Consider the following 56,387-nt stretch of genomic DNA (forward strand, 5'->3'; position numbering starts at 1 on the left):
CGAGGCCGCGCATCCGGTGCCCGTCGTCGGCCAGTTCCCCCACCAGCTCCTCGACCGTCCACTCCGGACTGATCACGAGCTTCGCGGCGGCCACCCGCAGCGCGAGCGGCAACCCTCCGCAGAGTTCGGCGAGCTTCTGCGAGGCCACCGGATCCTGCCGGGACAAAGGCCTGCCCAGCACGTCGTCCACGAGCGCACGCGCCGCGGAGTCGTCCAACGGGCCGAGCTTGCGCACGCGGGCGCTGTTGGTGACGACGAGTCGTTCCATCTGGGACCGCGACGTCACCAGCACCACCGAGCCCGACCCCGGCGGCAGCAGCGGCTGGACCTGGTCGAACGCCGTCGCGTCGTCCAGCACCACCAGCACGCGGCGGCGGTTGAGCAGTGAGCGGTACAGCCCGACGCGGTCCTGGACGCCGACCGGCACGCCGTCCGCCGGCACGCCCAACGCCACCAGGAACCGGGTCAGCACCTCACCCGGCTCGGTGTCCCCCAGCGAAGCGAACAGCACGCCGTGCGGGAACATCTCGGAGTTCTCGTGCCCCCACGTGATCGCGAGGGCGCTCTTGCCGACACCGGGCGCACCGGTCAGCACGGCGACCGACGTCGCCAGCAGGTTCCGCGCCCCCACCACGGTGTCCAGCCACGACATGTCGTCGTCCCGGCCGAACAACCGCGACGCGGAAGCGGGCAGCAACGCCGGTGCCACGATCCCCGCGCGCGGCGCGACGGGACGCGACTCGACCGGGCCGACCACGCTCAACGACGGGTCGTCGCGCAGCACCTGCTCGTGCAGCGCGCGCAGCTGCGGGCCGGGGTCGATGCCCAGCTCGTCCACGGCACGGCGCTGGAACCGCTGGTAGGCCTCCAGTGCGTCGGCGCGCTGCCCGGACCGGTACAGCGCCCGCATGCTGTGGGCGACCAGGCGTTCCCGGAACGGGTACTCGGTGCACAGCCCGCGCAACTCGCCCACCAGCTCCAGGTGGCGGCCGAGTTCGAGCTCGGCGTCGATGCGCTCTTCCAACGCGGACAGCCGCAGCTCTTCCAGGTCGGACGTCATCGGGTCGCCCGGCACGTCCGCGAGCACCGGCCCGCGCCACAACCCCAGCGCCTCGCGCAGCAGGCCCGCCCTGATGGCGGCGGGCTTGCCGCGGGCCGACGCCACGAGCTGCCGGGCGCGGTGCAGGTCGAGACGCCACGGATCGACGGCCAGCTGGTAGCCCGTCGGCGTGGTGCGGATGGTCGCGGAGCCCGCGGGATCGGACTCCTCCAGCACCTTGCGCAGCCGCGAGACGTACCCGTGCACGATCGTCCGCGCCGTGGCCGGAGGCGTGTCCGTCCACAGCGCGTCGACGATCTGGTCGATCGAGACGGGTCGGTTCGCCTCGACGACCAGCATGGCCAGCAACCCGCGCATGCCACGACGGCCCAGCTGGACGAGCCGTCCGTCCGCGAGCACCTGGAGTGGACCGAGCACGCCGAACTCGAGTCCGGTTTTGCTCCGCATGTCCCTCCTCAGGTGCGCTGACCTCGTCACTTCAACAGGTGCGCAACCCCGAGTCTCAGATACAAGTACGACCCAGATTCGCGGGACGCTACTGTTCACACGTGCCGCGAGACAGGAATTCCGTGGTTGACCGCGGCGCCGGGTGCCTTCTCGGCGGCGCTCTCGGTGATGCGCTCGGTGCGCCCGTGCAGTACCTCGGCCTGGCCGACATCCAGCGCGAACACGGCCCCGAGGGCGTCATGGGGCCGCCGAAGCCCGCGCTGTTCACCGACGACACCCAGCTGACGTTGTTCACCGCCGACGGCTACCTGCGCGCATGGGTGCGCGGCAAGCGCACCGGTGAGTGGGAACCGTCCCAGATGGTCTGGCACAGCTATCGGCGCTGGCTGATCACCCAGCAGCAACCGGCCCCCGAACGCGGGGCGACCGGGCTGCTCGCCGACGAACGGCTGTACGAGAGCCGCTCGCCGGGCCTCACGTGCCTGCGCGCGCTGGCCGCCGAGACACCGTCCACTCCGGAGAACCCGCACAACGAGTCGTCCGGCTGCAACGGCGTCACCCGCACCGCACCCGCGGGCTTCGCACCGTCCGCCGCGATCGCCTACGACCTCGGCTGCCGCTTCGCCGCTCTCACGCACGGCGGCACAGGCGGCTGGGTGTCCGGCGGCGCCCTGGCGTTGCTGGTCCACCTGCTGGCCGTGAAGGCCAGGCCGCTGCGCGAGGCGATCGACCAGGTGATCGGCCGCGTCCTGCGCGACGACACGTACACAGCAACAGTCCTCACGCGCGCCGTAGTACTGGCCGACGAACACGACGGCACCTCACCCGTGCGCGTAGACCGCCTGGGCAGCGGCTGGACCGGCCCAGAAGCACTGGCAATCGCCGTCTACACAGTGCTGACCCACCCAAAGCCGTCCCAGTTCGTAGACGCCATGCGAGCCGCCGCGAACCACTCAGGCGGCAGCGACGCCACAGCAGCCCTGACAGGCAACGTCCTAGGCGCACTACACGGCACAGAAGCACTACCCCGAGACTGGCTGATGGGCCTCGAAATGGTCGACGTCCTAGACGCAATGGGCCGCGACCTGGGCATGTCAGCAGTAAACCTGGACTTCAACGAAGACCGCTACGCCTAACCCACGCCACCAGCCCACGACCCAAGCTCGCCACCCGACCCACTTCGGCTGCAAGGTCACCTCTCGGGCACCCGCCGTCAGCCAAGCGCGCGATGTTGCGAGTTCGCGTCGGTCGTCCGGCCGCCGCTTCAGGTCAACCGCCGAAGGCGATTCGGCCCGAAGCGGCGGCCGGACGGCCGACTTCCCGGCGAACTCGCCGCCGCTGCGGAGCAGCGGCCAATAAACACAGCGGCCAATAAACACAGAAAGAGCCCACCGCAGCGCGCTCCCGAATTCGCACCGCAGCAGGCTCTTCCGCACGAGTAGTTGGTCGACAGCAGGCCGGGTCTTGCCCCGAGCGCGAGCTCCGATCCAGCTCTTGATCAACGAAATCATGCCCCGGAGTCAAGGCTCCGTTGGGCGAGCATGTTAACAGATGTGTACAGGAAGTCCAGGACTCGAGTAGACCCGACGATCTTCGTCGACGATGAAGACCTCGCAGTCCTCCTGCCCAGCTGCCCACTCGATCCCGTCCCTGCCCAGCGCAAACGCTGCTGTGGCAGTGGTATCCGCGATCGCGAGGTCCTCACAGAACACCGTGACCGAAACAATCCCGGAGACCGGCCGACCGGTACGCCCGTCCAGGATGTGCTGCCCGCGTTCGTACAACGCTGACGTGGCAACGGCTCCGTCCCTCACGCCGAGCACGACGCTGAGCTGGTCGGCGAGGTCGGGATGCCGAACGCCGACGCGCCAAGGCTTTCCGGGTTCGGGCTCGCCGGCCGTCACGACGTCGCCGCCGGCGTTGACGCAGAACGACGTGGCTCCGCCCTCGCGCAGCACGTCCGCCGCCCGTTGCACGGCCCAGCCCTTCACGACCGCGCACGGGTCGAGTCCGCGTCCCGGCACCCGTGCCGTGAACGCGCCGCCCGTCGACTGCTCGTACCAGTCGCACAGCGAGAGGACCTCGACGAGATCCGGGGTGAGCTCTTCCCTGGTGAGCTCACCCCGGTCGAGCCGGGACACCTCGCTGTCGGGCTTGAACGGCGAGAACCGGGCGTCTGCCTCGCGCAGCCAGGCGAACGCCCTCTCGGCCAGCTCGGCGTCGCCGTCACGCAGGTCCACCGAGATCGGCAGCCCCATGATGTGCTCGACGCGCCGCACGGCCACCGCTACTGCGCCCCGTCGATCGCGGCCTGCAGCGACTGCTTGTAGCCCTCGGAGGTCGCGGTCGCGCCGGACACCGTGTCGATGTCCGCGCTCTGCGCCTTCAGGGCAGACTCCCGCAGCAGCGGCAGCGCCATCCTGGTCGGGTTGCTGTTGGGCGCCCGCAACGCCTTCACGTCGACGATCTTGGTGCCCTGCAACGTCACCTGCACCTGCACGGTGCCCTCGGACGTGTTCACCGCGGGCCCGGGCACGGTGCGGTTCTGGGCCTGTTGCTGCGTGGTCTGCTGCTGCTGGGTCGTCTTGGGCGCGGCCCCGGTCGCCTTCGGCGCGGAGCCGGTGGTCTGCGGTGCCGTCGTCCGCGGTGCCGTCGTCTGCTGCTGGGTCTGGGCCGGTGGTGCGGCGGCGGCCTCGTTGATCTCGCCCTCGTGCGCGGCACCCGGCGAGTAGATCCAGACCGGAACCAGGCCGGCCACGCTCAGCGCCAGAACGGGAATTGCCCTTTTCACGTCGTCGGACCCTCTCAGTTGGCCAGCGCGAAGCGCTCGGCGTGGATCTGGTTGCTGGGCACTCCCAGTTCGTCGAGGCTGGTGATCACCGTGTCGGTCATGCCGCCGGGGCCGCAGATGAACACGTCGCGGTCCTGCACGTCCGGCACGAGCGCGACGATGTTCTCCGGGCCGAGCAGCGGACCGTTCGCGGTGATGGTCTTCGAGGAACCGGTGACCAGGCGCAGCACCGCACCCTTCGTGCGTGCGAGGCCTTCGAGCTCACGCAGCAGCACGGCTTCGCGCGGGTCGCTGACCCGGTAGAGCACCACGACGTGGCCCTTGATCTCCTCCAGCAGCGCTCGGACCGGCGTGACGCCGACGCCGCCCGCGACGAGCAGCGCGTTGGGCTTGATCTGGTGCATGGTCGTGAAGGCGCCGTACGGGCCCTCGGCGAACACGCGGGTGCCGACCTCGACGTTGCGGATGTCCGCGCTGCCGGTGCCCAGGGCCTTCGCGGTGAGGCGCAGGTACTTGCCGTTCGGCGCCGCGGACAGCGAGAACGGGTTGGCCTGCCACCAGCGGTCCTTGGTCAGGAAGCGCCAGAGGAAGAACTGGCCTGCCTTGGCACCGAGCTGGTCGAGGTCCTTGCCCTCGATGTAGACCGAGACGACGTTGTGCGCCTCGGGCACCACTGCGGCGACGCGGAACTGGTGCTTCCAGTTGCGGTAGAGCGGGAGCGCCACGCGTCCGATGAGGACGGAGCCGAGCGCGAACGCCCAGAGGCCCCACCAGTAGCCGGTCGCGAGCGCGGACTTGCGGAACGTGCTGCCGACGGCGACCTGGTGCGAGAACGCCAGGAAGATCGCGATGTAGGTGTACAGGTGGATGAAGTGCCAGGTCTCGTAGGCCATCCGGCGCCGCGCGAAGCGGGCCGAGACGATGCCGACGACCATGATGATCGCCCACGCCACCAGCGCGCGGAGGATGCCCTCCAGCTCGGTCGCCTGCCGGATGACCTCGGCGATCGGACCGTCGGGGCCCGCGTTGCCGAACGCGATGAAGACCAGGTGACCGACCAGCGTGAAGAAGATCGTGAAGCCGACCCAGCGGTGCCACGAGGTGAGCTTGTCCATGCCCAGGCGCCGGTCGAGCCACGGCAGCCGCGCCACCAGGAGCAGCTGGAACGCCATGGCGAGCGCGCCGTACAGACCCGCGAGCCGCCCGAAGTTGATCAGCTTGTTCGAGCCGACGCCCGCCGCGTTGAACAGGTACGTCACGAAGGCCGCGTTGGCGAGGAGGAACACGTACAGGCCGGCTTTGGCCAGCACCTTGTGCGGCGTCGCGCGGCCGGCCGAAGCCGGTCGCACGGGAGGCTGCAGGGTGGTCGTCACGGCGGGCTCCTCGGTCAGGCGGTCTCTGTCGGTCGGTCTCGATCCTCAGCGTTCGAGCTGTGGCTCTGCTTTGCCCGCGCTGTCGAGTTCCTGTCGATCGAGCGGGAGAGCCATCAGGTGACGCACCATGAGCACGTGGACAAGGGGAATTCGGTTCGATTGCTCGTCGTGGACGACGAGCCGCACATCGCTGACCTGGTCGCGACGGTCGCCCGCTACGAGGGCTGGCAGGCCGCGACCGCGCTCAGCGGCGAAGAGGCCCTCAGAGAGGCCGCCGAGTTCCAACCCGACATCGTCGTGCTCGACCTCATGCTGCCTGACCTGGACGGATTCACCGTTCTGGATCGGATGCGAGCGGCCGGCGCGATGGTGCCGGTGGTCTTCCTGACGGCCCGTGACGGCACCGCGGACCGGGTGGCGGGGCTCACCCGAGGCGGCGACGACTACCTCGTGAAACCTTTTTCGGTCGAGGAGCTGATGGCACGGCTCCGGGCCGTGCTGCGCCGCTCGACGGGTCCGTCGTGGAAGCGATCGGTGCTGAAGGTGTCCGATCTGGTGATGGACGAGGACACCCGCGAGGTCCGTCGCGGCGGCAAGCTCGTGACGCTGACGCCCACCGAGTACGAGCTGCTGCGGTACCTGATGCGGCGCTCACCGGCCGTGCTGACCAAGGCGCAGATCCTCGACCACGTCTGGGAGTACGACTTCGGCGGCCGTTCGAACGTGGTCGAGCTCGTCATCTCCCACCTGCGCCGCAAGCTCGACGACGGCCGCGAGCCGTTGATCCACACGGTGCGCGGTGTGGGGTACGTGCTCCGCCGAGCAGCTGAGTGAGCCCGCCGATGCAGTTCCGGCTGAAGCCCGTCCGCGACTGGCGGCTCGGCACCCGCCTCGCCCTGGGCCTGGGCGCGCTCGCGCTGACGGTGTTCGTGATCGTCGGCTGGGTCATGGTCACGTCGATGAAGGACTTCCTCGACCGCCGGCTCGACGACCAGATGGTGCTCAGCCAGACGGGCGCGGTCAAGGAGATCGAGTACTACGGCAAGGTCACCAAGCTCCCGCCCGACTGGTTCGCCGTCCTCTACAAGATCGAGAACGGGGAGCCGAAGGCCCAGCCGGGTGAGCAGCAGCCGCAGGACCGCGAGGAGTTCGACGCCCTCGCCAGGAAGGCGCTGACCACCGACGAGTTCCAGACCGAGTACCTGCGCGACGAGGGCAAGTTCCGCCTGCGGGCGTGCCAGGTCGTCAAGGACGAGTGGATCCTGGTCAGCGCCGCCCCGATGCAGGACCGGGACGGCACGATCTCGCAGCTGGTCACGGTCGGCGTGATCGCGTTCCTGGCCGCACTGGTCGCGTTGGTGGTGGGCGGCCAGGCACTGATCCGCAAGGGCATGCAGCCGCTGTCGGACATGGCCGACACCGCGCACGACATCTCGTCGCACGACCTGACCGACTCGGGCGACCTCGCCGTGCGCGTGGACGGGCGGGGCGGCGGCGTCGAGGTCGAGGAGCTGCGCGAGGCGTTCAACAAGATGCTCGCGCACATCGACACTTCTCTGGTCGCACGCACGGCCGCAGAGCAACGCCTGCGCCGGTTCATCGCCGACGCCTCGCACGAACTGAGGACGCCTCTCACCTCGTTGCGCGGATACGCGGACCTCTTCAAGTACGCGGCGGCCAACGAGCCGGGCGAACGTGAGAAGCACCTGGAGAAGCTGCGGTCGGAGGCGGCACGCATGAGCGTGCTGCTCGACGACCTGTTGTTGCTGGCACGCCTGGACTCCGCGGCGACCGAACCGCCGTTGCGCCCGGAGGAGCTGGATCTCTCGGTGATCGCGGAAGCGGCGGCGGACGCGTTCCGCGCGGGCAGGCCGTCGCACGTGCTGGACGTCGACGCCGACACGGTGACGATGACCGCGGACCCGACGCGGTTGCGGCAGGTGCTCGACAACCTGCTGACCAACGCGGCCGTGCACACGCCCGCGGGCACGTCGGTGGCGTTGAAGGTGACGGCCGAGAACGGCTGGGCGGTGATCAGGGTGAGCGACAGCGGGCCCGGCATCCCGGCGGCGGACCAGGCGCGGATCTTCGACAGGTTCTACCGCGTGGACGACTCGCGGACCCGTCAGCGCGGCGGCAGCGGCCTGGGGCTCGCCGTGGTCCAGTCACTGGTGGAGGCGCACGGCGGCACGATCGAGCTGGCGAGCCGGCCGGGGTCGACGGTCTTCACGATCCGCCTCCCCCGGCACGCCTAGCTGTTGGGGCGTCTGCAAGTACCACCAACTCCGAGTTGGCGGTACTTGCAGGCGCCTCGACTCACTCCGCCTGGGACGACGGGGCCCACAGGTCGATGCCCGACTCGACGGCGTGCTTGTCGATCTCGGCGAGCTCGTCGTCGGTCAGCGGCGGCGCCTGCAGGGCCGCGAGGTTCTGCTCCAGCTGCCCCACCGAGGACGCGCCGATCAACGCCGACGTGACGCGCGGGTCGCGGATCGTCCAGGTCAGCGCGAGCTGCGCGAGCGACTGGCCACGCGACTTCGCGATCTCGTTGAGGGACCTGATGCGGTTGAGGTTCTCGTCGGTGAGCAGGTCCGTCGACAGCGACTTGCCCTGCGAGGCGCGCGAGCCCTCGGGAACACCGTTGAGGTAGCGGTCGGTCAGCATGCCCTGCGCGAGCGGCGAGAACGCGATGCAGCCCGCGCCGACCTCCTCCAGCGTGTCCAGCAGCTCCGGCTCGATCCAGCGGTTGAGCATCGAGTACGACGGCTGGTGGATGAGCAGCGGCACGCCGGCGGACCGGAGCAGTTCGGCGGCCTCGCGGGTCTTGGCGGGCGAGTACGACGAGATGCCGGCGTAGAGCGCCTTGCCCTGCTGGACCGCGGAGACGAGCGCGCCCATGGTCTCTTCCAGCGGCGTCTCCGGGTCGAACCGGTGGGAGTAGAAGATGTCGACGTAGTCGAGGCCCATCCGGGTCAGCGACTGGTCGAGCGAGCTGAGCAGGTACTTGCGGCTGCCCCACTCCCCGTACGGGCCGTCCCACATGTCGTAGCCGGCCTTCGTGGAAATGACGAGCTCGTCGCGGTACGGCCTGAGATCATCCTTCAGGATCTGCCCGAAGGTGATCTCCGCCGAGCCGTAGGGCGGACCGTAGTTGTTGGCGAGGTCGAAGTGCGTGACACCGAGGTCGAACGCCCTCCGCGCGATTCCGCGGCCCAGCTCGTAGGGCCGGTCACCGCCGAAGTTGTGCCAAAGCCCGAGCGAGATGGCGGGCAGCTTGAGGCCGCTGCGTCCCGTCCGCCGGTAGGTCATCTGGTCGTAGCGCGCGCTATCCGCGAGGTAGGACATGGGTCCCAGAATGTCACGTCCCAGTAGGACAGAGCAGGACATGATCCGCGCCGCGGAGGCCGGCGAGGTGCTTGACCTCTCACGCCGTGGGAACAACGTGGTGCGCGCCGAAGCGATCCGCGACCTCCTGCGTTCGGGCGACGCCGACCCGCGCGGGATCCTGGTCGTCGGCGCGCGCGTGACCGGCGAGCTCAACCTCGACTTCATCCGCACGTCGACGGCGTTGCAGCTGGACAGGTGCGTCTTCGAGGAAGCGCTCTCGCTGAACGACACCGAACTGCCGGCGCTGTCGCTCGACGGGTCCACGTTCCCGGCGCTGTACGCGGAGAACCTGCGCACCCGCTACCTCACCATGGAGGACACGCGCTGCGTCGGAGCAGCCGACCTGCGGAACGCGCACGTCGACGGCTCTCTGTTGTTGTCCGGCGCCACCGCGACGAAACTGCTCGCCTCTGGCTTGCACGTCAGCCGAAGTATGCGTGCCAAAGGCTTGTACGCCCGTCAGGTCGTGCTCGACGGCTGTGACATCGGTGGCGAGATGGACCTCCGCGAGGCCGTGGTCATCAGCCGATCGGGCATCGCACTCATCGCGTACAACACCAAGGTCGGTGCGGACATCGATCTCACCGGAGCGTTCGTCAAGTCGAACGACATGGGCGCCGTACAGCTGTTCGATGCCAAAGCCTCCAGCCTGCGGATGAACGGAGCTGTGCTGCGCGGGCCGAGAGGGCTGTGCCTCGACGGCGCGGAGTTCTCCCAGGACGTGCTGCTCGACGACGGTTTCGACGCTCGTTCCAGCCTCGACGCCATCACCATGGTCGACACCCGCATCGGCTCCGCGCTCGTCCTCAGCGGCTCGGTGCGCAGTGGCCACGGCCAAGCCGTGGTGCTGCACCGGACCAAGGTGGGCGGGAGCATCACGATCACCGCTGCCGAGATCGAAACGACCAGCAGATTCGGGGCTCTCGACCTCACCGACGCCGCGGTGAGCGGCCAACTCGTCGTCGAGTCCACGAAGTTGGTCAACCGCGGCAGCGGCTACGAGCTCGACCTCGCCGGCACGAAGGTGAGCGACGAGCTCCACCTCGACGAGTCGGAGCTGATCAATGCCGAGGTCTTCACCGTGACGCTGGACAGGTTGACCTATCCGAATCAGCCACGTGACACCGACGTGTGGCTCAAGATGCTGCGCGATCACACGAGAGAGTACGAAGCTCAGCCGTACCAGCAACTTGCCGCCGTCTATCGTGCCGCGGGCCACGAGCACAAGGCACGCAAGGTGCTGATCTCCCAGCAGGAAGACCTCCGCCGGCACGGCGACCCCGGCAACAGGCTGTGGCACTGGTTCCTCGGCGTCACGCTCGGCTACGGCTACCGGCCCTCCAGGGCGGTGATCGGCCTGCTCGTCACGTTCCTGCTCGCGCTGTGTCTGGTGTGGACGGCCAACGCCCACAACGGCCTGACACCGGCCAAGGACCGCCCCGCGGACTCCTGTTCACCTGTGAACAGGATCAGTCTTGCGGCGGATCTGGCGATCCCCCTGGTGAAGCTGGGTGGCACACCGAGATGCGAACTGGCGAACGGACCAGCCGGGCAGTGGGCGACCGGAGCAGGCTGGGTGGTGCAGATCCTGGGTTGGTCGTTCGCCACTCTCAGCGTCGCGGGCTTCACCGGACTCGTTCGTAAAAGCTGACGAAGAAAAGACATCCGCAATCCGCCCAATTGCTGAGTGGTCGTGTGTGGCGAGCGCGTCAGCGACCCCGGAGCGGTGCGCAGCCGGTTTCCTGAACTGCACCGAACCAAACGACTACGCAGCGCACGGACAGCGGTGCGGATAGTGCCGGAAACCCCGCCACAGGGCCGAAGAAGCAAGAAGGCTCCCCGACCAGCCGTCATGGCTGGTCGAGGAGCCGAAATGGAGCCGGCGAGGGGAATCGAACCCCTAACCTTTCGCTTACAAGGCGAGTGCTCTGCCAATTGAGCTACGCCGGCCGGTCCGTGTTCGCGAACATCGTAAGCGCCCGTTGCGGGTGCCACCTGCGGCGAACGGTCTGCTCTCAGTGTGATCGGATTGCTCCGACAGGAGTCAGACCAACCAACCGAGTGGATCAATGCGCCCCAGTGACCGCCTTGACCAGGTCAGGAGGGTAACCAACAGACAGTGATCATGTCCTCCTTTTCGGGTCGCCCGATCGGAGGTGGCAGACGACACAGCAACAGTCGGAGACCCTGTCACGATCACACCACGGAGGTGCCCGAGATTTCCACGAACAGCCTGCACGGCCCCGCCCTGCCCGATGACACCACGGTTCACCTGGTACTCGATCTCGCCCTCAAGATCGGTGAGGTCCAAATGGCCAGTGGGGCCGGCGCGGCCGATGTGACAGCCACGATTCTCTCGGTCACCGAGAGCTATGGCCTCCCGCACACCGAAGTAGACGTGATCTACACCTCCATCAGCGTGTCGTGTCATCGCGGCACGGAGGCGATGCCGATCACATCGATTCGCGTCGTCCGGCAGCGCGGTCTCGACTACACGCGGCTCGCCGACGTCGAACACCTCGTGCGCAACCTCGGACCGATCGAGGAAGCGCACGCACGGCTCGAGGACATCACGAACGCCAAGCACCCGTACCCGCGCTGGGTCGCCACCGCCGCGTGGGGCGGAATGGCGGCCGCGGTCGCGTTCCTCGTGGGCGGCGGGCTGGTGCTCGCGCTCACCGCCGCGGTCATCACGGCGGTGGTCGACCGGGTCGGCCGGATCCTCAACCGCCGCAACCTGCCGTTCTTCTTCCAGCAGCTCGTCGGCGGCGCGCTCGGCACGGGTGCCGCGCTGGCGATCTACTCGACCGGGTTGCTGCCGGTGCGGCCGAGTCTGCTCGTGGCCGTCGGGATCGTCGTGTTGCTGTCCGGGCTCGCACTGGTGAGCACCGTGCAGGACGCGATCTCCGGCTACAACGTCACCGCCGCGGGCCGCACGGTCGAGACCGTGCTGCTCAGCGCGGGCCTGATCGCCGGGGTCGCGCTGGCGATCCGCTCGGCCGTCCACTTCGGACTGGACATCCGGCTCAGCGACCCGTTGCCCGCCCTGATCTCCGCGGTGCCGATGCAGTTCGCGGCCGGCGCGGCGACGAGTGCGTTCTTCGCGCTCGCCTGTTACGCCCGGCCCCGCGCGCTGGTCGCCGCCGCCATCTCCGGCGCCATCGGCACCGCCGCGTACGGCCTCATGACGAGCCTCGGGCTGGACGCACTGCTCAGCTCCGCCGTGGCCGCCGCGATCACCGGGTTCGGCGGCGCCACGATGACCCGCCGGTTGCGCATCCCGACGCTCGTCGTCGTCCAGGCCGGCGTGGTCCCGCTGCTGCCCGGCTGGACGACGTACCGGGGCCTGTTCCAGCTCACCGCGGAGGGCGATCCGGCCGGTTTGAGCACCCTCGTCTTCGCGAGTGGCATTGCTCTCGCTCTGGCCGGAGGTGTCGTGTTCGGCGAGTACCTGGCCCAGCCGGTGCGCACCGGACTGGGCCGTCTGGAGCGCAAGTTCGCTGGTCCGCGCATGTCCGGACCGCTCAAACCCACCAAGCGTCGTTTGGAGTGAAACTCGCTGTGACGGGGGTTACACGACACGCCGAGAGCACGCGTCCGCACTAGCCTCTTTTTCGTGAGCATGGACATTGGCGAGAACGGGGCGGAATTCGTAGTCGTGGCCAACCGGTTGCCGGTTGACCTGGAGCGCTTGCCCGACGGCACCGAGCGGTGGAAACACAGCCCGGGCGGGCTCGTGAGCGCGCTCGAACCGTTCCTCCGCTCACACAGCGGCGCCTGGGTCGGCTGGCCCGGCGTCGCCGACACCGAGGTGCCGCCGTTCGAGGACGACGGCCTGCTGCTGCACCCCGTCGAACTCTCGGCCAAGGAGGTCGAGGACTACTACGAGGGCTTCTCCAACGGCACGCTCTGGCCGCTCTACCACGACGTCGTGGCGCAGCCCGCCTTCCACCGGCACTGGTGGAACACCTACGTGAAGGTCAACCAGCGGTTCGCCGACGCGACCGCGAAGGTCGCCGCGCAGGGCGCGACGGTGTGGGTGCAGGACTACCAGCTGCAGCTCGTCCCGGCGATGCTGCGCGAGCAACGGCCCGACCTCAAGATCGGCTTCTTCCTGCACATCCCGTTCCCGCCGGTCGAGCTGTTCATGCAGCTCCCGTGGCGCACGGAGATCATCCGCGGCCTGCTCGGCGCCGACCTGGTGGGCTTCCACCGGCCCGGCGGCGCGCAGAACTTCCTCTGGCTGGCCCGCCGGCTCGTCGGCCTGGAGCCCAGCCGCGGCACCGTCGGCGTCCGGACCCGGCCCGGTGTCGTGCAGGTCGGCGACCGCACCGTGCGCGTCGGCGCGTTCCCCATCTCGATCGACAGCGCGGGCCTCGACGCGGTGGCCCGCCGCAAGGACACGCAGGCCCGCGCGAGGCAGATTCGAGAGGATCTCGGCAACCCGAAGCGCATCCTGCTGGGCGTGGACCGTCTCGACTACACGAAGGGCATCGACGTCAGGATCCGCGCTCTGTACGAGCTGATCGCGGACGGACGCGTGGACCCCGAGGACGTCGCGATGATCCAGCTCGCCACACCCAGCCGTGAGCGGGTCGACCACTACAAGACGATGCGCCAGGACATCGAGCAGTCCGTCGGCCGGATCAACGGCGAGTTCGGTCGCGTCGGCAAGCCCGTCGTGCACTACCTGCACCAGTCGGTGAACCGCGAGGAGCTCGTCGCGTTCATGAGCGCGGCGGACGTCATGGTCGTCACGCCCGTTCGGGACGGAATGAACCTCGTGTGCAAGGAGTACGTGGCCTGCCGATATGATCTTGGTGGAGCTCTGGTGCTCAGCGAGTTCGCCGGCGCCGCCGCAGAACTGACCAGTGCGTTCCTGGTGAACCCCCATGATCTGGACGGTGTCAAGAACGCACTGCAGGCCGCCCTCGACATCGATCCCGCAGAAGGCCGCCGTAGGATGCGCGCGCTGCGCCGTCAGGTCCTCACCCACGACGTTGACCGTTGGGCAAGGTCGTTCCTGGAGGCGTTGGGCACGCAGACCTCGGTCTGAATCCTTTCAGATCCCACTGACCCATCGAGTGCTCCAGGAGGGGCGTTGACCGCCGAGGCCCTCCCCGCCGAACTGCGCCGTGCCATCGTGCAGCTGGCCAGGACCCCGCGACTGCTGGTCGCAAGCGACTACGACGGAACACTCGCGCCGATCGTGAGCGACCCGGAGCAGGCCCGCCCGCTTCCGGAGTCGGTGAACGCGCTGCGTTCACTCGCGTCGCTGCACGAGACGACATCGGCCGTGATCTCGGGTCGCGCGCTGCGCGACCTGGCCACCCTTTCCCGCCTGCCGGGCGAGGTCCACCTGGTGGGCTCGCACGGCTCCGAGTTCGACGTCGGCTTCGTCCATGCGCTGGATGCGGACGCCAAGGCGTTGCTCCGACGCATCGAGGCCGACCTCGAAGAGATCGTCGACGGTCAGGAGGGCGTGCACCTCGAGGTGAAGCCCGCCTCGATCGCCGTGCACGTCCGCCGCGCGGCGAGCGAGGCCATCGGTGCCGCGGTGCTCGACGCCGTCCGCTCCGGCCCGTGCACCTGGGAAGGTGTGCAGGTCACCGAGGGCAAGGCCGTCATCGAGCTCGCCGTCGTCGAGACGAACAAGGGCCACGCCCTCGACATCCTGCGGCACCAGGTCGGCGCCACCGCGGCGATCTTCCTGGGCGACGACGTGACGGACGAGAAGGCGTTCGAGCGCCTGCACGGCCCGGACCTCGGCATCCGCGTGGGTGCCGGCGAGTCGCTGGCCCAGCACTACGTGGCCGACCCGTCCGACGTGGCGACGGTGCTGGCGTTCCTCCTGGAGGAGCGCCGCGCGTGGCTGCACGGCGACCAGGCCGTGCCGATCGAGCGCCTGACCATGCTCGCGAACGAGCGGTCCGTGGCTCTCGTGACGCCGGACGCCAAGGTCAACTGGCTGTGCCACCCCGAGCCGGACTCCGCGGCGATCTTCGCGGACCTGCTCGGCGGCCCCGCCGCCGGCCACTTCTCGATCAAGCCGGAGCACGGGTCGCTGCCGCTGGGCCAGCGCTACCTGCCGGGCACGATGATCGTCGAGACCCGCTGGTCGCGCCTCCTGGTGTCGGACTACCTGGAGCACGACCTGGCCTCGCACCGCACGGACCTCGTCCGGCGGATCAGCGGCTCCACCAACGCGGTGATCACGTTCGCGCCACGGCCCGAGTTCGGGCAGGTGCCGGTGCGGCTGCTGCGCGAGCGCGACGGCCTGCGCATCGTCGGCACGTCGGACCCGATGGTGCTGCGGTCCCCCGGTGTCGACTGGGAGATCACCTCGGACGGCGTGCAGGAGACCGCACGCGCCGTGGTCCGGCCCCGCGAAGGCGCGCCGGTGCTGCTGGAACTCCGTTGCGGCACCGACGACCTCTCCGAGCACGCTCAGCCCGAGTCCGTGCGCCGTGACCGGGCCGCGGGCTACTGGTCGGACTGGGCGGCGGGTCTTCGCTTGCCGACCGTCCAGACGGACCTGGTGCTGCGTTCGGCGCTGACGCTGCGCGGCCTGGTGCACAAGGACTCCGGCTCGATCATGGCGGCGGCCACCACGTCGCTGCCCGAGGAACTCGGCGGCGTCCGCAACTGGGACTACCGCTACTGCTGGCTGCGCGACGGCGCGATGACCGCCGCCGCACTGGTGTCGGTGGGCTCGTACGCGGAGGCCGACGGCTTCCTGGCGTGGCTGCACGGCGTCCTGGAGACCATTCCGGGCCCGGAGCGGCTGCACCCGCTGTACACGCTGCACGGCACCCAGCTGGGCGCCGAGGCCGTCATCGAGTCGCTGCCCGGCTACGCCGGCTCCCGTCCGGTCCGCGTGGGCAACCTCGCGAACCAGCAGGTGCAGCTCGACGTGTTCGGCCCGGTCGTCGACCTGGTCGTCTCCCTGGCCACCGCGCGGGGTTCGTTGTCGGACGCCGACTGGACGATGGTCCAGGCGATGGCCGAGGCCGTCTCCCGGCGCTGGCACGAGCCCGACCACGGCATCTGGGAGGAGCGGCACGCGCCGCGCCACCACGTGTACTCGAAGGTCATGTGCTGGCTGACCATCGACCGCGCGATCAAGCTCGGCGAGCAGTTCGGCCGCGAGCTGGACCCGTCCTGGGTGCCGCTGCGCGACACGATCGCCACCGACGTGCTGAAGAACGGCTGGAACGACGAGGTCCAGTCGTTCACCACGGCCTACGACGGCGACGACCTCGACGCCGCCTCGTTGTTCGTGGGTCTGTCGGGCCTGATCGACCCGGCCGACGAGCGCTTCCAGTCGACGGTGACGGCCATCGAGGCGGAGCTGCGGTCCGGCTCGACCGTGTACCGCTACCACCGCGACGACGGCCTGCCGGGCGACGAGGGCGGCTTCCACCTCTGCGCCGCCTGGATGATCGAGGCCTACCTGCTCACCGGTCGCCGCACCGAGGCCGAGGAGCTCTTCGGCCAGATCGTCGCGGCCGCGGGCCCCACCGGCCTGCTGCCCGAGGAGTACGACCCGGTCGCCGAGCGTTCGCTGGGCAACCACCCGCAGGCGTACTCGCACCTGGGCCTGATCCGCTGCGCCCAGCTGCTCTCGCAGTGATCTAGAGGTTCTGCTGCCGCCGCGGTCCTGTCCCAGGACCGCGGCGGTGTCATTTCGGCAGTCCCTGAGGGCGGGTGTTCAGGGGCGCGGCGGAACTTTCTCGATGATTTTCGCGGTGCCCGGCGAGCCGCCGAGCAACGCGATCACGTCGCCGCGGATGAGATGCGCCCACGCCGGCGGCACGAACGGCCTCAGCCGTGCCGTGGCGCGTTCACCCGGACCCAGCACGGGCTTGGACTCGATCCACAGCGCGGCCGCACGCTGGTGCTTGCCCGTGACGTCCCACATCGGGCGTTCTCCCCTGGCCTGCAACGGTTCCGCGTCGACGGCCAGCGTCAGCTCGACCCGCAGCACGCCTTGGATCGACTCCACGCACCGCCACTGGAACCAGGCGTCGTCCTGGTCCGTCTCGGCCGCCGCCTCGGCCAGCAGGGCCCAGTAGCGCGGTGTCTGCCAGGTGTGGCCGTCGAACTCCCCCAGCAGTTGGAGAGCCAGCTCCCACTCTTCGAGTTCCAGGTAGTCGAGCAGGTCGGTGCTCCGCACCTCCGGGGGCACCATGGCCGCCGCGAACCGCAGTAACTCACCGATCTCGCTGTCGTGTCTCCCCAACACCCGCGTATTCGATCACAGTCGCCACACCGGCTACCGGCTGTCCCTCGTGCATGGTGATCACGTCACCCGGAACGAGGTGCTGCCACCCCTCCGGCGACAACGCCAGCAGCCGGACCATCGCGCGGCCGCCGGGTTCCAGTTCGGGCTTCGACTCGATCCACAGCGCGGCCACCCGGTGACCGTCGCCCACGTGCCACAGCGGCCTGAGCACGCCCTGCGCCGGGATCGGGTTTCTGGTGCTGGGCACGAGTCGCAGGTCGGCGCGGATCAGGCCCTGACGCGTTTCGGCCTCCCGCCAGTGGAACCACCTGGACGGCAGGTACAGCTCCTGCGCCGCGGCGGCCAGCAGCTTCCAGTACTCGGAGGTCTGCCAGGCGATGCCGCCGAAGTCGCCGAGCAGGTCGAGCGCGAACTCCCACTCGTCCTGGTCGAGATACTCCCGCACGTCCGCGGCCGAGGCCCCGGAGTCACTGCGCACGTCGGCCGGCACGAGTGCGACGGCCCGGCACAGCAACTCAGTCATCGCTTGTCTTGTCTTCTGCTTTGCTGCTGTGCTTGCGGTTGAGCCCCAGCACCTCCAGCGCCGACACCAGGTCGTGCGCCACCAGCGCCCGCACACCGTCCGGCAGGGGCCCGTGGTCCGGCGGCACCAGCGCCTTCTTGAACCCGAGCCGTGCGGCCTCGCTGAGCCGCTTGCCGACGCCGTTCACGCGCCGGATCTCACCGGCCAGCCCCACCTCGCCGAGCACGACCAGGTCGGCCGGCAGTGCGATCTCGCGTTCCGCCGACGCCACCGCCAGCACCACGGCGAGGTCCGCGGCCGGTTCGACCAGCCGCATGCCGCCCACGGTCGCGGTGAAGACGTCCTTCTGGAACAGGTTGACCTTGCCGCGCTTCTCCAGCACGGCGAGCGCCATGGAGATCCGCGCCGAGTCGAGCCCGCTCACCGCACGCCGGGGCGCGGGCAGGTTCGTCTTGGCCACCAACGCCTGCACCTCGCCGAGCATCGGCCGTTTGCCCTCGACGATCACCGTGACGCAGGTGCCCTCGACGGCCTTGTCACGCCGCGTGAGGAAGAGCCCCGACGGGTCCGGCACGCACACGATGCCGTCGTCACGCAGCTCGAAGCACCCCACCTCGTCTGCCGCGCCATAGCGGTTCTTGATGCCGCGCAGCAGCCGCAGACTGGAGTGGCGATCACCCTCGAACTGCAGCACCACGTCGACCAGGTGCTCCAGAACACGGGGTCCAGCAACGGATCCGTCCTTCGTGACGTGTCCAACCAGGACAATCGGCAGCCCGCGCTCCTTGGCCATCGCGATCAGTCCTGAAGCGACGGCGCGCACCTGGGTCACGCCTCCGGGCCCACCCTGGGCACTCATCGTCGACATGGTCTGGATGGAGTCGACGATCAGCATCGACGGCTTCACCTGGTCGACCTGCCCGAGCAACGCGCTGAGCTCGCTCTCGGCGGCCAGGTACATCTCGCCGTGGAGGTTGCCGGTGCGTTCGGCGCGCAGCCGCACCTGCCCCGCCGACTCCTCACCCGTGACGTAGAGACAACGCCCGTGGCTCTCGGCCCACCGGTGCGCTGTCTCCAGCAACAACGTCGACTTGCCCACGCCGGGCTCACCGGCGAGCAGCACGACGGCACCCGGCACCAGGCCACCGCCCAGTACCCGGTCGAACTCGCTGACGCCCGTCGAGAGCGCCCGTGCCGACTCGATGTCGACCTCGCCGATCGGCCGGGCCGCCGACGTCGGCGCGCCCGCCACCACCCGCGTCACGGACGCGGTGCCTCGTTCCTCGATGCTGCCCCAGGCCTGGCACTCGGGGCAGCGGCCGAACCACTTCGCCACCTCGTGCCCGCACTCTGCACAACGGAAGATCGGCCGCGCTGTCTTCGCCACAGATCGAACGTTAGAGGACGGGTACGACAGTTCTTGTTGGCCGCTGCTTCACAGACGGCGGCGAGTTCGCCGGGAAGTCGGTCATCCGGGCCCCGCTTCGCGCCGAATCGCCTGCGGCGGTTGACACGAAGAGGGCCCCGGACGACCGACGCGAACTCGCGGGACCCCAGGTCAGGCGATGTGTTGGAGAAACTTCTGAGATTTTTCGGCGCGTTTGTCGATCCGGTGTCGTGGCCGTTCGACGCATCAGTGGAAGGACACGACACACCTGGAGGACACCGTGAGCACCGCAACCGCTTCCGCGACGCAGACCCGCAAGTTCGCCTTCGGCCGCTACGCCACCGTCGTCACCCGCGTGCTGACCGGCCTGCTGTTCGCCACGACCGGCCTGAACGGCTTCGTCATGTTCATGCCCGCCCCGGACCCCAGCACGATGGCACCCGAAGGTGTGGCTTTCAGCGCCGCGCTCTACGCGACCGGGTACATGCTGCAGCTCGCGTCCGGCGTCCAGCTGCTCTCCGGACTCCTGCTGATCATCGGCCGGTTCGTGCCGCTGGCACTGGCGATGCTGGCCCCGATGGTCGTGAACATCTTCCTGTTCCACGTCTTCCTGGAGCCCAGCGGCATGGTGATGGCGCTGCTCGTGGTCGCCGCCGAGATCGGCCTCGCATGGGCCTACCGCGACAAGTTCCTGCCGATGCTCAAGGCCTCCTGAACAACAAAAACGCCGCTCCCCAACCCAGGGAGCGGCGTTTCGCGTTGTCGCACTCTCACGTTGTCGCGAGTTCGCGCTGGTCATCCGTTCGCCTCTTCGTCTCGATTCGGCGAAGCCCAATCGGGGCGAAGCGGCGGGCGGATGACCAGCTTCCCGGCGAACTCGCCGCCGTCTGCGGAGCAGCGGCAGAAAATTCAGTGACCGCCGGACTCGTGGTTCTCGCTCGTGCGCTTGTGGTCGGACGGCGCCACGGGCACCTCAAGCGTCAAAGAACCTGCCTTCTCGAAGAGGAAGGTGATCTTGACGGTCTGAGCGGCCACGACCTCGCGGTTCAGCTTCTTGAGGGTGCAGCGGATCTGCAGCACCTCAAGGTCCGGGTCGACGGCCGTCGGCGCGGCGGAGGAGTTGGACGGCCGGCCGGTCGACGACGCGGCGGACGACGGCGCACCCGAAGAGGGAGCGCCCGAGGACGGCGTCAACGAAACGGAAGACGACGGGACACCGGACGACGGCGTCACCGAGCCGGACGACGACGGGACGCCCGAGGTCGGCACGACCGACGACGAAGCGGCGGAGGACGAAGGCGCGGAGGTCTTCGTCGGCGCCTTCGAGGCGTCGTACTCGGCCCGCAGCGCGTACTGCGCCGGGATGTCCTTCGAGCCGACGATCTCGGCCTCGGCCTCGGAGGCCTCCGACTTGATCGACAGCAGCTTGTCCGGGGTGGACCCCGAGTTCGCGATGACGAAGGTCAGCGGCGCGTCCTCGCCGTCCTTGTACCGGTTGCCGTCCGCCGGGAAGGCGAGCATGGCGTTGCGCACCGCGATCGGGCCGGCATTGCCACTCGCACCGTCGACGGCGGCGACCTGGGTGTCGGTCTGGGTGACCTGACCGGCGCTGCAGCCGACCGCCACCAGGCCGAGGCCAGCGGCCAGCGCTGCCGTCACGATAAACCGGCGAGACACTCCTGAGTTCACGGCTCCAGCGTCCTTCCTAGGGAACAACCACCAGGCAAGGAGCCTAACCGGGACCCGAATCGAGGACGCGACGGGCTGCCAGTCGATCTTCGATGGGACGTACCTTGCACGCGAACAGGTGGTTTGTCAACCCCCCGCATGGCCCTGACCAGCACTAACGGATCTTCGAGCAGCAATCGAAGGGTTGCTGGACGTGTTAGGATGGAGGCATCGAAAGGGGCAGAGGACACATGGTTTTCAAGGTCGGAGAGACCGTCGTCTACCCGCACCACGGTGCCGCTCTCATCGAAGCAATCGAGACCCGCGTGATCAAGGGCGAGGAAAAGAAGTACCTCGTTCTCAAGGTAGCGCAGGGCGACCTCACCGTTCGGGTTCCCGCTGACAACGCCGAAATCGTAGGCGTGCGTGACGTTGTCGGCCAGGAAGGGCTCGACAAGGTTTTCGAGGTCTTGCGTGCTCCCCACACCGAGGAGCCGACCAACTGGTCTCGGCGGTACAAGGCCAACCTTGAGAAACTCGCCTCTGGCGACGTGAACAAGGTTGCGGAAGTGGTGCGCGACCTCTGGCGGCGCGAGAAGGATCGCGGGCTTTCCGCCGGCGAGAAGCGGATGCTGGCGAAGGCGCGGCAGATACTGGTCAGCGAGCTGGCGCTGGCCGAGGGCACCGACGAGGACAAGGCCGAGGTTCTCCTCGACGAAGTTCTCGCCACTGCCTCGTAGTTCTTCAACAAGAGCATCGGATGTAAGTCGCGAACATGAGTGTTGTCGCGCTCGTGCCCGCGGCAGGGCGAGGTGAGCGTCTGGGCTACGGGATGCCCAAGGCGCTCGTGCCGGTCAACGGTGTACCGCTGTTGACGCGTGCCGTTCAGGGTCTGTTCGAGTCGGGCCAGGTTCAGCACGTGGTCATCGCCGCTCCACCGTCCGATGTGGATCAAGTGCACACCGCAACCGCCTCGCTGGCCCCGGCCGGCGGGGCGGTGCACGTGCTTTCAGGGGGCGCGCAACGCACCGACTCGGTGCGGCTCGCCCTCGACCACGCGCTCCGCGTGATTCCGGACACCTCGATCGTGCTGGTCCACGACGCCGCTCGTGCCTTCACCCCTCCCGAGGTCATCGCCGGTGTCGTCGCCGCCGTGCGCGGCGGGTACGACGCCGTCATCCCGGTGCTCCCGGTCGCCGACACGATCAAGCAGGTGGACGAGGTCGGAGTGGTCGTCTCCACACCTGATCGAGCCGCGCTGCGGGTCGTGCAGACCCCGCAGGGTTTCCGCGCCGAGACTCTCAGAGCCGCCTATTGCTCCGGTGTTGCCGCGACTGACGACGCTGGTCTCGTAGAGAAGAACGGTGTCCCGGTCCACACGGTTCCCGGGCACCCCCACGCCATGAAGATCACCACCCCGTTCGACCTCGCGGTCGCGGAAGCACTGTTCAGCGGAGGCCAGGAGTGAGGATCGGCCAGGGCGTCGACGTCCACCCGATCGAAGCAGGTCGTGAGTGCTGGATCGCCGGTCTGCTGTGGGAAGGCGTCGACGGGTGTGCAGGTCACTCCGACGGCGACGTGGCCTCCCACGCGCTGTGCGACGCGCTGCTCTCCGCTGCAGGCCTGGGTGACCTGGGCGCCGTCTTCGGTACATCGGATCCGCGCTGGTCGGGCGCGCACGGCGTCGTCCTGCTCACGGAGGTGCGCCGCCTCGTCGAAGAGGCCGGCTTCCGTGTGGGAAACGCCACAGTGCAGGTGATCGGCAACCAGCCGCGCATCGGCAAGCGCCGCGAAGAGGCCCAGCAAGCGCTTTCCGACGCGGTCGGCGGCCCGGTCTCGGTGGCCGGCACGACCACGGACGGCCTGGGTCTCACCGGGCGAAACGAGGGCATCGCAGCGATCGCGACAGCCCTGCTGTTCCCCGTAGCCTGACGACCATGGCCACGCTTTCAGAAACGCAGCGCGAACTCCTCGACAGCCCGAACTACGCGACTGTCGCCACGCTGACCAAGGACGGCAGCCCGCAGACCTCCGTCGTCTGGATCAAGCGCGACGGTGACGACGTGCTGTTCTCCACCGTCGTCGGCCGCGCGAAGGAACGCCACCTGCGCAACGACCCGCGGGTGAGCATCACCGTCATCAACAAGGACAACCCGTACCAGTACAGCGAGTTCCGCGGTGAGGCGTCGCTGACGACCGAGGGTGGCGCCGAGCTCATCAACGAGCTCTCGCACAAGTACCTCGGCAAGGACTACCCCGGCGACGTCGGCACGGACAACGTCCGAGTCATCGTCCGCGTGAAGGTCGCCAAGACCACCGGCAACGCCTAACCAGGCTGCCGCTGCGCCGGCACCTTGAGCACGGCCGTGCCGCCGTCGAGGTCCACCCGGCTTCGCGGCGGCGCGTGGTCGCCCTCGTCGTCGCGCAGCTGCCGTTCCTCCTTGCGGTACTCCAGTTCGTCGCGCTTGCCCGCCTCGAACGTGGCGCCGAGTTCGCCGATGCCCGCGGTGGCCATCGGCGTGCCCTTCTTCTTGTTCCGCACGAACCGCTCGACCACGGCGAGCAGGAACAGCGCCGCCACCAGAGCGGGTAACGACATCGCGAACAGGAACCCCAGGCTCATACCTGTCCAACTCGCCGCACAGCGGTGTGGTTCCCGCCACTAACATGCGCCTCGTGCCCAAGTACGACGTGTGCCTCTCCTTCGCCGGCGAAGACCGCCCCTACGTCGACGAGGTGGCCCGCCACCTCACCGAACTGGGCGTGACCCGCTTCTACGACACCGACGAGCAAGCCGATCTCTGGGGCAAGAACCTCATCGAGCACCTGGACCAGATCTACCGCCACGACTCGCGCTTCTGCGTGATGTTCGTTTCGGAGCACTACGCCAGGAAGATGTGGACCAAGCACGAGCGGCAGTCCGCGTTCGACCGCGCGCTGATCTCGGACGTCGAGTACGTGCTGCCCGTCCGGTTCGACGACACCGACCTCCCGGCGCTGCGCATCGGCACCGGTTACCTCGACCTGCGCCGTCTCACCCCGCGCGAACTGGCCGGGATGATCGCGGAGAAGGTCGGGGCCGCGGTCGCCGCACCGCCTGCGGGCTGGGAGTACCAGCTGTTCTCCGACACCGTGGGGCTGCACATGCGCAACCTCAAGGACAAGCGGATCAGCCACGAGATGGGCTTCGCCGCGGCCGGGCGGACGATCACCACGGACACCGACGCGCTGGACTACTTCACGGCGCGTTCGCGGACGTTCGACGGGATCATCAACGGCATCTCGGAGCTGCTCTCGCCGGGCAAGCAGCAGTGGGCGTTCGGTCCGGCGGGCCGGCCGGGCGACAAGGACAAGATCCGCCTGCTGGCGAACCGCTTCGTCGAGCAGTACGAGAACCTGCTCGACTGGTCTGCCGACCTGCGCGGCACCACGACGCCCGACCGGTTCACCACCCTCTACGCCACCGCCGCGCAGCTCGCCGACCAGCCGCTCAAGCAGATCGAGCAGTTCGTCGAGGAGTTCACGGCCGCCAGCGAGCGCGGTGCGGGCGATCTGGAGCTCACGCTGTCCTACGACCCGACGCCGGTCGAGGCCGAGCTCAAAAAGGTCCAGACCACCTAGCCGTTCGGCACGTAGAGTCGGGGGCGTGACGATCCGCGCCGCGCTCTTCGACTTCTCCGGCACGCTGTTCCGGCTCGAGCACCCCGAGCTCGAGTCCAACGGTCCCCTGATGCGTGCCCTCACGGCCCCGGTCGGCATCGCCGACGGCATGGACCCCGAGCTCGTGAACGCCTGGCACCGCCGCGACCTCGACCCCGACGTCCACCGCTGGGTCCACGTCAGGGTCCTGAAGGACTCGCTGGTCGCGGACGCCGAGGCGTTCTACGACCAGCTGCTGGCTCCGGAGTCCTGGGTGCCCTACCCGGACACCGAGGCCACCCTGGAGCACCTGAAGGACGTCCCCGTCGCCGTGGTCAGCAACATCGGCTGGGACATCCGCAGCGTCTTCGAGCTGCACGGCCTGACGCACCTCGTGGACGAGTTCGTGCTGTCCTACGAAGAAGGCGTCATCAAGCCGGACCCGAAGATCTTCGCCACCGCCTGCGAACGGCTGGGCGTCGATCCCCGCCACGCCGTGATGGTCGGCGACAGCGAGGAGGCCGACGGCGGAGCGGAGTCGATCGGTTGCTCCTTCCGGCTCGTCAACCCGGTTCCGACGAGTGACCGCCCCAATGCTCTTTTGGATGTGGCCCGTACCATTCCCGTGTGAGCCTCCACATCTACGACACCGCGAGCCGGTCCATGCGGGAGTTCCACCCGCAGGTCAACGGAACGGCGTCGATCTACGTGTGTGGGGCGACCGTGCAGGGCGTGCCGCACATCGGGCACGTCCGCAGCGGCCTGAACTTCGACGTCCTGCGCCGCTGGCTCGCCCGCGACGGCGCTGACGTCACGCTGGTCCGCAACGTCACCGACATCGACGACAAGATCCTCACCAAGGCCGCCGAGCACGACCGGCCCTGGTGGGAGTGGGCGTACACGCACGAGCGCGCCTTCGAGGACGCCTACGACGCGCTGGGCTGCCTGCCGCCGTCGTACGCGCCGCGCGCCACCGGGCACGTCACGCAGATGGTCGAGCTGATGCAGCGGCTGATCGACAAGGGCCACGCGTACGACGTCGACGGCGACGTCTACTTCGACGTGCGCTCGTTCCCCGAGTACGGCGCGTTGTCCGGCCGCAAGCTCGACGACCAGCAGCAGGGCGAGACCGAGCTGCGCGGCAAGCGCGACCCGCGCGACTTCACGCTGTGGAAGGCCGCCAAGCCCGGCGAGCCGTCCTGGCCCACCCCGTGGGGCGACGGCAGGCCCGGCTGGCACCTGGAGTGCTCGGCGATGGCCACGACGTACCTCGGCAGCACGTTCGACATCCACGGCGGCGGGCTCGACCTGATCTTCCCGCACCACGAGAACGAGCAGGCCCAGTCGCGCGCGGCCGGTGACGGCTTCGCGAACTACTGGATGCACAACTACTGGGTCACCATGTCCGGCGAGAAGATGGCCAAGTCGCTGGGCAACACAGTGTCCATCCCGGCGATGCTGGAGCTGGTCCGCGCCCAGGAGCTGCGGTACTACCTGGTCTCGCCGCACTACCGGTCGCACATCGAGTACTCCGAAGAGGCGTTGCAGGAGGCGGTGACGTCCTACGGGCGCATCGAGTCGTTCCTGCGTCGCGTCGCCGAACGCACTGGCAACCTTGGCGACGGTGGTGTGCTCCCGCAGCCGTTCATCGCGGCGATGGACAATGATCTCGGTACTCCAGGCGCCGTGGCGGCGATTCACAAGTTTGTCAAGGAGGGCAACTCCGCCCTCGAATCAGGCGATCACGAGCACGCACGGACAGCAGCTGAGTCCGTGCGCCGGATGGCTGACATCCTCGGCGTCGACCCGTTGTCGCCGAAGTGGAACGACGCGTCGTCTGCCGACCTCGGCATGCGACAGGCGTTGACCACCCTGGTGGATCGACTTCTCGTCGAACGCCAAGAAGCCCGCAAGAGCAGGGATTTCGCGCGCTCTGACGCATTGCGCGACCAGCTGCACGACGCGGGCATCGCCGTCGAGGACACCCCCGACGGTCCGCAGTGGACTTTGAAGGACGACTGACTTCCGTGGCTGGCAATTCCAAGCGCAAGGGCGCGATGCGCAATCCGGGCTCGAAGAAGGGCGCGGTCACCGGCTCCGGCGGACAGAAGTCCAAGGGGCTGCAGGGCAAGGGTCCGACCCCGAAGGCGACCGAACGCCCGAACCACCCCGCCTACAAGCGGGCCAAGGTGGCAGCGAAGATCGACGCGAGCAAGACCCAGCGCCGGCAGACGAAGGAGAAGGCCACCGCGGAGACCGTGGCGGGCCGCAACCCCGTCGTCGAGTGTCTGCGCGCGGGCACTCCCGCGACGGCGCTGTACGTGGCTCTGGGCATCGACGCGGACGACCGCGTGGCCGAGGCCGTGCGCCTGGCCGCCGACCGGGGCATCTCCGTGCTGGAGGTGGCCCGCGGTGAGCTCGACCGGATCACCGGTGGTGCGATGCACCAGGGCCTCGGCCTGCAGGTGCCTCCGTTCGAGTACGCGACCCCGAACGAGCTGCTCGAACTGGCTCAGCGCTCCGGTGCGCCGCCCCTGCTGGTGGCGCTCGACGGCGTGACGGACCCGCGCAACCTGGGTGCCGTCGTGCGGTCCGCCGCGGCGTTCGGCGCGCAGGGCGTCGTGGTGCCGCAGCGCCGCAGCGCGTCGATGACGGCGGTCGCCTGGCGCACCAGCGCGGGCACGGCCGCCCAGATCCCGATCGCGATGGCCACGAACCTCACCCGCACGCTGCGCGACTGGGCGGAGGCGGGCCTGATGATCGTGGGCCTCGACGCGGACGGTGACGTCGACGTGGACGGTCTCGACCTCGCGACGGGCCCGCTCGTCGTCGTGGTGGGCTCGGAGGGCCGCGGCCTCGGTCGTCTGGTCAAGGAGACCTGCGACCAGACCGTGTCGATCCCGATGGCCACCGGCGTCGAGTCGCTCAACGCGTCAGTCGCGGCCGGTGTCGTGCTGGCCGAAGTCGCCCGTCGCCGTCGTATCGCGGCCAAGGGCTGAACCCTACTGACGGGTCTTGTCTGACGGTTGTCTGACGTTATCGGCCGGTGCGCGACGCTAAGCGCGTTCATTGCCGACGTTAGTGATCGTTTTCCCGCCTGCGAAACCGGTTTCGTCACGCAGGCGGGGAAACGAGATCTCCACACTTGCCAGAACTTCGCAACTGATCGGGATGACAAACCGCGTGGCCTATTTCGCGCCACTCCCGAGCACGGGTACCTTCACGTAGATCGCAATTCGCCTGTCCGGCCGCGCTGGGAGTCGGTGCTGGCTGCACCGGTTGGCGGAGCTGCGGGCACCGTTTGGCACCAGCTGACACACAACGTGACCATTTGGGGGCCAATCAGGCGATCCCGAGGTCAACTGTGAAGAAGATCAGCTCTACGTTTCGCTATTGTAACTACTATAGGTAACTGCCCTGCTCCGTTTAGGTACACACTGTGGTAGGACAGACGTTGAACGGTCAGACAGCTTCTACCGTGATTGTCGATAGGAATTGATTACCACCGGCGGGGGCGACGTGACTCGGCGTAGGACGAATCGGGACGTGCCGATTCGCCGCGCGCGGGCAGCGGCTCCGCGAGGTCGCGCATGACGACCCGCGGGACCCTCCGCGAGCTCGTGGGTTTGCGCGAGTTCCGCGCCATGTGGATCGGTTCGACCGTTTCGACCGCCGGCGACCAACTCGCGGCAGTCGCGCTATCACTGCTCGTATTCGAACGAACACGATCCGTTGCCGCCACCGCTCTCACGTGGTCGCTGACGCTCTTCCCGCCGTTGATTTCGGGCCCGTTGCTCGGCTGGGTCGCCGACCGGTTCCCGCGACGCACGGTAATGGTGACGACGGCCTGGTTGCAGGCTGCCTTCATGGCCGCGATGGCCATTCCCGGCATGCCGCTGTGGGCGATGATCGTGCTGCTGGTGGTGGTTCTGGCGATCTCCTCGCCGTATCTCGCGGCCCAGGAGGCGAGCCTCCCGCACGTGCTGCCGCCGAAGCGCTACGACGACGGGGTGGCGCTGTTCGGCACGTCCGTCGACATAGCCCAGATGGCAGGCCTCGCGGCCGCCGGCTTCCTCGTCGCGCACACCAGTCCGGGCCTGGCGCTGGCGGTCAACGCCGCCACGTTCGCCGCTCTGGCGATCCTGGTGCAGACGTCCGTGAAGCACCGCCCGGCCGCAGACCCGCTGGGCCGCAAGAAGAAACCCGACGACGAACCACGCGGCGTGCTGACGCTGATGGTGTCCGAGCCGCGCCTGAGGACGCTGCTGGGCGTCCGTCTGCTCGCGGGCCTCGCGATGGTCCCGGAAGGACTCGCGATCCCCCTGGCGGCCAGTCTGAACGCGGTCTGGGCGGTCGGCCTGATCCTCGCCATCGAACCCGCCGCGAACGTGCTGGGCGTGGCGCTGCTCTTCCGCCTCGTCCGGGATCCGGCGAAGCGCGAACGTCTCATCGGCCCGTTGGCGATCCTGTCGCTGGCGCCGTTGATCATGTTCGCTTTCAACCCGAACCTGACCTGGACGATCGTTTTGCTGGTGTTCGCCGGTATAGGCGGGGCTTATCACACACCCGCTCGTTCGGCGTGGATGCGGCTGCTACCGGACCAGTACCGCGGAAGGGCTTATGGCATTGGGCGAGCGGCGTTGCGCTCGAGCCAGGGCGGAGGAATGGCGCTGGCCGGTGTCGTCGCCAGTTCCATCGGATCGGTGACGGCCACGATCGCGGGAGCGGGCGGAATCGGACTGCTGCTGGCGACCCAGGCCACCTTCGCCCTGCGACGTGCTCGCGGTCGCGACGACACGAAGGCGGTGGCAATCTGAAACAGAACGGTCACCATTAGCGATATCCGTCGTAGAGGCACCATGATGATCGGGGTGCGAGTTTGGAACCGGGTAGAGGAAGGTGGCGTTCAGAAGTCTCGGTTGCACATGGAAGGACACCTCCTCGTTGCGACGAGCGGCAGCGTGGTGGTCTACGACCTGGTCAGCGGCGGCTTAGCTCATGAAGTGCCATGAGCGTAGGGGGTCGTGGTGAAGAACAGTTTGACTGATCGCAGGCGATCGCGGGTACTCGGCTTGACTCCGATTCGCAACTGGGACCTTTGGACCGTTGCGCCCAGTGCGATCGCGTACTTTTTCGTGCTCGAAGCGGCCGTCGCCGTAGCCGCCATCTGGCTCCTGACGAAGCTCACCGCCGTCTCCACCGACGACTGGCTGCGCTTCGGCGCGCTCATCGCCGCGATCACCATCCACCTGACCGTCGTGCGCAGAGCCGAAGAGGCACGCCGCAACGAGGCCTCAGGCCCTCACATCGACCTCACCTCGGTCTGGACCTTCGCCGCCGCGGTGGCACTCCCCGGCGGCCTGGCCGTGATCGCCACGATCTGGATGCGCATCCTGATCCAGCCGATCGCCCGCCGTCAGCCCTACCGCTTCGTCTTCGGCACCGCCTCCATGCTCGCCTCCACACTCCTGTCATGGGCATTGGTGCACCTGTCAGGCGTTTCGCTGGCGGCCACCGGAAACGTCCCGACGGACCTGAGCCTCGTCCTGATCCTCGCGATAGCCGCCGTCGTCTACTGGTTCGTCCAGGTGATGACCGTCGCGGCCGCCTTCAAGATCGTGACCCCGAACTCGAAGGTCCTCGACTTCCTGGGCTCCAAGGTCGACAACATGCTCGAGATGAGCACTCTCGGCGCCGGCGCCATGCTCGGCATGCTGATGACGAGCCACTGGGTGGGCCCTCTGCTGCTCACGGTCCCCGTGATCCTCGTGAACGCCCTGCTGTCCCGCGCAGGCGAGCGCCGAACCCACCTGGAACGCCTGCTGCGCGAACAGGAACAGCTGCACCAACGCCTCGCCGCGGACGCCCACACCGACTACCGCACGGGCCTGCTGAACACCAACGGCCTGACCGAGTACGCGGGCCGACTGGCCGAACGCTGTCGCCTGGACGGCGAACCGATGACCGTCCTCGTCATCGACCTGGACCACTTCAAGCGCATCAACGACACCTGGGGCCACCCCGCGGGCAACGCAGTCCTCGCAGAGGTGGGCCGAATCCTCCGCGAAAAGCTCCGCCCAGGAGACGTCGCGGGCCGCGACGGCGGCGAGGAGTTCGTAGTAGCGCTGAAGGACACCCCGGTGGCGCAGGGCGTGACGATCGCCGAACGCATCCGCGAGGCCATCGGCTCCCTGGCCGTCCCGACGACCGACAAGCACCGCAACGTGGTCACGCTCTACGGCCGCGAGATCCAGCCTCCGGAACCGGAAGGCGAGTCGCTGCAGGCGATCTCGGCCTCGATCGGCGTGGCGGTGATCCCGGACAACGGCCCGGACATGGCCACGGCCCAGCACTCGGCGGACGCCGCCCTGTACAAGGCCAAGGAGAACGGCCGCAACCAGGTCCGAGTGGCGGGCTTGGACATCCCACCGCGCCTGATGCCCGCCCCCCGTCAGGACGACGCGACCAAGCCGATCACCTCACGCACTGCGTGAACGTCGCCAGGACACGGCCCGGCAGACCAGGTAGATCACGAAGCTCACGGCCGTTACGAGGGCGCTCACGGGGAGCGCTGGTACGAGCGACAGCAGGATGCCTCCCACCGCGGCGATCTCGGCGAAGACGACGGAAAGAACCGTAGCTCTCAAAGGCGACGCGGTGAGGCGCATCGCGGCGGCCGCCGGCGTGATCATCAGCGCCAGCACCAGCAACGCGCCCACGACCTGAACGGACAGCGCGGTCGCGACACCGACCAGCACCGCGAACACGATCGACAGCGTTCGCACCGGAATTCCGCGCGACACCGCCACGTCCGGGTCCACCGACGCGAAGAACAACGGCCGGTAGATGAACGCCATCACCACCAGGACGGCGATGGACGAGATCAGCAGGAGTTTGAAGTCCGTCGAGTCGACACCGACGATCTGACCGGTCAGCAGCCCGAACTTGTTGGACGCGCGCCCCTTGTAGAGCGCGAGCATCAGAATGCCCATGCCGAGCCCGAACGCGAGGATCGCGCCGATCACCGAGTCGCGGTCGCTCTCCCGCCGGGACAGCACCCCGAGCAGCACCGCGGCGATGATCGACCCGGCCAGCGCGCCGTACCCGATGCCGATGCCGAGCAGCAACGCCGCCGCGCCACCGGTGAACGCGAGCTCGCTGGTGCCGTGCACCGCGAACGCCATCTTGCGGGTCACCACGAGTGGTCCCAACACGCCGGCGACCAGGCCCAGCACGGCGGCCGCGATCAACGCGGTCTGCACGAAGTCCAGTTCGAGCAGGTCGAGGAAGCTCACGACGCGGCCTCCGCCGACAGGTGGTGCGTCTGCTCCTCGCAGGCGCCGGCGCCGACGACCAGGATCTGGTCGCGCACCCGCACGACCTCGACCGGTGTCTGGTACAGCTCGGACAGCGTGCGGGAGTTCATGACCTCTTCCGGCGTACCGACGCGGAACCGCCCGCCCACCAGGTACAGGACCCGGTCGACGAGCGGCAGCACTGGGTTCAGCTCGTGCGTCACGAAGAGGACCGCGGTGTCGGACTCACGACGCCGCTTGTCGATCAGCTCGGACACGACCCGCTGGTTCGCGAGGTCCAGCGACAGCAACGGTTCGTCGCACAGCATCACGGTCGGGTCGCCGACCAAGGCCTGCGCGACCCGCAGCCGTTGCTGCTCACCGCCGGACAGCACCCCGATGGGTGAGTCCGCGTACCGGGTGCCGCCCACGGACTCGATGGCCGCGTCGACACGGATCTTGCGTTCCCGGCGGCCCCGCAGACCGAAACCCCAGCGGTGGCCGTCGAGACCCAGCCCGACGAGATCGCGGCCGCGCAACGTCATGGACTGGTCGAGCGCTCGCTGCTGCGGGATGTACCCGATGGCGTGGTTGCCGCCGGCGATCGAGACCGTGCCCGCGGACAACGGCTGCAAGCCGAGCAGCACGCGCATCAGGCTGGTCTTGCCGGAGCCGTTGGGCCCCAGGACCGCGAGGAACTCACCGGGCTCGACGTCGAGGTCGAGCCCGTCCCACAGCACTCTGTCCCCGTAGGACAGCCGGGCCCCGCGCAGCGAGATCGCGCTCATGCCTTGAGCGCCCGCGAAAGCTCGTCAACCTGCTTGCTCATCCAGTCAAGGTAGCCGGTCACGCCCTCGGGCAGCGTCTCGGTGACCGCGACGACCGGCACGCCCGCCGACTTGGCCTTCTCGACCACGCTCTTCGTGACCTGGTTCTCGGTCTGGGTGTTCTCCAGCAGCACGGCGATCTGCTTGCCCTCGACCAGCTGGTTCATCTCCGCGAGCGCGGCGGCCGGCACGTCCGACTCCTCCTCGATGGCCTTGCTGAACGCCTCGGGCGTGACGTCCTCGGCACCGGACTCCTCGATCAGGTAGTGCGCGATGGGCTCGGTGGCGGCGACCTTCTTGCCCTGGCCGATGCCGACGACCTTCTTCTCCAACTCCTCGAGCTTGGCGGTGAAGTCCGCCGTGTTCTTCTCGAACGTCGACTTCTTGTCCGGCGCGATGGCACCCAGCTCGTTCGCCGCGGCCTCGGCCACCGCCTGCACGGTGTGCAGGTCGTACCAGACGTGCTCGTTCTCGCCGTGCTCGTGGCCGTCGGCGTCCGGCGCCTGCGAGGTCGCGGGGGCTTCACTCGTGCTGGGCTCGGCGTGGTTGTCCTCGCGCAGCGGGAACGCCTCGACCTTCTTGGTGGCGTCGCTGGTGATCAGCTTGGCGAAGAAGTCGTCGTAGCCGCCGCCGTTGAACACGACGAGCTTGGCGTCCTTGACCAGTGCCGCGTCCGCGGGCTTGCTCTCGTACGAGTGCGGGTCGGCCGACGGGTCGTCCAGCAGGGCCTTGACCTCGACCTCGTCGCCACCGACGGCCTTGACCACGCTGCCCCACACGTTCGTCGAGGCGACGACCTGGATCTTGCCGCTGTCGGCAGCAGGCGTCGTCGTGCCGCAAGCGGCCAGGCTTGCGACGGCGAGAGCGCCGACCAGAGCGTTGCGGAGAGTCATCACGCCGTCCCTCGATCAGGTAATGGAAACCGTTGTCGAGTTCAGTTTACGACACGAAAAAGCCCCCGACGGTCACGCCGGGGGCTTTTCGAGGTGACTCACGCCTCCAGGCGCTCGCCCGACTCGGGGTGGAACAGGTGGATCTCGGTGGTGTCGCGGACGGCCACCTTGACGTGCTGGCCCAGGGTCGGCGGCGTGCGACCGTCGACGCGGACGACGAAGCGCTGCGACGCGTCGCCGATCTTCACCGCACCGTGCACGAGCGCGTCGGCGCCGAGCTCCTCGACCAGCTCGACCGTCATGTCCATGCCCTCGTCGGTCGACGGCACGATGCCGAGCGCCTCAGGACGGATGCCGAAGGTGACCTCGTCCAGCCCGCTGGCGGCGGCGAGCGCGTCACGGGACAGCGGCACGATGATGCCGTCGAGCTTGGCGCCCTCCGACGTGATCGGGACGGTCTTGAGGTTCATGGCCGGCGAGCCGATGAAGCCCGCGACGAACGCGTTGGCCGGGCGGTCGTACAGCGCGCGAGGCGTGTCGCACTGCTGCAGCAGGCCGTCCTTGAGCACCGCGACGCGGTGGCCCATCGTCATGGCCTCGACCTGGTCGTGCGTGACGTAGATCGTGGTGGTGCCGAGGCGCTGCTGGAGGGCGGCGATGTTCGCACGCGTCTCGACGCGCAGCTTGGCGTCCAGGTTGGACAGCGGCTCGTCCATGAGGAACACGGAGGGCTCACGCACGATGGCGCGACCCATGGCGACGCGCTGGCGCTGACCACCGGAGAGCGCCTTCGGCTTGCGCTCCAGGTACTTGGTGAGGTCGAGCATCTTGGCGGCCTCTTCGACCTTCGCCTTGATCTCGGTCTTCGGCACACCGCGCAGCTTGAGCGCGAAGCCCATGTTCTCAGCGACGGTCATGTGCGGGTACAGCGCGTACGACTGGAACACCATCGCGATGTCCCGGCCCTTCGGCGGAACGTTCGTGACGTCCTTGCCACCGATCTGGATGGCGCCCTCGTCGATGTCCTCCAGACCCGCGAGCATGCGCAGCGCCGTCGACTTGCCGGAACCGGACGGACCGACCAGCACCAGGAACTCGCCGTCGCTCACCTCGAGGGAGAGCTCGTCGACCGCGCGCACCGGCGGATTGCCGGAGAAGATCCGCGACGCCTTGACGTAGGACACCTCTGCCATGTGACGCACCTTTCACCCTTGTCTGGACGCGACGTTAGGGATTGCAAGCGCTTACGTGAACAGACGTAAGCGCTTACGTTTCGCGACGGGGCAACGTAAGCGCTTACGTTCAGGTGCATGAACGAACAGCCGTTGTCAGGTGGCTTCGTCAACGACGTCGTCCGAATCGGAGACACGGTGCGCCGCGAGATGACGGACCGCTCCGAGTTCGTCCACCGGCACGTGCGGCAGTTCCACGACCTGACCGCGGGCACTCCGCTGTCGGGCGCCGCCCAGTCAGTGCGGGACGCACAAGAGTGGGTCACGGCGCACCGGACCGCGTTGGAGGTGGCACTGGAGTAGCGCCACCTCCCAACGAGATCAGCCCTTGACGGCGCCGGACGCGAGGCCCTGCACCAGGAAGCGCTGCACCAGGTAGAACACGACGATCGCGGGAATCGCGACCAGGATGGACGCGGCGGCGAGGTGCCCCCACTCGGTCCTGTTCTGCTGCACGAACACCTGCAGCCCCACGGCCAGCGTCTTCGACTCGTCCGCCGCCGACAGGAAGGCGGACGCGAACGCCACCTCGCCCCAGGCCGTCAGGAACGCGTAGAACGACGTGACGGCGAGGCCCGGCTTGGCCAGCGGCATGATCAGCCGCCAGAACACGCCGAACGGCGACAGCCCGTCCACCCGGCCGGCCTCGTCGATGTCCGACGGCACCGTGTCGAAGTAGCCCTTGAGCATGTACGTGCAGAACGGCACCGCGGTCGTGCAGTAGACGAGCACCAGGCCGAGCGAGGTTCCGTTGAGCCCCAGGGCGATGAGGATGTTGTACAGCGGCACGATCAGCACCGCGAACGGGAACATCTGCACCAGCAGGAACGACATCATCAGGCCGCGCTTGCCGGGGAACCGGAACCGCGAGGCCGCATACCCGGCGGTGGCCGAGATGAAGACGCCGATCACCGTGGTCATCAGGGCGATCACCACGGAGTTGCCGAACCAGGCGATGAAGTCGCCCTTCTCGCCCGACAGCACGCGGGTGTAGTTGTCCAAAGAGGACTCGTTGAACAGCTTCGGCGTCGGCTCGACCGCGCGGGCGTCCGGCTTCAGCGAGGTGACGAAAACCCAGAAGACCGGGAACACCGCGATGATCGACGCGACGATCAGCGTGGCGTGCAGGGCGATGGAGGCACCTTTGGACCGGTCGGTCCGGCGCAGCCGGTTGCCGGTGGACTGAACCACCTTCAGCGACGTTGCGTCGAGCGTCATCACCACACCTCGCCCTGCTTGCGCAGCGCTCGCCGGTAGATCGTGGCGAACACCAACAACACCGAAAGGATCAGCACGCCGTAGGTCGACGCGATGGCGTAGTCGCGGGAAGCGCCCGAGAAGAACCGCTCGAACGCGTAGGTGACCAGGATCCGGGCGTTCGGGTTCGGGCCGGCGATCAGGTAGATCACCGGGAACATGTTGAACGTCCAGATGATGCCCAGCAGCACCACCGTCGACGACACGGAACGCAGGCCGGGCAACGTCACGTGCCGGAACCGCTGCCACGGCGTGGCACCGTCCATTTCGGCCGCTTCGTAGAGGTCGCCCGGAATCGACTGCAGGCCACCGAGGAGCGCCACCATCATGAACGGGACGCCGAGCCAGACGTTCACGATGATCACCGAGACCAGCGCCCAGTTCGACTGGCCGAGCCACACCGGGTCGGGCAGGCCGACCGAGCGCAGGAGCTGGTTGATGATCCCGTACTGCGCGTTGAACATGTACTTCCACGCGAACGCGCTGATGAACGCGGGCACGGCCCACGGCAGGATCAGCATCACGCGGTAGAGCGCACGGCCGCGCACCTGGCGGTTCAGCAGCATCGCCAGGCCGAGGCCGACGGTGTAGTGCAGGAACACGCACGAGAAGGTCCAGATCAGCGTGCGGACGAGCGTGTCCCAGAACGCGCCGAACGACTCTCCGCCGGACAGCACGTTGAGGTAGTTCTTGAAGCCCACCACGTCGTAGGTGGCCGGCCGATCGAGGATCGGGTTGGCGATGTTGCCTTCGTTGATGTTCGTGAAGGTGAAGAACACGCCCTGTGCGAGCGGGTAGAGCACCAACACCGCGATGACCACCACGACCGGCAGCACCATCGCATACGCGTACCAGTACCTGTCCAGGAACCGACGCACCGAGACTCTCCTTCCGGCGAACGGCCGGGGCGGTGAGGCCCCGGCCGTTCAACACGATCAGCCGATCGAGTACTCGGTGACGACCTTCTCCTTGTACGCCTTCGCGACGTCGTCAAGAGCCGTCTTGGCGTCCTTCTTACCGGCCAGGAAGTCCGCGTAGCCGATCTTCAGCGGGTCGAACAGCTCGCCGCCCTCGGGGATCCACGGACGCTCGTGCGCGACCTTGGTGACCGGCTCGAACGCCGCCACGACCTCGTTGGCCTTGACGTCGGCGTTCTGGTAGGCCGACTTGCGGGTCGGCAGCAGGCCCAGTTCCTTGGCGATGGTCGCCTGCGACTCGACCGACGCCATGCACTGGATGAACTTGATGGACGACTGCTTCGCCTTGGTGCCCTGGCGGATCACGTAGTCGTGGCCACCGACCGGGGCGCTGCCCTTGCCGGCGGACGGGCCGGGAACCGGCGCGATGCCGAGGTTCGCCTTGTCGGTGAACGCGGCGCCCTTGAGGTAGTCGGCGACGGCCCACGGACCGTTGATGACCATGGCGGCCTCACCGCTGGTGAACGCGGCCTGCATGTTCGAGTAGGAGTTCGTCGCGTCGAGCGCCGTGGTGGCGGCCTTGGCGTCGAGCAGGCCCTTCGCGGTCTCCAGCGCCTTCACGTTCTGCGGGGAGTTCACGACGATCTTCTTGGCGGAGGCGTCGACCAGGTCGCCGCCCTCGCCGTAGATGAACGGCAGCGCGTAGTACGCGTCGTTGTTGAGGAAGAACGACTTCTCGCCACCCAGCTTGGCGGCAGCGGCCTTGAGCTCGTCCCACGTCTTCGGCGGCTCGACACCGGCGTCGGCGAGCTTCTTCTTGTTGTACAGCAACGCGAGCGAGTCGGTCACCTGCGGCACCGCGTAGGTCTTGCCCTCGTACTTCGTGGAGCCCAGCGGGGCCTCCAGGAAGTCGGAGGTGTCCTTCGCGAGGTCGGTGTCGGACAGGTCGGCGACGTAGCTCAGCTTCGCGAGCGACGGCACCCAGGCAACCTCTGCGCGGAAGACGTCGGGGCCCTGACCGCCCTGAGCGGCGGTCTTGTAGTTGTTGAGCGCGCCGTCGAAGGCCTGCGTCTCGACCTTGACCTTGTAGCCGTCCTTGGTGGCACAGCCTTCCGCGATCTTCTTGAACACCGGGCTCTCGTTGGGACCACTGGTGTCCCAGAAGGTCACCTCGCCCGAGTCGGATCCGCTGTTGCTGCTCGATCCACCGCTTCCGCAGGCGGTGAGCACGAGGGCGACACCCGTCGCCATGGCGGTCACGAGGGTTGTCCGTCGCATCGTTGCTGCCGTTCCCTCCAGCTGGGGCCTCATCTCCGAGTGAGACGAGGGTCTTGCAAGGTTTTGCGAGAATGTTGCGGGCGATTTCACTACCAGAACCATGGTCAGGTCAAGACATGGACCGTAACCAAGCCGTAACGGCCCTGTCTTGCAAACACGCGTTGCAAAATTTTTCTGAACGCGGCAGGCTTGCGCCGAACCTGATCTGAGCTGGGAGGCAACGTGTCCGGACTGTCCGAGATCGCGAGGGCAGCCGGGGTGTCCATCTCGACCGTCAGCCGTGTTCTCAACAGGCGCGCAGGTGTGAACGAGGAGACCCGGCAGCGGGTGCTGTCGGTCCTCGCGGAGATGCCGTACACCCCGCGCGGCCTCGGTGCGTTGCAACGCACCGGCGTGATCGGCCTCCTCGTGCCGGAGCTCTCGAACCCGGTCTTCCCCGCGTTCGCCGAGGCGCTGGAGACGCGGGCCGCACGCCTGGGCTACTCGTCGCTGCTGTGCAACACCCGCAGCGGCGCCCCGATGGGCGAGGAGGAGTACGTCCGCATGCTCCTGGCCCGCGGGGTCGAGGGCATGGTGTTCGTGTCACCGGAGATCACCAACGTCGAGGTGCCGCTCGGCCAGGCGCCGCGCCCGAGCTACTACGCGAAGCTCCTGGCGGACGGCGTCCACATGGTCTTCCTGAACGGTGCCACGCCCGCGCTGGACGTGCCCGACGTGACGGTCGACGAGCAGCTCGCGGGCTACATGGCGACCAGGCACCTGATCGAGCTCGGGCACCGGCGGATCGGGTTCGTCTCGGGCCCCGCGCGCTCGCTGCCGTCCCGGTTGAAGCGCGCCGGCTGGGCCGCCGCACTTGAAGAGGACCACCTGCCGGCGGGCTCGGAGTACGTCTCGCACGCGCCGTTCAGCGCGGAGGGCGGCGGTCAGGCCGTGGCGCGGTTGCTCGACACGGTGAGCCCGACCGCGGTGATCTGCTCCTCCGACCACATGGCGCTCGGCGTCATGCGGGAGGCACACCAAAGGGGGATCTCGATACCCGAGGAGCTGTCGGTCGTCGGGTTCGACGACATCCCGCTGGCTGCCTACTCGTCGCCCGCTTTGACCACGCTCGCGCAGCCGATCGAGGAGATGGCGGCGGCCGCGATCGACGAGCTCGTACTTCGTCTGGACCCGGATCGCCGCAGGCAGAGCACCGACAACTACACCCGCGTCTTCCGGCCGCGGCTCGTCGTGAGGGAATCGTCTGCGCCCGCGAAACCAGATGACCGGTTGACCTAATTGGTCTGGACCAAATTCTGAACAAGGCAGATGGGCCAACCAGCGCGGATGCGTCATTTGAGGGACGCAGGTCACCCTGGCTTCACGAATTGGTTCTGAACCGTTACGGTCCTTTCATGGCGCGGTCGATGCATGTGCGACGTCCGGCAACGTTGGCCTCTCTGGCCGCTGAGCTGGGCGTTTCCCGGACAACGGTGTCCAACGCGTACAACCGGCCCGACCAGCTCTCGCCCGAGCTGCGTCGGCGGGTGTTGGACACGGCCCGAAGGCTGGGTTATCCCGGCCCGGATCCTGTGGCGCGCTCGTTGCGCACGCGCAAAGCCGGGGCGGTGGGCCTGTTGCTCACCGAGAACCTCTCCTACGCGTTCCGCGACCCGGCGGCCATCGGCTTCCTCGAAGGTCTCGCCCTGGCGTGCGAGGACGCCGGCACCGGCCTGCTGCTGGTGCCCGCGAACCCCGAACGCGAGGACGTCGCGTCCGTCCACCGCGCCGGCGTCGACGGCTTCGTCGTCTACTCGGTGCCGGACGACGACCCGCACCTCGCCGCCGTGCTGGAGCGCCCGGTGCCCACCGTCGTCTGCGACCAGCCGGACCTCGGCACCGTGGACCGCGTCGGCATCGACGACCGCGGCGCGATGTACGAGCTCGCGAAGCACCTGATCGGACTGGGCCACCGCCGCATCGGCGTCGTGTGCATGCGTCTCGCGCGTGACCGCAACGACGGCTTCGTGACGCCGGACCGTCAGCACGCCGCCCACTTCCACGTGCAGCGCAACCGCCTGTCCGGCCTGGCCGAGGCGTTCAGCGAGGCCGGCGTCGACTGGTCGCAGGTGCCCGTCGTCGAGCGCTTCGACCACAACATGGCGTCCGGCGCGTCCGGCGCGGCCCAGGTCCTCGACCGCGACCCTCAGGTCACCGCGCTGATCTGCACCTCGGACGTGCTGGCGCTGGGCGCGATGACCGAGGCGGGCCGCCGTGGCCTGCGCGTGCCGCACGACATCACCGTGACCGGCTTCGACGGCATCCGCGCCGGCGAGGAGGCCGGGCTCACGACGGTCCGTCAGCCGGTGCTGGAGAAGGGCCGGGCGGCGGGCAAGCTGCTGCTCGACACGAACGAGCGCTCGCGGCCGCGGTCGGTGAACCTCGCGACCGAACTGATCATCGGCAAGACGTCGGCGGGGCCGCGCGGTGGCGCCGAGGAGCGTTGGTTCGGGCCGTGACGGTCACAGCACTTAGCGCTCGAGCCTGAAGACCGTGGGTGAGCTGGCCTTGCCGGCCAGCTTCGCCACCAGCAGGTAGTCGCCGGGCCCGACCCTCGTGTGGGCCCCGCACCCCGGCTTCGAGGTGGAACCCGCCCACTTCGTGCCGTAGTTGAAGGTCTCCTTCGGCTGCATCACGCGGGTCTCCGTGCCCACCGCCGAGAGGCAGTGGTTGCTCGACCACAGCACCGTCGCGCCGTCCGCGGTCAGCACCGTGAGCTCGCGGTGCTGGCGCCCGATGTCCCTGATGCACGGCACCGGCCCGGTGTTGACGACGTCCATGGACAGTTCCGGCTGGTCACCGATGGTGTAGAACGGCTTGTTCGCCTTCGCCACGACCCCGATCACGTCGTCCGGGCACGGCTGCGGTGGCCCGGGAGGCGGGGGCGGCGGCGTGGTCTCCGTCGGCGAGGGCGGCGGGGTCGTGGAGGAGGACGACGCGGCCGCGGGGCTCTCGGACATGCTCGGCGGCGGGTTCGAGGAGGACGCCGCGGCGGCGTTCGTGGGCTGCCCGGTCTCGGCGTCGGAGCCGAACATCCCGACGATCCAGATCACGAGCAGGAGTGTGACCAGCGCGGCCCCGATCGCGGCGAGACGGCGGCGCCAGTACACCGTGGACGGCAGCGGACCTGTGGGCTCGATCACGGCCCGAACGTAGCTCGACCAGGTCTGATCCAGCGGGAGGCGAGCATCGCTCGATCTGGTGAACGTGATATTGAGCGGAAACCCCTTGTGAACGTGCGCTAACTCCGGTTCCAATCGACGCGGGGTCCGCCGGTAGGCCATGGAGGTGTGTCACATGACCGCGATCGACGAACTGCTCAAGCGGAACTACGAGCTCGGGAACGTGGTTCCCGGAGACCGTTCGTCCGCGAAGCCGTCCCTGCAGGTGGCAATCCTGACCTGCATGGACTCGCGCATCCGGGTGTTCGAGATCTTCGGCTTGAAGCAGGGTGAGGCGCACGTGCTGCGCAACGCGGGCGGTGTCGTCACCGACGACGCGATCCGCTCGCTCGCGCTGAGCCAGCGCAAGCTGGGCACGCGCGAGGTCCTGCTCGTGCACCACACGAACTGCGGCCTGGAGATGGTGACCGAGGACGACTTCAAGGACGAGCTGGAGGCCGACACCGGTCTGCGCCCGACCTGGGCCGTCGAGGCGTTCAAGGTCGTCGAGCAGAGCGTGCGCGGGTCGATGGCGCGGCTGCGGCGCAGCCCGTTCATCCCGCACACCGACAAGATCCGCGGGTTCGTCTACGACGTGCACACCGGTGAGCTGCGCGAGGTCGACGCCGCCGAGTCACAGGCCGCCTGAAGCTCTTTGTGAAGGGCCCCCTCCGGGGGGCCTTTTCGTTGCGCGACAATGGCAGGCGATGAATCACGAGTTGCTGCTGGGCTGGTGGGACACCGCGGCCCGAGACCTGCCGTGGCGCCGTCACGACTGCACCGCCTGGGGTGTGCTGGTCAGCGAGATCATGCTGCAGCAGACGCCCGTCTCCCGCGTCGAACCGATCTGGCACGAGTGGCTGGCGCGCTGGCCGGTACCTTCCGCGATGGCGGCCTCCTCACAGGGTGAGGTCCTGCGGATGTGGGGCAAGCTCGGCTATCCGCGACGCGCCATGCGGTTGCACGAGGCCGCGACGGCCATCGCCCGCGACCACGGCGACGTGGTGCCGTCGGACATCGAGACGCTGGAGTCGCTGCCCGGCATCGGCAGCTACACGGCTCGTGCGGTGGCCACGTTCGCGTACGGGCAGAAGTGCGCCGTCGTCGACACGAACGTCCGGCGCGTCGTTGCGCGCGCTGTGCACGGGGCCGGGGACGCGGGGCCGCCATCCACCAAGCGCGATCTGCGTGACGTCGAGGCGATCCTGCCCGAAGACCAGGAGGACGCCGCCGTGTTCTCGGCGGCGCTGATGGAGCTCGGCGCGTTGATCTGCACGGCGAAGAACCAGAAGTGCGCGGACTGCCCGTTGTTCGCCGAGTGCGCGTGGCAGCTGGCCGGGCGGCCCGCCTACGCGGGGCCGGAGAAGAAGGTGCAGAAGTTCGCCGGCACCGACCGCCAGGTGCGGGGCAGGCTGCTGGACGTGCTGCGAGGTGCGCCGGGGCCGGTGCCCAAGATCCAGCTCGACATCGTCTGGAACGACATCACCCAGCGCGAGAAGTGCCTGGTCTCGCTGCTGGACGACGGCCTGGTCGAGCAGACTCGGGACGGCCTGTTCGCGCTACCTGGGGAGCACTGATGCACGCACTGGTGGCGTTCTTCGACGACGAGGCGGACAAGAAGGTCCGCGAGCTGCAGCAGCGCATCGGCGCGAAGCACGACTACCCGCCGCACCTCACCTACGCCGTCGCGAGCACCATCGGCCCCAAGGTCCGCAAGGAACTGCGGGAGGACCTGGGCCGGCTCTGGCTGCCCGACCTCTACCTGCACTCGCTCAGCACGTTCTCGACGGTCGACAACGTCCTGATGCTCGCGGCCGTGGTGGACACCGAGCTGCTGGCCGTGCACTCCGCCATCCACGACGTGCTGGCGAGCAACGTGAAGAACCCGAGCGCCTACTACCTGCCGGGCAACTGGGTGCCGCACTGCACGCTCGTGCACGACATCGACGACGACGCGATGAAGGCCGCGTTCGCGAAGGTGTTCCCGGTCGAGCCGATCCGCGCGAAGGTCCGCGAGGTGTCGATCGTCGACACTCAGACCGGCGAGATCGACGTGCTCAAGAAGGCCTCCACAGCGCCCCGGTAGACCCACGGCGCGCTGTCGTGCACGACGTGCCCGGCCTCCTCGACGTAGAGGTACCGGCCTCCCGAACGCCGTGCCGCCTCCTGCATCTGCCCTGGTAGCTGGCCGCCCTTGCCCGCCTCGATCACCAGCGACGGGCACTCGACGGCGTCGATGAAGTCCCAGTACGCCCGCGTGCCCCAGTGGCCGGCGATCTCGTACAGGTCGTCCATCTCGGCGATCAGGTGCCAGCCGTCCTCGCGTTCCTCGAAGTACTCGGCGAACAGCGGCACGCCGAAGTACGACGTCACGTGCCCGAGCGACTGGAAGGGCACCGGCCAGGCGTCGAAGAGCCACTTCCACTCGTCGATCGTCCTGCCCCTGTTGTCCGGGGCGAAGTCCTCGACCACAATCGCGCTGACCAGGTCCGGTCGGGTCGCCGCAAGACACCACGCGTGCAGCCCGCCCATGGAGTGCCCGATCACCACGGCGGGCCCGAGGTCCAGTTCCTCGATCGCCGTGGCGGCGTCAGCGACGAAGTCCTCGGTGCGGAACGGTCCCCGCACCGGGTTGCGGCCGTGCCCGCGCTGGTCGAAGCCGACCACGCGCCCGAACGGCCTGAGCCACTGCGCGACCGGCCACCAGGCGGTGGCTCTGCTCATCAGACCGTGCAGGAGCAGTACGCCTTGACCCGTTCCGCCGAACTCCACCACCGACACAGGGATGATTAACGCATGAAGGCCCGCCCGTACCTGATCGCCGTCGTGTTGATCGTGCTCGTCGCAGGTCTGCTCGTGGTGTTCAGAACGCCGGGCGGCGACCCCGCGCAGCAGCAGCGTCAGGAGACGTCACCGGAGGCCGCTGTGGAGGCGGGCGCGGGTGCGGGCGACGCGTACTACCCGACGGACGGCAACAGCGGCTACGACGTCACGCTCTACGACCTGGCGATCACGTACGACCCGGGGTCGAAGAAGCTCGACGGCGTCGCGACCATCACCGCGACCGCGTCGCAGGACCTCTCGCGCTTCAACCTCGACCTCGAAGGCCTGAAGGTGAGCGAGGTGAAGGTCGGCGGCCAGCCCGCGAAGTTCGTGCAGGAGGGCGACCACGAGCTGGTGATCACGCCGGCCTCGCCGCTCGCGAAGAGCAAGCCGTTCACCACCGTCGTCACCTACGGCGGCGAGCCCACGACGATCAACGACGCCTCGCTGGGCCGCAGCGGCTGGCAGATCTCGTCCACCGGAGGTGCGTTCGCCGCAGGTCAGCCGCACTCCGCGACGACGTGGTTCCCGGCCAACGACACCCCGCGCGACAAGGCGGCGCTGAAGGTCGCGGCCCGCGTCCCGGACGGCTGGACGGCGATCTCGAACGGCCTCGAAGGCCCCGCGACCCGCGACGGCGGCTGGACGACGTTCACCTGGTCGGAGGAGACGCCGCTCGCGACCTACCTGGCCACCGTGGCCATCGACAAGTTCGAGGTCGTGCGCTCGAAGCTGCCCAACGGCACGCCGGTGGTCGACGCCTACGCGCCCGGCACGTCCGCCGCGAAGAAGCCGATCCAGTCGCAGGGTCCGGAGGTTCTCGCCTACCTGGAGACGAAGTTCGGCCCGTACCCGCAGCGCGCGGCGGGCAGCATCTGGGTCGCGGACCAGATCGGGTTCTCGCTGGAGACCCAGACCCGTCCGATCTACGCCGCCTGGGCCGACCTGGAGACGGTCGTGCACGAGAACGCCCACCAGTGGTTCGGCGACTCGGTGTCGATCGAGAACTGGGCGGACATCTGCCTGAACGAGTGCCTCGCGTCCTACGCGCAGTGGCTGTGGCTGGAGAAGGAGGGCACGGACCTCGACCAGCGCTACCGCGACAACGTGCAGCAGCGGCGCGACCGGGCGGCGTTCTGGGCGCCGAAGCTCTACGACATGGGCAAGGGCAACGAGTTCCGCGGTGTCTACGACAAGGGCCTGATGGGCATGCACGCCCTGCGCAAGCAGGTCGGTGACGACGTCTTCTTCAAGGCGCTGCAGACGTGGCTGACCAAGCACCGCGACGGCAACGCCTCGTGGCCGGAGTTCGAGGAGCACTTCAAGCAAGCCTCGGGGCAACCGCTCGACGGCTTCTTCTCGGCGTGGTTCCGCAAGTCGGGCATTCCGGAAGATCAGTACCTGCTGCCTGTCGGTGTGCGCCGCTAGAGTCGGTGTCATGGCAGTCGTGAAGATCAACGCGATCAAGGTTCCCGAGGGCAACGGCCCCGAGCTCGAGAAGCGGTTCGCCGCCCGTCTGGGCGCGGTCGACGACCAGCCCGGCTTCCTCGGCTTCGAGCTCCTGCGCCCGGTCGCGGGCGAGGACCGCTACTTCGTCGTCACGCACTGGGAGACCGACGAGGCCTTCGTCGCGTGGCGCGACGGGCAGGCCGGTGCGGCGGCGCACTCCGGTGAGCGCGCACGGCCCGTGTCGAGCGGTGCCGACCTGCTGGAGTTCGAGGTCGTGCTGGGGAGCAAGCCCAAGCAGTGATCGAGGACGCCTACGACAGAGCCGCCGAGCTGATCACCGGCGCGGACGCCGTGCTCGTCTGCGCCGGTGCCGGCATGGGGGTCGACTCGGGTCTTCCCGACTTCCGCGGCACCGAGGGCTTCTGGCGGGCGTATCCGCCCTACGAGCGGCTCGGGCTGAAGTTCGAGGAGATCGCCGACCCCGTGCACTTCGCCGACGATCCCGCACTGGCGTGGGGTTTCTACGGCCATCGGCTCGGCCTGTACCGCGCGACCGTGCCGCACGAGGGTTTCGCCGTGCTGCGGTCCTGGGATGCGCGCGTGTTCACGTCCAATGTGGACGGGCAGTTCCAGAAGGCTGGCTTCGCGGACGTCGCCGAGGTCCACGGGTCCATCCACCACGCCCAGTGCGTGGAACCGTGCACGGACGAGATCTGGGAGTGCACGTTCGACGTCGAGGTCGATCCCGAGACGATGCGGGCGACCGGCGAACTGCCGTCGTGCCCGTCGTGCGGCGGGCTGGCGCGGCCCAACATCCTGATGTTCGGCGACTGGGGCTGGGTGCCGCACCGCAGCCAGCGGCAGCTCGACGAGCTGACGGCGTGGCGCAGGAACCAGCGTCAGCTCGTCGTGATCGAGATCGGTGCCGGCACCGCCGTGCCGACCGTGCGGCGTCAGGCCGAGCTGGCCAGCGCGGCCAACGGTGCGCTCATCCGGATCAACGTCCGCGAGCCGGAGATCCGGCACAACCGCGGGGTGTCGTTGCCCGTCGGCGCGCTGGAAGCCCTCAGAACCTTGGCACGACGAACTGCGTGACGACGGCCCGGTGGTCACTGCCGGGCACGTCGAACACGTCCACCGTGTCCACCAGGACCTTCGAGTCCACCAGCACGTGGTCGATGGTGACCGGCGGAGGCCAGAACCCGCTGTCGCTCGGCCAGGTGTGGATCAACCCCTTGCCCACCTGGTCGGCCGCGTCCACGTAGCCCTTGTTCAGCAGCCGCGTGAGGCCGACGTGGTCGAGCGTGGCGTTGAAGTCACCGGCGAGCACTCTGATCGCACCGGTCGAGTCGGGTGCGGGCAGTCCGGCGAGCTCCCGCTGCCACGCCTCGGGTCCCGCGGTGACGACCGGCGGCAACGGGTGCACCGAGACGACCTCGATGTCCTTGCCCGGCAGGTCGACGAGCGCCCCGGCCTGCTGCAACGTGCCCGGCGGCGTCAGGTCTCGCCGCGAGAGCGGGAACCGGGAGGCGAGACCGCTGCCCGACCCGCCCGGTTCGTCGAGGAAGACCCGGTTGGGCAGCACCTGCCGGAGCCCGGCCCGGTCGAGGTCGCCCACCATCTGAGGCGTGAGCTCCTGCATGGCCAGGATGTCGATGTTGCGCTTCCTGACCTCCTGCACGATGAACTGCGCGTCCGCGATGCCGGTGAGCAGGTTCGACGTCATCAGCCTGACCTGCTGCCCCACCCCGTTCGGCCGTGCGTCGGAGAACGCCCGCGGCGCCACGTTCGCGACCAGCACGACCCCCACCAGAGTCATCGTCAACCCGATGACCCACCTCTTGCGGAACAACGCGAACAGCCCGATGAGCAGGCCCACGACGGTGATGTACGGGGTCAGCGACGTCGCGGCGATCATGTACCGCGTGCCGTCGATGCCGAGCAGCCTGACCAGCGCCGCCGTGACGAACGCCATCGCGCACACGACCAGCAGGAACGTGGCGAACCCGCTTCGAGGCGGCTTCACCTCGGTGGTGACCACGTCGTGCAGTGTGCCCGAGCGCGCGTCGGTCTCCGGTGTGCTCACACCCGAAAGGACGGTCAGCGCCCCTGCCCCGTTGCCCGCCGGAAATTGTCAGACCCCTCCGCCATGCTGATTCCAACCAACTCGGAGGGGGCCCGATGGGAGCCAAGGACTGGATGCTCTTCTACGCATCCGACGACGTCAGCAAGGTCCTGCGCGCAGCACCGAAGATCGACCGCGAGGCCACGGCGGCCTTCGTGGAACGCCTCTACCCGTCACACGACATCCGCCCGATCGAGGACGGCAACCTCCACTACGGCAACCCGCCGGAGGGCACCGTCTACGCCGGCGTCTTCCCCGGTCTGTCGATCATCTGCACGTGGGAGGCCGCCGGTGACTCCTACACCGACCTGCCGGAACACTTCGTCCGCGAGGCCGCCGGCCGCACCCTGTACCTGCACGCCATGCACAGCGTCGTCGACTTCTTCTCGTACGCCATCTGGGAGCCGGACGGCACGCTGCGCCGCGCGTACAGCCTCTCCCCGGACAGTGGCGTGATCGCCGACGTCGGCACTCCCCTGCCGTTCGAGGAGAAGTACCGGGCGGGCGACCCGGAGTTCCTCGAAAGCCTCGATGAGGACGACGAGTACCCGTTCCGCTTCCACCCGCTCGACCTGGCCGAGGCCGCCCTGCGCGAGCTGTTCGGCTTCAACTACGAGGGCGCGTACGAGGACGACGACCCGGAGCTGGAGGAGGTCGTGCTGGCGGGCTACGCCGTGACGCCCCGCTGACTCAGGCCGTGCTCTGCCTCAGGTCCCACCGCATCATCGCCAACGACGAACCCGACCTGGAGCGCTGGTCCAGTCGGGGTTCGCCGTGACGTGGCGCTGAGCAACGGTGATCAGGCGGTAGGAGCCGAGCTCCTCGGCTGTGCCCCCGGAATGCGTTCGAGCAGACCGACGATCGCGTCGACCGTCTGCAGCACCACCTTCGGCTCGATCGGCCCCACCCCCACCGAGTAGGCGATGCCCGCTTCGACCGTTAGGGTCCGCAGATTGCCCATCTGCGACTCGCCCTGCAGTCGCTCGACGACCGCGGGGGTGAGCATCGCGGCCGCCCGGTGCGGATCAGCGGTGAACGCCACGTAGGCCTGGTCCAGGCCGGCGGGCAACCTCAGCTGGTGCCACTGCGGCTGCGGGCCGGTGGCGACGGCCTGGGGCATCTCGGCGACCCACCTCTGCGCGCCGCTGCCTCCCGCCCAACTGCTGGAGGCGAGCTTCAGCGGCTCCAGGCCGGCGGTGGCCACCTCGATCCGGTGCTCGACGTGAGTGACCACCTTGTCCTGAGTGGACGCGCTGTTCAGCTCGATCGAGGCCTCGGTCAGGCGGACCTGCCAGCCGTGGCGTTGAAAGTCGAGCGCGTGGTCGAACCGCGCCTCCGACGCCCGGCGCAGCCAGCCGAGCGCGCTGCCGTGCTCCTCCACGAACGGCCGGCGCAGGTCAGCGGACCAGGCGGGCGCGACCGTGTCCGTTCCGCCCAGACCTGCGGCGAACTTCGCCAGTTCGGCCGCGTGGTCGAGGGCTGTCCTGCGGTCCGCGCGCCACCGCCACCAGAACATCAGTGCGAACAGCGCCACCAGGATCAGCACGAGCAGTCCCAGCTTGAGCTTCCACGGTTCCATGTCGTCCGTTCCCCGGTGGATCAGATGGATCAGATGTCGAGGTAGCCCTCGATGCGCTGCTTCGAGTGGTCAGAGCCGGTCTCGTCGTACGAGTTGGCCTTGTCCGTCATGCCCTGGTTGCGCAGGCCCTTCTCGTGCGTCGGGTTGACCTGTGCCAACGCCTCGTTGCCGGCGGCGTCCACCATGGACTTGCCGAAGCCCTGCTGCACGCGCTCGCCGATCATTCCGTCCTTGCTGTTCAGACGGGTGAGCGGATTGGCTTTGAGCTTCTGCAGCTTGCTCAGGCCCTGGAGCTGCACGTCGGCCGCGTGGCTCGCGACCTTCTTGTCCGCCATGGACTTCTGGAACGCGGTCCGCACGTTCTTGAGCCGGCTGCCCAGCTTGCGCAGGAACTCCATGATCTTCTGCAGGAACTGGCGCAGCTTCGCGACGATGCGGGACACCCGGCTCGCCGTCGACGCCACGCGGACGCCGGTGGCGGCTCCGGCCGCGGCGGTGGAGGCGCCGAAGCTCGGGACCGCGGCGGCCAGTGCCGGGATCCAGATCATGATCAGCCAGGTGATCAGCTCGGTCAGGATGGCCTTGATGATGTCCTCGATGATCGTCATGATCATGGACGAGATCATCAGCATCTCGGCCAGCTCACCGGCCTGGCCCGCCACGCCGTCGATGCCGTTGGCGAACTCGCCCAGCCTCGTGCTGGCGACCTCGGCCGTCTGCCCGCCCCAGGTCTGCACGGAGCTCGACAGGTCCTGGTCGAACGTCTCCCGCAGCTTGCCGATGCCCTCGGCGATCGCGCCGTAGTTCTCGCCCGCCTGACTGAGCGCCGGGCCGTCACCGCTGACGAAGTGGATCGCGTCCTCCAGCGGCTGGACGACGCTGATCAGGAAGTTCAGCCCCTGCCCGACGAGCCAGCCGATCGGGTCCATCGCGATGCCCTGGGCGGCGGTGCCGACCGCGCTGATCAACGCGCTGCCCTCGGAGGCGAGAGCGGCGCTGCCGCCGGTCTCACCGCTCTTGCCGAACGCTTCCTTGGTCTTGAGGTAGCTGCCGTAGAACGGCGCGGCCTCCGCCATCTTCTGGCCGGTCGTCTTCTCACCAACGGTGATCTTGACGCCGCCGGCCTCGAACTCCTCTTCCGCCACGGCGACGCCCTACTTCCCGCTGATCTCGATCTGGACGCCGCTGAAGATGGCCTTCAGCGCGTCCTCCTGGTCCTGGTAGCCCTGCGCGGTGCCGCGGAACTTGTCGCCGGCCGACTGCAGACCGCTCTGCATGTCCTTCATCAGTTCCCTGAGGTCGCCGAGCATCTGGTCGTACTCGTCCTTCACGAACAGGCCGACGATTCCCCACGACTTCTGGCCCACGTCCGCCTTGTCCACAAGTCCGGCGATCTCTCCCGCCGTGCCCTTGTGACCGTCCAGCTTGCCCGCGAAGGCCGTCAGCTCCTCGGTGTCGACTTCGAAGCCGCTCATCGTCCGTCCTCATCGTCGTAGAGGTTCAGGTAGCCGCCCTGCTTCGGTGGCGCCTGGGGTGGTGGCTGCGGAGACCGCGACTGCCACGAGTCACCGCGGAGGACGTTCTGGTCGGAGTAGTCCTCGGGAGGCTCCGGTGCCTGCCTGCGCGGCGGCGGCGGAGGCGTCTGCCGGTCAGGCGGAACCGGTGCGGGTGGCGGCTGGCGGACCGGTCCTGCCTGCGGTGCGGGCGGAGGCGTCGGTGGTGCCGGAGGCCGTTGCGGCGCCGGGACCGTCTCCTCCTCCGTCGCCCGCTTGAGGTCCTCTTTGGACATTCCGAAGAGCTGCGCCTGCGTTTCCAGCACCTGGTCCTTGAGGTGCATGTCGTCACCCAGCGCACCCTCGACGATCCCCGCCTGGCGGCGCGCCGCTTCCGCGACCGCCTTCTGCAGCGTGGACATCAGCTCGGCGGCCAGCGCGTGCGGCGGGCGACGCATGGCCTGGTCCGTGAGTCTGATGTCCTTGATCGAACCGGAGGGTCCCGCGACGACGGTGACAGCCCGGTCGGGCGACGTGGCCACCGCCTCCATGTCGACCAGCTGCTGCTGCATGTCGCCGATGTTGGCGAACTGCTGGTCGACACGTTGCATCTGAGCCTGGAACCGCTCGAACTGAGCTACTAGCTGGTCGAACTCAGCCGACACCGCTGGGGCCTCGCTTTCATCAGGTCACCGTGAGCAGAGATTGTCGACATCGAATCACCGACACGTAGGCGAAACGGTCAAATCCGCACTGCCTTGTGATCCGACGGACAGAGAACGAGGCAGGTTCCACGCACACGAGAACGGCCCCCAGGCCGCGAAGCCTGGGGGCCGTTCTCACGCACTGCCTAGATCACTCGGTCTCGTTCGCCGGAGCGTCCTGCGGCTCGGCGGCGGGCGCCGTGGCGGTGAGGTCGACGGGCGGGGCGTCGGGCACGCGGTTCGGCTTGGCCTCGCCGCGGAACACGAACTTCGCCTTGTCGTGCTGGTCCGACTCGCCGTCCCAGCCCTCGACGTCGGTGATGATGATCTGGCCCGGCTGGATCTCGCCGAACAGGATCTTCTCCGACAGGGTGTCCTCGATCTCGCGCTGGATCGTCCTGCGCAGCGGGCGGGCGCCCAGCACCGGGTCGAAACCGCGCTTGGCCAGCAGGGACTTGGCCCTGTCGGTCAGCTCGATCGCCATGTCCTTGTTCTTCAGCTGCGTCTCGACGCGGGCGATCATCAGGTCCACCATCTTGATGATCTCGTCCTGAGTCAGCTGGTGGAAGACGATGATGTCGTCGATGCGGTTGAGGAACTCGGGCCGGAAGTGCTTCTTCAGCTCGTCGTTGACCTTGTTCTTCATGCGCTCGTAGTTGGACGCGGTGTCCTGACCCGAGGTGAAGCCGAGGCCGACGGCCTTGCTGATGTCCGACGTGCCCAGGTTCGACGTGAAGATGATGACGGTGTTCTTGAAGTCCACCGTCCGGCCCTGACCGTCGGTCAGGCGGCCGTCCTCCAGCACCTGGAGCAGCGTGTTGTAGACCTCCTGGTGGGCCTTCTCGATCTCGTCGAAGAGCACGACGGAGAACGGCTTGCGGCGCACCTTCTCGGTGAGCTGGCCGCCCTCTTCGTAGCCGACGTAACCGGGAGGGGCACCGAAGAGCCGCGACGCGGTGTACCGGTCGTGGAACTCGCCCATGTCGATCTGGATGAGCGCGTCGTCCTCGCCGAACAGGAAGTTCGCGAGCGCCTTCGAGAGCTCGGTCTTACCGACCCCGGACGGGCCGGCGAAGATGAACGAGCCGGAGGGGCGCTTCGGGTCCTTCAGACCGGCGCGGGTGCGGCGGATCGCCTGCGACACGGCCTTGACCGCGTCGACCTGGCCGATGATCCGCTTGTGCAGCTCGTCCTCCATGCGGAGCAGACGCGTGGTCTCCTCCTCGGTGAGCTTGAACACCGGGATGCCGGTCCAGTTGGCGAGGACCTCGGCGATCTGCTCGTCGTCGACCTCGGCGACGACGTCCAGGTCACCGTCCTTCCACTGCTTCTCCCGCTCGGCCTTCTGGCCCAGGAGCTGCTTCTCCGCGTCACGCAGCTTCGCCGCGCGCTCGAAGTCCTGCGCGTCGATCGCGGACTCCTTGTCGCGACGAACGTCCGCGATCTTCTCGTCGAACTCGCGCAGGTCTGGCGGCGCGGTCATCCGGCGGATGCGCATGCGCGCGCCGGCCTCGTCGATGAGGTCGATCGCCTTGTCCGGCAGGAACCGGTCGTTGATGTACCGGTCGGCCAGCGTGGCGGCGGCGACCAGCGCGGAGTCGGTGATCGAGACGCGGTGGTGCGCCTCGTACCGGTCGCGCAGGCCCTTGAGGATCTCGATGGTGTGCTCGAGCGACGGCTCGCCCACCTGGATCGGCTGGAAGCGGCGCTCCAGCGCGGGGTCCTTCTCGACGTGCTTGCGGTACTCGTCGAGGGTGGTGGCACCGATCGTCTGCAGCTCGCCACGAGCCAGCATCGGCTTGAGGATCGACGCGGCGTCGATCGCGCCCTCGGCGGCACCCGCACCGACGAGGGTGTGGATCTCGTCGATGAACAGGATGATGTCGCCGCGCGTGCGGATCTCCTTGAGGACCTTCTTCAGGCGCTCTTCGAAGTCACCGCGGTAGCGCGAGCCCGCGACCAGCGAGCCGAGGTCGAGCGTGTAGAGCTGCTTGTCCTTGAGCGTCTCGGGCACCTCGCCCTTGACGACCATCTGCGCCAGCCCCTCGACGACGGCGGTCTTGCCGACGCCGGGCTCGCCGATGAGGACCGGGTTGTTCTTGGTGCGGCGGGACAGCACCTGCATGACCCGCTCGATCTCCTTGGCGCGCCCGATCACCGGGTCGAGCTTGCCTTCACGGGCAGAGGCCGTGAGGTTGCGCCCGAACTGGTCGAGCACCAAGGAGGACGACGGCGTGCCCTCGCCACGACCGGTCGACTCCGCCGCACCCTTCTCGGTGGAGTAACCGGACAGCAACTGCAGCACCTGCTGACGCACCCGGTTGAGGTCGGCCCCGAGCTTCACGAGGACCTGGGCGGCGACGCCCTCGCCCTCGCGGATCAGGCCGAGCAGGATGTGCTCGGTGCCGATGTAGTTGTGGCCGAGCTGAAGCGCCTCGCGCAGCGAGAGCTCCAGGACCTTCTTCGCACGGGGGGTGAAGGGGATGTGTCCACTCGGAGCCTGCTGGCCCTGGCCGATGATCTCTTCGACCTGCTGGCGGACGCCCTCCAGCGCAATCCCCAACGACTCGAGCGCCTTGGCGGCGACACCTTCACCCTCGTGGATCAGACCCAGGAGGATGTGCTCGGTGCCGATGTAGTTGTGGTTGAGCATCCGTGCCTCTTCTTGGGCAAGGACAACCACCCGCCTCGCGCGGTCGGTGAACCTTTCGAACATTCGCACTCCCTGACTGCTGCGTCGGCGGTCCTCGGCTCCACCGATCTACCCTGGTGAGCGCGGCACCGTGGCTCCACTGTAGTGGGCGGTCCCGAGGCCTGTGGCTCCCATCAGCGGCAAGCCGCGTCCGGCGAACATTGACATCAGCATCAACGCAGGTCGGAAGCAACGGATTCCACAGATCGGGCGATGTCCGCTGAACGCGAACAACCGACCGTTGAGCGATACTCCTGTGATCGGGGACACCTGGGGGAGGCGAAAGAAGAGCGTCGTGGGTAAGGTTAGGCAAGCCTCATACGCATGAGATTGGACTTGCGCGTTGACCGTACCTGCGAGGGTCTCACAGCAGAACCCGCGTGCGCTCACGCCACTGGCCGAATCCATCGCCCGCCTGCAGACCGGCACCGAGATCGTCTTCGGCACACCGTCTGAAGACTGGACGATCTGCTCGGACCTGCTGGCGGAGCCCACCCGGTTCGACCTGTGGCGCAAAGACCTCGCGGAGTGGATGGTCGAGCAGTACGGCGAGTCCGACGACCGCGCGACGGCCGGCTACATCATGGGCTGGTACCTGCACCAGCCCGGCTACCTCGCCGGTCTCCTCTTCCACACGGCCCGCCGGGTACCGACGCTCAAGCCCTCGGACATGGCGTTCCGCATCAACCCGACAGGCCGCCCGCACCCCGACGGCACGGCCGTGATGTGCGACGAGTTCGCCTGCCTCCCGGACGACCCGGCCTCGAACCACCCAGCGGCAACCGTGGTGGCCAACGAAGCAGCCCTGGCCGCAGTACTACGCGCCCGCTACGCAGCCCACGCAGCCCAGTTCGTGGCCTCCTTCGGCCAGGTGGTCCGCTTCGGCCGCCGCCAGCTCTGGGCAGCAGCGACCGACATGCTCGAGTACGGCGCGTGGGCGGCAGGCCGCCAGTTCGGCGACGAGAACGCAGGCGTGACCGACGCGGCGATGATCCTCCCGGAGAAGCTGGAGCCGTTCGTGGCGGCTTCCTCGCTGCACTTCACGGATGAGGGCTGGAAGCGCAAGCGCAACAGCTGCTGCTTCCACTACGTCCTGCCCGACGCAGAGCCGTGCACAGCCTGCCCCCGCACCTGCAAGTAACTAACGCCCAACCACCGCGATGCCGAAGGCGAGCCGTCCTTAGCAAACGGGCCAGGCGGTGGGGTCCCATCACGAGTCGCGCCATAGCACTTGCTGCACCTGAAGAAGGGTGTCAAGCGGACACGCTTTTCGTCCGCTTGACACCCTTCTTCAGGTGTGGCCCGCTCTTGGTGCGGCTCGTGATGGGACCCCACCGCCAACGCAACCCTCTAAGCAACCGGCGGCCGCCCAAAGCAAAAGGCGTGCCATCTACCCGCCCACGGCGCGGGCCCCCTGATCAGATTGCCGGGGGTCTGGGGGCAGAGCCCCCAGGGAAAGCACGCAAGGCGACCACGCCGCCCGCAAGGTGACCACCCACAACAGCCGCGTCTCTCACGGCAACCGATGCCGAGACCCCACAGGCACCACCAACGGCGTCCCGGAAACCGGATCCTCGACAACCCGGGCATCCAACCCGAACACCTCCAACAACATCTGCTCGGTCAACACCTCCCCAGGCGCCCCCTGAGCCACAATCCGCCCATCCCGCATGGCAACGATGTTGTCCGCATACCGAGCAGCCAAGTTCAGATCGTGCAACACCATCACAATCGTCCGCCCCATGGACGCATGCAGCTCCTGCACCAGATCCAGCACGTCAATCTGGTGGGCAAGATCCAAATAGGTGGTCGGCTCGTCCAACAGCAACAGATCAGTCCCCTGAGCAAGAGCCATGGAGATCCAGGCCCGCTGCCGCTGCCCACCGGACAGTTCGTCCACAGTCCGCTCGGCCAAGTCCACAATCCCGGTCATGGCCAACGCGGCATCAACAGCAGCAGCGTCATCAGAGGACCACTGCCGATACCAGGACTGATGCGGATGCCGCCCCCGAGCGACAAGATCAGCCACAGTCAGTCCCTCAGGAGCGGACGGAGCCTGAGGCAACATCCCGAGAACCCGGGCGACATCCCGAGTGGACATGG

At 68.3% G+C, this 56,387-nt stretch carries 55 protein-coding genes and 1 tRNA gene (2 of these 56 only partly in view); 29 read left to right on the top strand and 27 right to left on the bottom strand.

All coding sequences use genetic code 11. From position 1 onward, the window contains the following. On the bottom strand, positions 1-1,507 hold the 5' portion of the coding sequence (locus tag SK571_RS18160; RefSeq protein WP_319985256.1) for an AfsR/SARP family transcriptional regulator. Its footprint begins 1,259 nt before the window's first position; only the first 1,507 of its 2,766 coding nucleotides appear in the window; it begins with the start codon at positions 1,505-1,507; the stop codon falls past the left edge of the window. A gap of 122 nt (positions 1,508-1,629) precedes the next feature. Between SK571_RS18160 and SK571_RS18165 the strand changes: the two genes are divergently transcribed. Next, positions 1,630-2,643: an ADP-ribosylglycohydrolase family protein gene (locus SK571_RS18165; RefSeq protein ID WP_319985257.1), complete on the top strand. Its 1,014-nt coding sequence runs from the start codon at positions 1,630-1,632 to the stop codon at positions 2,641-2,643. A gap of 408 nt (positions 2,644-3,051) precedes the next feature. Here the strand turns inward: SK571_RS18165 and SK571_RS18170 are convergent, their stop codons facing one another. The 3 genes from SK571_RS18170 to SK571_RS18180 are packed head-to-tail and all read right to left on the bottom strand — an operon-like array spanning position 3,052 to position 5,671. Next, positions 3,052-3,792 (bottom strand): FAD:protein FMN transferase, encoded by a 741-nt coding sequence (locus SK571_RS18170; RefSeq protein ID WP_319985258.1) that lies wholly within the window; start codon positions 3,790-3,792, stop codon positions 3,052-3,054. A gap of 2 nt (positions 3,793-3,794) precedes the next feature. Continuing rightward, positions 3,795-4,298, bottom strand: a complete 504-nt coding sequence (locus SK571_RS18175; protein ID WP_319985259.1) for an FMN-binding protein — start codon at positions 4,296-4,298, stop codon at positions 3,795-3,797. 14 nt (positions 4,299-4,312) lie between these two features. Then, positions 4,313-5,671, bottom strand: coding sequence for a ferredoxin reductase family protein (locus SK571_RS18180; RefSeq protein WP_319985260.1), 1,359 nt, complete (start codon positions 5,669-5,671; stop codon positions 4,313-4,315). A 135-nt stretch (positions 5,672-5,806) separates the two neighbouring features. Between SK571_RS18180 and SK571_RS18185 the strand changes: the two genes are divergently transcribed. Together SK571_RS18185 and SK571_RS18190 are read left to right on the top strand one after the other, a co-directional pair. Further along, entirely contained in the window at positions 5,807-6,505 is a 699-nt protein-coding gene (locus SK571_RS18185; protein WP_266041914.1) for a response regulator transcription factor, read from the top strand. An 8-nt stretch (positions 6,506-6,513) separates the two neighbouring features. Then, positions 6,514-7,926, top strand: coding sequence for a sensor histidine kinase (locus SK571_RS18190; protein WP_319985261.1), 1,413 nt, complete (start codon positions 6,514-6,516; stop codon positions 7,924-7,926). Between the two features lie 61 nt (positions 7,927-7,987). Here the strand turns inward: SK571_RS18190 and mgrA are convergent, their stop codons facing one another. Next, positions 7,988-9,016, bottom strand: coding sequence for an L-glyceraldehyde 3-phosphate reductase (gene mgrA / locus SK571_RS18195; RefSeq protein WP_319985262.1), 1,029 nt, complete (start codon positions 9,014-9,016; stop codon positions 7,988-7,990). A 40-nt stretch (positions 9,017-9,056) separates the two neighbouring features. Here mgrA and SK571_RS18200 point away from each other — a divergent pair, with 40 nt between their 5' ends. Then, complete coding sequence (locus SK571_RS18200) at positions 9,057-10,709, top strand: hypothetical protein (RefSeq protein WP_319985263.1); 1,653 nt, start codon at positions 9,057-9,059, stop codon at positions 10,707-10,709. A 223-nt stretch (positions 10,710-10,932) separates the two neighbouring features. Here the strand turns inward: SK571_RS18200 and SK571_RS18205 are convergent. Then, a tRNA-Thr gene (locus SK571_RS18205) sits at positions 10,933-11,008 on the bottom strand. A 175-nt stretch (positions 11,009-11,183) separates the two neighbouring features. Here SK571_RS18205 and SK571_RS18210 point away from each other — a divergent pair. The 3 genes from SK571_RS18210 (at position 11,184) to otsB (ending at position 16,691) form a co-directional block, all read left to right on the top strand. Next, complete coding sequence (locus SK571_RS18210; protein ID WP_406601999.1) at positions 11,184-12,611, top strand: threonine/serine exporter family protein; 1,428 nt, start codon at positions 11,184-11,186, stop codon at positions 12,609-12,611. A gap of 69 nt (positions 12,612-12,680) precedes the next feature. Next, on the top strand, positions 12,681-14,114 hold the full coding sequence (locus SK571_RS18215; RefSeq protein WP_266042043.1) for an alpha,alpha-trehalose-phosphate synthase (UDP-forming): 1,434 nt from the start codon (positions 12,681-12,683) through the stop codon (positions 14,112-14,114). Between the two features lie 45 nt (positions 14,115-14,159). Next, positions 14,160-16,691 (top strand): trehalose-phosphatase, encoded by a 2,532-nt coding sequence (gene otsB / locus SK571_RS18220; RefSeq protein WP_319985265.1) that lies wholly within the window; start codon positions 14,160-14,162, stop codon positions 16,689-16,691. A gap of 78 nt (positions 16,692-16,769) precedes the next feature. Here the strand turns inward: otsB and SK571_RS18225 are convergent, their stop codons facing one another. From SK571_RS18225 to radA, 3 genes are read right to left on the bottom strand one after another with little or no spacing between them, the layout of a single operon-like run. Next, positions 16,770-17,303 (bottom strand): hypothetical protein, encoded by a 534-nt coding sequence (locus SK571_RS18225; RefSeq protein WP_319985266.1) that lies wholly within the window; start codon positions 17,301-17,303, stop codon positions 16,770-16,772. Next, positions 17,272-17,826: a hypothetical protein gene (locus SK571_RS18230; protein ID WP_319985267.1), complete on the bottom strand. Its 555-nt coding sequence runs from the start codon at positions 17,824-17,826 to the stop codon at positions 17,272-17,274. The genes SK571_RS18225 and SK571_RS18230 overlap by 32 nt, the downstream gene beginning before the upstream one ends. Continuing rightward, entirely contained in the window at positions 17,819-19,213 is a 1,395-nt protein-coding gene (radA, locus tag SK571_RS18235; protein ID WP_319985268.1) for a DNA repair protein RadA, read from the bottom strand. The genes SK571_RS18230 and radA overlap by 8 nt, the downstream gene beginning before the upstream one ends. Positions 19,214-19,493: 280 nt before the next feature. Between radA and SK571_RS18240 the strand changes: the two genes are divergently transcribed. Then, positions 19,494-19,928 (top strand): hypothetical protein, encoded by a 435-nt coding sequence (locus SK571_RS18240; RefSeq protein WP_319985269.1) that lies wholly within the window; start codon positions 19,494-19,496, stop codon positions 19,926-19,928. Between the two features lie 194 nt (positions 19,929-20,122). Here SK571_RS18240 and SK571_RS18245 read toward each other — a convergent pair whose 3' ends face one another. Continuing rightward, positions 20,123-20,872, bottom strand: a complete 750-nt coding sequence (locus SK571_RS18245) for a hypothetical protein (protein ID WP_319985270.1) — start codon at positions 20,870-20,872, stop codon at positions 20,123-20,125. 260 nt (positions 20,873-21,132) lie between these two features. Between SK571_RS18245 and SK571_RS18250 the strand changes: the two genes are divergently transcribed. Genes SK571_RS18250 through SK571_RS18265 form a run of 4 tightly spaced genes read left to right on the top strand, consistent with a single transcriptional unit; the run spans position 21,133 to position 23,211 of the window. Continuing rightward, a complete protein-coding gene (locus SK571_RS18250) occupies positions 21,133-21,621 on the top strand; it encodes a CarD family transcriptional regulator (RefSeq protein ID WP_012782996.1) in 489 nt (162 codons plus the stop codon). Between the two features lie 35 nt (positions 21,622-21,656). Then, complete coding sequence (gene ispD, locus SK571_RS18255) at positions 21,657-22,349, top strand: 2-C-methyl-D-erythritol 4-phosphate cytidylyltransferase (RefSeq protein WP_319985271.1); 693 nt, start codon at positions 21,657-21,659, stop codon at positions 22,347-22,349. After that, positions 22,346-22,813: a 2-C-methyl-D-erythritol 2,4-cyclodiphosphate synthase gene (ispF, locus tag SK571_RS18260; RefSeq protein WP_258946997.1), complete on the top strand. Its 468-nt coding sequence runs from the start codon at positions 22,346-22,348 to the stop codon at positions 22,811-22,813. The genes ispD and ispF overlap by 4 nt, the downstream gene beginning before the upstream one ends. Positions 22,814-22,818: 5 nt before the next feature. After that, positions 22,819-23,211, top strand: coding sequence for a PPOX class F420-dependent oxidoreductase (locus tag SK571_RS18265; RefSeq protein ID WP_319985272.1), 393 nt, complete (start codon positions 22,819-22,821; stop codon positions 23,209-23,211). Here SK571_RS18265 and SK571_RS18270 read toward each other — a convergent pair. Then, positions 23,208-23,504 carry a DUF6191 domain-containing protein gene (locus SK571_RS18270; RefSeq protein ID WP_319985273.1) on the bottom strand — a complete coding sequence of 99 codons (297 nt, stop codon included), beginning with the start codon at positions 23,502-23,504 and terminating at the stop codon, positions 23,208-23,210. The two genes, SK571_RS18265 and SK571_RS18270, sit on opposite strands and share 4 nt — an antisense overlap. Before the next feature lie 53 nt (positions 23,505-23,557). On the opposite strand from SK571_RS18270, the gene SK571_RS18275 reads away from it, so the two are divergent. The 6 genes from SK571_RS18275 (at position 23,558) to SK571_RS18300 (ending at position 31,014) form a co-directional block, all read left to right on the top strand. Next, the gene (locus SK571_RS18275) at positions 23,558-24,502 is read left to right on the top strand and encodes a toll/interleukin-1 receptor domain-containing protein (RefSeq protein WP_319985274.1); all 945 of its coding nucleotides are present in this window, start codon (positions 23,558-23,560) and stop codon (positions 24,500-24,502) included. Between the two features lie 25 nt (positions 24,503-24,527). Beyond that, positions 24,528-25,151, top strand: a complete 624-nt coding sequence (locus tag SK571_RS18280) for an HAD family hydrolase (RefSeq protein WP_319985275.1) — start codon at positions 24,528-24,530, stop codon at positions 25,149-25,151. Next, the gene (gene cysS, locus SK571_RS18285) at positions 25,148-26,542 is read left to right on the top strand and encodes a cysteine--tRNA ligase (protein WP_319985276.1); all 1,395 of its coding nucleotides are present in this window, start codon (positions 25,148-25,150) and stop codon (positions 26,540-26,542) included. Before SK571_RS18280 ends, cysS begins: the two co-directional genes overlap by 4 nt. A 5-nt stretch (positions 26,543-26,547) precedes the next feature. Continuing rightward, the gene (gene rlmB, locus SK571_RS18290; protein WP_319985277.1) at positions 26,548-27,519 is read left to right on the top strand and encodes a 23S rRNA (guanosine(2251)-2'-O)-methyltransferase RlmB; all 972 of its coding nucleotides are present in this window, start codon (positions 26,548-26,550) and stop codon (positions 27,517-27,519) included. Between the two features lie 591 nt (positions 27,520-28,110). Next, on the top strand, positions 28,111-29,337 hold the full coding sequence (locus SK571_RS18295) for an MFS transporter (RefSeq protein WP_319985278.1): 1,227 nt from the start codon (positions 28,111-28,113) through the stop codon (positions 29,335-29,337). A 318-nt stretch (positions 29,338-29,655) separates the two neighbouring features. Continuing rightward, positions 29,656-31,014 (top strand): GGDEF domain-containing protein, encoded by a 1,359-nt coding sequence (locus SK571_RS18300; protein ID WP_319985279.1) that lies wholly within the window; start codon positions 29,656-29,658, stop codon positions 31,012-31,014. Here SK571_RS18300 and SK571_RS18305 read toward each other — a convergent pair. The 4 genes from SK571_RS18305 to SK571_RS18320 all read right to left on the bottom strand — a co-directional run bounded on the left by SK571_RS18305 (position 31,000) and on the right by SK571_RS18320 (position 34,728). Beyond that, entirely contained in the window at positions 31,000-31,815 is an 816-nt protein-coding gene (locus tag SK571_RS18305; RefSeq protein ID WP_319985280.1) for a metal ABC transporter permease, read from the bottom strand. The two genes, SK571_RS18300 and SK571_RS18305, sit on opposite strands and share 15 nt — an antisense overlap. Continuing rightward, entirely contained in the window at positions 31,812-32,603 is a 792-nt protein-coding gene (locus tag SK571_RS18310; protein ID WP_319985281.1) for a metal ABC transporter ATP-binding protein, read from the bottom strand. Before SK571_RS18310 ends, SK571_RS18305 begins: the two co-directional genes overlap by 4 nt. Then, positions 32,600-33,535, bottom strand: a complete 936-nt coding sequence (locus SK571_RS18315) for a metal ABC transporter solute-binding protein, Zn/Mn family (protein WP_319985282.1) — start codon at positions 33,533-33,535, stop codon at positions 32,600-32,602. Before SK571_RS18315 ends, SK571_RS18310 begins: the two co-directional genes overlap by 4 nt. A gap of 98 nt (positions 33,536-33,633) precedes the next feature. After that, positions 33,634-34,728 carry an ABC transporter ATP-binding protein gene (locus SK571_RS18320; RefSeq protein WP_319985283.1) on the bottom strand — a complete coding sequence of 365 codons (1,095 nt, stop codon included), beginning with the start codon at positions 34,726-34,728 and terminating at the stop codon, positions 33,634-33,636. A gap of 117 nt (positions 34,729-34,845) precedes the next feature. Here SK571_RS18320 and SK571_RS18325 point away from each other — a divergent pair, with 117 nt between their 5' ends. After that, the gene (locus tag SK571_RS18325) at positions 34,846-35,070 is read left to right on the top strand and encodes a hypothetical protein (RefSeq protein ID WP_319985284.1); all 225 of its coding nucleotides are present in this window, start codon (positions 34,846-34,848) and stop codon (positions 35,068-35,070) included. Between the two features lie 18 nt (positions 35,071-35,088). On the opposite strand, the gene SK571_RS18330 is transcribed toward SK571_RS18325, so the two are convergent. The 3 genes from SK571_RS18330 to SK571_RS18340 are packed head-to-tail and all read right to left on the bottom strand — an operon-like array spanning position 35,089 to position 38,219. Further along, on the bottom strand, positions 35,089-35,985 hold the full coding sequence (locus SK571_RS18330) for a sugar ABC transporter permease (protein WP_319985285.1): 897 nt from the start codon (positions 35,983-35,985) through the stop codon (positions 35,089-35,091). Next, entirely contained in the window at positions 35,985-36,902 is a 918-nt protein-coding gene (locus SK571_RS18335; RefSeq protein WP_319985286.1) for a carbohydrate ABC transporter permease, read from the bottom strand. Before SK571_RS18335 ends, SK571_RS18330 begins: the two co-directional genes overlap by 1 nt. Before the next feature lie 57 nt (positions 36,903-36,959). Next, entirely contained in the window at positions 36,960-38,219 is a 1,260-nt protein-coding gene (locus SK571_RS18340) for an extracellular solute-binding protein (RefSeq protein ID WP_319985287.1), read from the bottom strand. Positions 38,220-38,441: 222 nt separating this feature from the next. Between SK571_RS18340 and SK571_RS18345 the strand changes: the two genes are divergently transcribed. Together SK571_RS18345 and SK571_RS18350 are read left to right on the top strand one after the other, a co-directional pair. After that, positions 38,442-39,497: a LacI family DNA-binding transcriptional regulator gene (locus tag SK571_RS18345; RefSeq protein ID WP_319985288.1), complete on the top strand. Its 1,056-nt coding sequence runs from the start codon at positions 38,442-38,444 to the stop codon at positions 39,495-39,497. Positions 39,498-39,613: 116 nt separating this feature from the next. After that, positions 39,614-40,717, top strand: coding sequence for a LacI family DNA-binding transcriptional regulator (locus SK571_RS18350; RefSeq protein WP_319985289.1), 1,104 nt, complete (start codon positions 39,614-39,616; stop codon positions 40,715-40,717). A 12-nt stretch (positions 40,718-40,729) separates the two neighbouring features. Here SK571_RS18350 and SK571_RS18355 read toward each other — a convergent pair whose 3' ends face one another. Beyond that, on the bottom strand, positions 40,730-41,401 hold the full coding sequence (locus SK571_RS18355; RefSeq protein ID WP_319985290.1) for a hypothetical protein: 672 nt from the start codon (positions 41,399-41,401) through the stop codon (positions 40,730-40,732). Between the two features lie 154 nt (positions 41,402-41,555). Between SK571_RS18355 and SK571_RS18360 the strand changes: the two genes are divergently transcribed. Genes SK571_RS18360 through SK571_RS18370 form a run of 3 tightly spaced genes read left to right on the top strand, consistent with a single transcriptional unit; the run spans position 41,556 to position 43,505 of the window. Continuing rightward, positions 41,556-42,068, top strand: a complete 513-nt coding sequence (locus SK571_RS18360) for a beta-class carbonic anhydrase (RefSeq protein WP_319985291.1) — start codon at positions 41,556-41,558, stop codon at positions 42,066-42,068. A gap of 58 nt (positions 42,069-42,126) precedes the next feature. Continuing rightward, positions 42,127-42,996: an A/G-specific adenine glycosylase gene (locus tag SK571_RS18365; protein WP_319985292.1), complete on the top strand. Its 870-nt coding sequence runs from the start codon at positions 42,127-42,129 to the stop codon at positions 42,994-42,996. Continuing rightward, positions 42,996-43,505 carry a 2'-5' RNA ligase family protein gene (locus SK571_RS18370; protein WP_319985293.1) on the top strand — a complete coding sequence of 170 codons (510 nt, stop codon included), beginning with the start codon at positions 42,996-42,998 and terminating at the stop codon, positions 43,503-43,505. Before SK571_RS18365 ends, SK571_RS18370 begins: the two co-directional genes overlap by 1 nt. Here SK571_RS18370 and SK571_RS18375 read toward each other — a convergent pair. After that, the gene (locus SK571_RS18375) at positions 43,454-44,200 is read right to left on the bottom strand and encodes an alpha/beta fold hydrolase (protein WP_406602000.1); all 747 of its coding nucleotides are present in this window, start codon (positions 44,198-44,200) and stop codon (positions 43,454-43,456) included. The two genes, SK571_RS18370 and SK571_RS18375, sit on opposite strands and share 52 nt — an antisense overlap. A 15-nt stretch (positions 44,201-44,215) precedes the next feature. Between SK571_RS18375 and SK571_RS18380 the strand changes: the two genes are divergently transcribed. The 3 genes from SK571_RS18380 to SK571_RS18390 are packed head-to-tail and all read left to right on the top strand — an operon-like array spanning position 44,216 to position 46,786. After that, on the top strand, positions 44,216-45,670 hold the full coding sequence (locus SK571_RS18380) for a M1 family metallopeptidase (RefSeq protein WP_319985294.1): 1,455 nt from the start codon (positions 44,216-44,218) through the stop codon (positions 45,668-45,670). A 10-nt stretch (positions 45,671-45,680) separates the two neighbouring features. Continuing rightward, positions 45,681-45,992 (top strand): antibiotic biosynthesis monooxygenase family protein, encoded by a 312-nt coding sequence (locus SK571_RS18385; RefSeq protein ID WP_089910289.1) that lies wholly within the window; start codon positions 45,681-45,683, stop codon positions 45,990-45,992. Continuing rightward, positions 45,992-46,786, top strand: coding sequence for an SIR2 family NAD-dependent protein deacylase (locus SK571_RS18390; protein ID WP_319985444.1), 795 nt, complete (start codon positions 45,992-45,994; stop codon positions 46,784-46,786). Before SK571_RS18385 ends, SK571_RS18390 begins: the two co-directional genes overlap by 1 nt. On the opposite strand, the gene SK571_RS18395 is transcribed toward SK571_RS18390, so the two are convergent. Next, complete coding sequence (locus SK571_RS18395; protein ID WP_319985295.1) at positions 46,758-47,777, bottom strand: endonuclease/exonuclease/phosphatase family protein; 1,020 nt, start codon at positions 47,775-47,777, stop codon at positions 46,758-46,760. The genes SK571_RS18390 and SK571_RS18395 overlap by 29 nt on opposite strands. 95 nt (positions 47,778-47,872) lie before the next feature. On the opposite strand from SK571_RS18395, the gene SK571_RS18400 reads away from it, so the two are divergent. Then, positions 47,873-48,505: a DUF6928 family protein gene (locus SK571_RS18400; RefSeq protein WP_319985296.1), complete on the top strand. Its 633-nt coding sequence runs from the start codon at positions 47,873-47,875 to the stop codon at positions 48,503-48,505. A 110-nt stretch (positions 48,506-48,615) separates the two neighbouring features. On the opposite strand, the gene SK571_RS18405 is transcribed toward SK571_RS18400, so the two are convergent. From SK571_RS18405 to SK571_RS18425, 5 genes are all read right to left on the bottom strand, one after another. Then, positions 48,616-49,395 carry a hypothetical protein gene (locus SK571_RS18405; RefSeq protein WP_319985297.1) on the bottom strand — a complete coding sequence of 260 codons (780 nt, stop codon included), beginning with the start codon at positions 49,393-49,395 and terminating at the stop codon, positions 48,616-48,618. 29 nt (positions 49,396-49,424) lie between these two features. Further along, positions 49,425-50,540, bottom strand: coding sequence for a hypothetical protein (locus SK571_RS18410; RefSeq protein WP_319985298.1), 1,116 nt, complete (start codon positions 50,538-50,540; stop codon positions 49,425-49,427). A gap of 9 nt (positions 50,541-50,549) precedes the next feature. Continuing rightward, positions 50,550-50,870, bottom strand: coding sequence for a WXG100 family type VII secretion target (locus SK571_RS18415; RefSeq protein WP_319985299.1), 321 nt, complete (start codon positions 50,868-50,870; stop codon positions 50,550-50,552). Further along, positions 50,867-51,499, bottom strand: coding sequence for a YbaB/EbfC family nucleoid-associated protein (locus SK571_RS18420; RefSeq protein ID WP_319985300.1), 633 nt, complete (start codon positions 51,497-51,499; stop codon positions 50,867-50,869). Before SK571_RS18420 ends, SK571_RS18415 begins: the two co-directional genes overlap by 4 nt. A 244-nt stretch (positions 51,500-51,743) precedes the next feature. Next, complete coding sequence (locus SK571_RS18425; RefSeq protein WP_319985301.1) at positions 51,744-54,308, bottom strand: ATP-dependent Clp protease ATP-binding subunit; 2,565 nt, start codon at positions 54,306-54,308, stop codon at positions 51,744-51,746. Positions 54,309-54,627: 319 nt separating this feature from the next. Here SK571_RS18425 and SK571_RS18430 point away from each other — a divergent pair, with 319 nt between their 5' ends. Further along, entirely contained in the window at positions 54,628-55,425 is a 798-nt protein-coding gene (locus SK571_RS18430; RefSeq protein ID WP_319985302.1) for a (2Fe-2S)-binding protein, read from the top strand. Positions 55,426-55,797: 372 nt separating this feature from the next. On the opposite strand, the gene SK571_RS18435 is transcribed toward SK571_RS18430, so the two are convergent. Further along, on the bottom strand, positions 55,798-56,387 hold the 3' portion of the coding sequence (locus SK571_RS18435; RefSeq protein ID WP_319985303.1) for an ABC transporter ATP-binding protein. Its footprint extends 208 nt past the window's final position; the window shows 590 of its 798 coding nt (coding positions 209-798); the start codon falls outside the window, past its right edge; its stop codon occupies positions 55,798-55,800.

Origin of the sequence: Lentzea kristufekii (assembly GCF_033949925.1) — a bacterium.
Classification (GTDB): domain Bacteria; phylum Actinomycetota; class Actinomycetes; order Mycobacteriales; family Pseudonocardiaceae; genus Lentzea; species Lentzea kristufekii.

Excerpts from the sequence above, each read along its gene's own strand:
- SK571_RS18385 (WP_089910289.1), top strand. The coding sequence starts at position 45,681 with ATGGCAGTCGTGAAGATCAACGCGATCAAGGTTCCCGAGGGCAACGGC.
- SK571_RS18415 (WP_319985299.1), bottom strand. The coding sequence starts at position 50,870 with ATGAGCGGCTTCGAAGTCGACACCGAGGAGCTGACGGCCTTCGCGGGC.
- ispD (WP_319985271.1), top strand. The coding sequence starts at position 21,657 with ATGAGTGTTGTCGCGCTCGTGCCCGCGGCAGGGCGAGGTGAGCGTCTG.
- SK571_RS18270 (WP_319985273.1), bottom strand. The coding sequence starts at position 23,504 with ATGAGCCTGGGGTTCCTGTTCGCGATGTCGTTACCCGCTCTGGTGGCG.
- SK571_RS18425 (WP_319985301.1), bottom strand. The coding sequence starts at position 54,308 with ATGTTCGAAAGGTTCACCGACCGCGCGAGGCGGGTGGTTGTCCTTGCC.
- SK571_RS18325 (WP_319985284.1), top strand. The coding sequence starts at position 34,846 with ATGAACGAACAGCCGTTGTCAGGTGGCTTCGTCAACGACGTCGTCCGA.
- SK571_RS18230 (WP_319985267.1), bottom strand. The coding sequence starts at position 17,826 with ATGACTGAGTTGCTGTGCCGGGCCGTCGCACTCGTGCCGGCCGACGTG.
- SK571_RS18315 (WP_319985282.1), bottom strand. The coding sequence starts at position 33,535 with ATGACTCTCCGCAACGCTCTGGTCGGCGCTCTCGCCGTCGCAAGCCTG.
- SK571_RS18190 (WP_319985261.1), top strand. The coding sequence starts at position 6,514 with ATGCAGTTCCGGCTGAAGCCCGTCCGCGACTGGCGGCTCGGCACCCGC.
- SK571_RS18380 (WP_319985294.1), top strand. The coding sequence starts at position 44,216 with ATGAAGGCCCGCCCGTACCTGATCGCCGTCGTGTTGATCGTGCTCGTC.
- SK571_RS18200 (WP_319985263.1), top strand. The coding sequence starts at position 9,057 with ATGATCCGCGCCGCGGAGGCCGGCGAGGTGCTTGACCTCTCACGCCGT.
- SK571_RS18320 (WP_319985283.1), bottom strand. The coding sequence starts at position 34,728 with ATGGCAGAGGTGTCCTACGTCAAGGCGTCGCGGATCTTCTCCGGCAAT.
- SK571_RS18420 (WP_319985300.1), bottom strand. The coding sequence starts at position 51,499 with ATGCAACGTGTCGACCAGCAGTTCGCCAACATCGGCGACATGCAGCAG.
- SK571_RS18340 (WP_319985287.1), bottom strand. The coding sequence starts at position 38,219 with ATGCGACGGACAACCCTCGTGACCGCCATGGCGACGGGTGTCGCCCTC.
- SK571_RS18295 (WP_319985278.1), top strand. The coding sequence starts at position 28,111 with ATGACGACCCGCGGGACCCTCCGCGAGCTCGTGGGTTTGCGCGAGTTC.
- SK571_RS18400 (WP_319985296.1), top strand. The coding sequence starts at position 47,873 with ATGGGAGCCAAGGACTGGATGCTCTTCTACGCATCCGACGACGTCAGC.
- SK571_RS18310 (WP_319985281.1), bottom strand. The coding sequence starts at position 32,603 with ATGAGCGCGATCTCGCTGCGCGGGGCCCGGCTGTCCTACGGGGACAGA.
- SK571_RS18360 (WP_319985291.1), top strand. The coding sequence starts at position 41,556 with ATGACCGCGATCGACGAACTGCTCAAGCGGAACTACGAGCTCGGGAAC.
- SK571_RS18365 (WP_319985292.1), top strand. The coding sequence starts at position 42,127 with ATGAATCACGAGTTGCTGCTGGGCTGGTGGGACACCGCGGCCCGAGAC.
- SK571_RS18370 (WP_319985293.1), top strand. The coding sequence starts at position 42,996 with ATGCACGCACTGGTGGCGTTCTTCGACGACGAGGCGGACAAGAAGGTC.
- mgrA (WP_319985262.1), bottom strand. The coding sequence starts at position 9,016 with ATGTCCTACCTCGCGGATAGCGCGCGCTACGACCAGATGACCTACCGG.
- SK571_RS18350 (WP_319985289.1), top strand. The coding sequence starts at position 39,614 with ATGGCGCGGTCGATGCATGTGCGACGTCCGGCAACGTTGGCCTCTCTG.
- SK571_RS18215 (WP_266042043.1), top strand. The coding sequence starts at position 12,681 with ATGGACATTGGCGAGAACGGGGCGGAATTCGTAGTCGTGGCCAACCGG.
- SK571_RS18330 (WP_319985285.1), bottom strand. The coding sequence starts at position 35,985 with ATGACGCTCGACGCAACGTCGCTGAAGGTGGTTCAGTCCACCGGCAAC.
- SK571_RS18210 (WP_406601999.1), top strand. The coding sequence starts at position 11,184 with ATGTCCTCCTTTTCGGGTCGCCCGATCGGAGGTGGCAGACGACACAGC.
- SK571_RS18405 (WP_319985297.1), bottom strand. The coding sequence starts at position 49,395 with ATGGAACCGTGGAAGCTCAAGCTGGGACTGCTCGTGCTGATCCTGGTG.
- SK571_RS18265 (WP_319985272.1), top strand. The coding sequence starts at position 22,819 with ATGGCCACGCTTTCAGAAACGCAGCGCGAACTCCTCGACAGCCCGAAC.
- SK571_RS18250 (WP_012782996.1), top strand. The coding sequence starts at position 21,133 with ATGGTTTTCAAGGTCGGAGAGACCGTCGTCTACCCGCACCACGGTGCC.